Annotated in this window: 50 protein-coding genes and 1 tRNA gene (2 of these 51 only partly in view); 26 read left to right on the forward strand and 25 right to left on the reverse strand. The window is 69.1% G+C overall.

The window, feature by feature from the left end:
- Positions 1 to 34, reverse strand: the start of a protein-coding gene (gene rpe, locus N0B51_RS13150; RefSeq protein WP_259962973.1) for a ribulose-phosphate 3-epimerase. Its footprint begins 632 nt before the window's first position; the window shows 34 of its 666 coding nt (coding positions 1-34); its start codon is at positions 32 to 34; the stop codon falls past the left edge of the window.
- 221 nt (positions 35 to 255) lie between these two features.
- Here rpe and N0B51_RS13155 point away from each other — a divergent pair, with 221 nt between their 5' ends.
- Positions 256 to 756, forward strand: coding sequence for a DUF2141 domain-containing protein (locus tag N0B51_RS13155; protein ID WP_259962974.1), 501 nt, complete (start codon positions 256 to 258; stop codon positions 754 to 756).
- Here the strand turns inward: N0B51_RS13155 and N0B51_RS13160 are convergent.
- Both N0B51_RS13160 and N0B51_RS13165 read right to left on the reverse strand, forming a co-directional pair.
- The gene (locus N0B51_RS13160) at positions 747 to 1,658 is read right to left on the reverse strand and encodes a hypothetical protein (RefSeq protein ID WP_259962977.1); all 912 of its coding nucleotides are present in this window, start codon (positions 1,656 to 1,658) and stop codon (positions 747 to 749) included. The genes N0B51_RS13155 and N0B51_RS13160 overlap by 10 nt on opposite strands.
- A complete protein-coding gene (locus N0B51_RS13165; protein WP_259962979.1) occupies positions 1,655 to 2,623 on the reverse strand; it encodes a diacylglycerol/lipid kinase family protein in 969 nt (322 codons plus the stop codon). Before N0B51_RS13165 ends, N0B51_RS13160 begins: the two co-directional genes overlap by 4 nt.
- 88 nt (positions 2,624 to 2,711) lie before the next feature.
- On the opposite strand from N0B51_RS13165, the gene N0B51_RS13170 reads away from it, so the two are divergent.
- The 3 genes from N0B51_RS13170 to putA all read left to right on the forward strand — a co-directional run bounded on the left by N0B51_RS13170 (position 2,712) and on the right by putA (position 8,719).
- The gene (locus N0B51_RS13170; RefSeq protein WP_259962981.1) at positions 2,712 to 3,920 is read left to right on the forward strand and encodes a M20 metallopeptidase family protein; all 1,209 of its coding nucleotides are present in this window, start codon (positions 2,712 to 2,714) and stop codon (positions 3,918 to 3,920) included.
- An 82-nt stretch (positions 3,921 to 4,002) separates the two neighbouring features.
- Entirely contained in the window at positions 4,003 to 5,541 is a 1,539-nt protein-coding gene (locus N0B51_RS13175; protein ID WP_259962983.1) for a long-chain-fatty-acid--CoA ligase, read from the forward strand.
- Between the two features lie 55 nt (positions 5,542 to 5,596).
- Complete coding sequence (gene putA / locus N0B51_RS13180) at positions 5,597 to 8,719, forward strand: bifunctional proline dehydrogenase/L-glutamate gamma-semialdehyde dehydrogenase PutA (RefSeq protein ID WP_259962985.1); 3,123 nt, start codon at positions 5,597 to 5,599, stop codon at positions 8,717 to 8,719.
- Positions 8,720 to 8,728: 9 nt separating this feature from the next.
- Here the strand turns inward: putA and N0B51_RS13185 are convergent, their stop codons facing one another.
- Entirely contained in the window at positions 8,729 to 9,355 is a 627-nt protein-coding gene (locus N0B51_RS13185; protein ID WP_259962987.1) for a TetR/AcrR family transcriptional regulator, read from the reverse strand.
- 125 nt (positions 9,356 to 9,480) lie between these two features.
- On the opposite strand from N0B51_RS13185, the gene N0B51_RS13190 reads away from it, so the two are divergent.
- From N0B51_RS13190 to N0B51_RS13205, 4 genes are all read left to right on the forward strand, one after another.
- Complete coding sequence (locus N0B51_RS13190; RefSeq protein WP_259962988.1) at positions 9,481 to 11,838, forward strand: TonB-dependent receptor; 2,358 nt, start codon at positions 9,481 to 9,483, stop codon at positions 11,836 to 11,838.
- An 81-nt stretch (positions 11,839 to 11,919) separates the two neighbouring features.
- Positions 11,920 to 12,474 carry a dCTP deaminase gene (dcd, locus tag N0B51_RS13195; RefSeq protein WP_259962989.1) on the forward strand — a complete coding sequence of 185 codons (555 nt, stop codon included), beginning with the start codon at positions 11,920 to 11,922 and terminating at the stop codon, positions 12,472 to 12,474.
- 73 nt (positions 12,475 to 12,547) lie between these two features.
- Entirely contained in the window at positions 12,548 to 13,723 is a 1,176-nt protein-coding gene (locus N0B51_RS13200) for a saccharopine dehydrogenase family protein (RefSeq protein ID WP_259962992.1), read from the forward strand.
- A 68-nt stretch (positions 13,724 to 13,791) separates the two neighbouring features.
- Entirely contained in the window at positions 13,792 to 14,298 is a 507-nt protein-coding gene (locus N0B51_RS13205; RefSeq protein ID WP_259962994.1) for a DoxX family protein, read from the forward strand.
- Positions 14,299 to 14,310: 12 nt separating this feature from the next.
- Here the strand turns inward: N0B51_RS13205 and N0B51_RS13210 are convergent, their stop codons facing one another.
- Positions 14,311 to 16,455 carry a TonB-dependent receptor gene (locus N0B51_RS13210; RefSeq protein ID WP_259962996.1) on the reverse strand — a complete coding sequence of 715 codons (2,145 nt, stop codon included), beginning with the start codon at positions 16,453 to 16,455 and terminating at the stop codon, positions 14,311 to 14,313.
- A gap of 205 nt (positions 16,456 to 16,660) precedes the next feature.
- Positions 16,661 to 16,735, reverse strand: a tRNA-Gly gene (locus N0B51_RS13215).
- A gap of 209 nt (positions 16,736 to 16,944) precedes the next feature.
- On the opposite strand from N0B51_RS13215, the gene N0B51_RS13220 reads away from it, so the two are divergent.
- Together N0B51_RS13220 and N0B51_RS13225 are read left to right on the forward strand one after the other, a co-directional pair.
- Positions 16,945 to 17,850, forward strand: a complete 906-nt coding sequence (locus N0B51_RS13220) for a tetratricopeptide repeat protein (RefSeq protein WP_259963102.1) — start codon at positions 16,945 to 16,947, stop codon at positions 17,848 to 17,850.
- A 2-nt stretch (positions 17,851 to 17,852) separates the two neighbouring features.
- Entirely contained in the window at positions 17,853 to 18,464 is a 612-nt protein-coding gene (locus N0B51_RS13225; RefSeq protein ID WP_259962998.1) for an LON peptidase substrate-binding domain-containing protein, read from the forward strand.
- A 1-nt stretch (position 18,465) separates the two neighbouring features.
- Here N0B51_RS13225 and gltX read toward each other — a convergent pair whose 3' ends face one another.
- From gltX to metX, 3 genes are read right to left on the reverse strand one after another with little or no spacing between them, the layout of a single operon-like run.
- Complete coding sequence (gene gltX, locus N0B51_RS13230; RefSeq protein ID WP_259963000.1) at positions 18,466 to 19,821, reverse strand: glutamate--tRNA ligase; 1,356 nt, start codon at positions 19,819 to 19,821, stop codon at positions 18,466 to 18,468.
- Positions 19,818 to 20,417, reverse strand: a complete 600-nt coding sequence (metW, locus tag N0B51_RS13235) for a methionine biosynthesis protein MetW (protein ID WP_259963001.1) — start codon at positions 20,415 to 20,417, stop codon at positions 19,818 to 19,820. Before metW ends, gltX begins: the two co-directional genes overlap by 4 nt.
- Positions 20,414 to 21,511, reverse strand: coding sequence for a homoserine O-acetyltransferase MetX (gene metX / locus N0B51_RS13240; RefSeq protein WP_259963003.1), 1,098 nt, complete (start codon positions 21,509 to 21,511; stop codon positions 20,414 to 20,416). The genes metW and metX overlap by 4 nt, the downstream gene beginning before the upstream one ends.
- A 111-nt stretch (positions 21,512 to 21,622) precedes the next feature.
- Here metX and hisC point away from each other — a divergent pair, with 111 nt between their 5' ends.
- Positions 21,623 to 22,723, forward strand: a complete 1,101-nt coding sequence (gene hisC / locus N0B51_RS13245; protein WP_259963005.1) for a histidinol-phosphate transaminase — start codon at positions 21,623 to 21,625, stop codon at positions 22,721 to 22,723.
- The gene (locus N0B51_RS13250; RefSeq protein ID WP_259963007.1) at positions 22,720 to 23,631 is read left to right on the forward strand and encodes a prephenate/arogenate dehydrogenase family protein; all 912 of its coding nucleotides are present in this window, start codon (positions 22,720 to 22,722) and stop codon (positions 23,629 to 23,631) included. Before hisC ends, N0B51_RS13250 begins: the two co-directional genes overlap by 4 nt.
- On the opposite strand, the gene N0B51_RS13255 is transcribed toward N0B51_RS13250, so the two are convergent.
- From N0B51_RS13255 to ftsE, 4 genes are read right to left on the reverse strand one after another with little or no spacing between them, the layout of a single operon-like run.
- Positions 23,628 to 24,320: a lysophospholipid acyltransferase family protein gene (locus N0B51_RS13255; RefSeq protein WP_259963008.1), complete on the reverse strand. Its 693-nt coding sequence runs from the start codon at positions 24,318 to 24,320 to the stop codon at positions 23,628 to 23,630. The two genes, N0B51_RS13250 and N0B51_RS13255, sit on opposite strands and share 4 nt — an antisense overlap.
- 4 nt (positions 24,321 to 24,324) lie before the next feature.
- Positions 24,325 to 24,855, reverse strand: coding sequence for a YdcF family protein (locus tag N0B51_RS13260; RefSeq protein WP_259963010.1), 531 nt, complete (start codon positions 24,853 to 24,855; stop codon positions 24,325 to 24,327).
- Positions 24,852 to 25,787, reverse strand: coding sequence for a cell division protein FtsX (locus N0B51_RS13265; protein ID WP_259963012.1), 936 nt, complete (start codon positions 25,785 to 25,787; stop codon positions 24,852 to 24,854). The genes N0B51_RS13260 and N0B51_RS13265 overlap by 4 nt, the downstream gene beginning before the upstream one ends.
- Positions 25,784 to 26,539 carry a cell division ATP-binding protein FtsE gene (gene ftsE, locus N0B51_RS13270; protein WP_259963013.1) on the reverse strand — a complete coding sequence of 252 codons (756 nt, stop codon included), beginning with the start codon at positions 26,537 to 26,539 and terminating at the stop codon, positions 25,784 to 25,786. Before ftsE ends, N0B51_RS13265 begins: the two co-directional genes overlap by 4 nt.
- Before the next feature lie 167 nt (positions 26,540 to 26,706).
- Between ftsE and N0B51_RS13275 the strand changes: the two genes are divergently transcribed.
- Entirely contained in the window at positions 26,707 to 27,600 is an 894-nt protein-coding gene (locus tag N0B51_RS13275) for a zinc-ribbon domain-containing protein (RefSeq protein WP_259963015.1), read from the forward strand.
- 7 nt (positions 27,601 to 27,607) lie between these two features.
- On the opposite strand, the gene ald is transcribed toward N0B51_RS13275, so the two are convergent.
- Positions 27,608 to 28,723 (reverse strand): alanine dehydrogenase, encoded by a 1,116-nt coding sequence (gene ald, locus N0B51_RS13280; protein WP_259963017.1) that lies wholly within the window; start codon positions 28,721 to 28,723, stop codon positions 27,608 to 27,610.
- A 167-nt stretch (positions 28,724 to 28,890) separates the two neighbouring features.
- Between ald and N0B51_RS13285 the strand changes: the two genes are divergently transcribed.
- Both N0B51_RS13285 and N0B51_RS13290 read left to right on the forward strand, forming a co-directional pair.
- Positions 28,891 to 30,270, forward strand: coding sequence for an OprO/OprP family phosphate-selective porin (locus N0B51_RS13285; RefSeq protein WP_259963020.1), 1,380 nt, complete (start codon positions 28,891 to 28,893; stop codon positions 30,268 to 30,270).
- Between the two features lie 81 nt (positions 30,271 to 30,351).
- A complete protein-coding gene (locus N0B51_RS13290) occupies positions 30,352 to 31,401 on the forward strand; it encodes a substrate-binding domain-containing protein (protein WP_259963022.1) in 1,050 nt (349 codons plus the stop codon).
- 92 nt (positions 31,402 to 31,493) lie between these two features.
- Here the strand turns inward: N0B51_RS13290 and N0B51_RS13295 are convergent, their stop codons facing one another.
- The 3 genes from N0B51_RS13295 to N0B51_RS13305 all read right to left on the reverse strand — a co-directional run bounded on the left by N0B51_RS13295 (position 31,494) and on the right by N0B51_RS13305 (position 37,366).
- Positions 31,494 to 34,163, reverse strand: a complete 2,670-nt coding sequence (locus N0B51_RS13295) for a TonB-dependent receptor plug domain-containing protein (RefSeq protein ID WP_259963024.1) — start codon at positions 34,161 to 34,163, stop codon at positions 31,494 to 31,496.
- A gap of 159 nt (positions 34,164 to 34,322) precedes the next feature.
- Positions 34,323 to 36,683: an FtsK/SpoIIIE family DNA translocase gene (locus tag N0B51_RS13300; RefSeq protein WP_259963025.1), complete on the reverse strand. Its 2,361-nt coding sequence runs from the start codon at positions 36,681 to 36,683 to the stop codon at positions 34,323 to 34,325.
- A gap of 107 nt (positions 36,684 to 36,790) precedes the next feature.
- Positions 36,791 to 37,366 carry a thiamine phosphate synthase gene (locus N0B51_RS13305; RefSeq protein ID WP_259963027.1) on the reverse strand — a complete coding sequence of 192 codons (576 nt, stop codon included), beginning with the start codon at positions 37,364 to 37,366 and terminating at the stop codon, positions 36,791 to 36,793.
- Between N0B51_RS13305 and N0B51_RS13310 the strand changes: the two genes are divergently transcribed.
- Together N0B51_RS13310 and N0B51_RS13315 are read left to right on the forward strand one after the other, a co-directional pair.
- Entirely contained in the window at positions 37,365 to 38,027 is a 663-nt protein-coding gene (locus N0B51_RS13310) for a YggS family pyridoxal phosphate-dependent enzyme (RefSeq protein ID WP_259963029.1), read from the forward strand. The two genes, N0B51_RS13305 and N0B51_RS13310, sit on opposite strands and share 2 nt — an antisense overlap.
- A 77-nt stretch (positions 38,028 to 38,104) precedes the next feature.
- Positions 38,105 to 38,440, forward strand: a complete 336-nt coding sequence (locus N0B51_RS13315; RefSeq protein ID WP_259963031.1) for a hypothetical protein — start codon at positions 38,105 to 38,107, stop codon at positions 38,438 to 38,440.
- Here N0B51_RS13315 and N0B51_RS13320 read toward each other — a convergent pair whose 3' ends face one another.
- Entirely contained in the window at positions 38,441 to 41,200 is a 2,760-nt protein-coding gene (locus tag N0B51_RS13320; RefSeq protein ID WP_259963032.1) for a [protein-PII] uridylyltransferase, read from the reverse strand.
- Positions 41,197 to 42,903: a class I adenylate-forming enzyme family protein gene (locus N0B51_RS13325; RefSeq protein WP_259963034.1), complete on the reverse strand. Its 1,707-nt coding sequence runs from the start codon at positions 42,901 to 42,903 to the stop codon at positions 41,197 to 41,199. Before N0B51_RS13325 ends, N0B51_RS13320 begins: the two co-directional genes overlap by 4 nt.
- Positions 42,904 to 43,018: 115 nt before the next feature.
- On the opposite strand from N0B51_RS13325, the gene lgt reads away from it, so the two are divergent.
- From lgt to N0B51_RS13340, 3 genes are read left to right on the forward strand one after another with little or no spacing between them, the layout of a single operon-like run.
- Positions 43,019 to 43,900, forward strand: a complete 882-nt coding sequence (gene lgt, locus N0B51_RS13330) for a prolipoprotein diacylglyceryl transferase (RefSeq protein WP_259963036.1) — start codon at positions 43,019 to 43,021, stop codon at positions 43,898 to 43,900.
- On the forward strand, positions 43,897 to 44,973 hold the full coding sequence (locus tag N0B51_RS13335; protein ID WP_259963038.1) for a class I SAM-dependent methyltransferase: 1,077 nt from the start codon (positions 43,897 to 43,899) through the stop codon (positions 44,971 to 44,973). The genes lgt and N0B51_RS13335 overlap by 4 nt, the downstream gene beginning before the upstream one ends.
- On the forward strand, positions 44,970 to 45,392 hold the full coding sequence (locus N0B51_RS13340; protein ID WP_311201844.1) for a DUF2147 domain-containing protein: 423 nt from the start codon (positions 44,970 to 44,972) through the stop codon (positions 45,390 to 45,392). Before N0B51_RS13335 ends, N0B51_RS13340 begins: the two co-directional genes overlap by 4 nt.
- On the opposite strand, the gene N0B51_RS13345 is transcribed toward N0B51_RS13340, so the two are convergent.
- The 3 genes from N0B51_RS13345 to N0B51_RS13355 are packed head-to-tail and all read right to left on the reverse strand — an operon-like array spanning position 45,393 to position 49,219.
- Positions 45,393 to 46,925 (reverse strand): ABC transporter permease/substrate-binding protein, encoded by a 1,533-nt coding sequence (locus N0B51_RS13345; protein ID WP_259963042.1) that lies wholly within the window; start codon positions 46,923 to 46,925, stop codon positions 45,393 to 45,395.
- The gene (locus tag N0B51_RS13350) at positions 46,922 to 47,668 is read right to left on the reverse strand and encodes an ATP-binding cassette domain-containing protein (protein ID WP_259963043.1); all 747 of its coding nucleotides are present in this window, start codon (positions 47,666 to 47,668) and stop codon (positions 46,922 to 46,924) included. The genes N0B51_RS13345 and N0B51_RS13350 overlap by 4 nt, the downstream gene beginning before the upstream one ends.
- Before the next feature lie 33 nt (positions 47,669 to 47,701).
- Positions 47,702 to 49,219, reverse strand: coding sequence for a PAS domain-containing protein (locus N0B51_RS13355; RefSeq protein WP_259963045.1), 1,518 nt, complete (start codon positions 49,217 to 49,219; stop codon positions 47,702 to 47,704).
- Positions 49,220 to 49,375: 156 nt separating this feature from the next.
- Between N0B51_RS13355 and N0B51_RS13360 the strand changes: the two genes are divergently transcribed.
- Positions 49,376 to 50,542 carry an isovaleryl-CoA dehydrogenase gene (locus N0B51_RS13360; protein ID WP_311201845.1) on the forward strand — a complete coding sequence of 389 codons (1,167 nt, stop codon included), beginning with the start codon at positions 49,376 to 49,378 and terminating at the stop codon, positions 50,540 to 50,542.
- Here the strand turns inward: N0B51_RS13360 and N0B51_RS13365 are convergent.
- Both N0B51_RS13365 and N0B51_RS13370 read right to left on the reverse strand, forming a co-directional pair.
- Entirely contained in the window at positions 50,539 to 51,330 is a 792-nt protein-coding gene (locus N0B51_RS13365) for a DUF2182 domain-containing protein (protein ID WP_259963047.1), read from the reverse strand. The genes N0B51_RS13360 and N0B51_RS13365 overlap by 4 nt on opposite strands.
- 10 nt (positions 51,331 to 51,340) lie before the next feature.
- Positions 51,341 to 51,976: a DUF1326 domain-containing protein gene (locus N0B51_RS13370; protein WP_259963048.1), complete on the reverse strand. Its 636-nt coding sequence runs from the start codon at positions 51,974 to 51,976 to the stop codon at positions 51,341 to 51,343.
- Between the two features lie 142 nt (positions 51,977 to 52,118).
- Here N0B51_RS13370 and N0B51_RS13375 point away from each other — a divergent pair, with 142 nt between their 5' ends.
- From N0B51_RS13375 to N0B51_RS13395, 5 genes are all read left to right on the forward strand, one after another.
- The gene (locus N0B51_RS13375) at positions 52,119 to 53,726 is read left to right on the forward strand and encodes a carboxyl transferase domain-containing protein (RefSeq protein WP_259963050.1); all 1,608 of its coding nucleotides are present in this window, start codon (positions 52,119 to 52,121) and stop codon (positions 53,724 to 53,726) included.
- A 93-nt stretch (positions 53,727 to 53,819) separates the two neighbouring features.
- On the forward strand, positions 53,820 to 54,446 hold the full coding sequence (locus N0B51_RS13380; protein ID WP_259963051.1) for a lysophospholipid acyltransferase family protein: 627 nt from the start codon (positions 53,820 to 53,822) through the stop codon (positions 54,444 to 54,446).
- The gene (locus N0B51_RS13385; protein ID WP_259963053.1) at positions 54,443 to 55,237 is read left to right on the forward strand and encodes a DUF1295 domain-containing protein; all 795 of its coding nucleotides are present in this window, start codon (positions 54,443 to 54,445) and stop codon (positions 55,235 to 55,237) included. Before N0B51_RS13380 ends, N0B51_RS13385 begins: the two co-directional genes overlap by 4 nt.
- Positions 55,238 to 55,295: 58 nt before the next feature.
- On the forward strand, positions 55,296 to 55,808 hold the full coding sequence (locus N0B51_RS13390) for a copper resistance protein NlpE (RefSeq protein ID WP_259963055.1): 513 nt from the start codon (positions 55,296 to 55,298) through the stop codon (positions 55,806 to 55,808).
- Positions 55,809 to 55,866: 58 nt separating this feature from the next.
- Positions 55,867 to 56,499, forward strand: coding sequence for a hypothetical protein (locus tag N0B51_RS13395; RefSeq protein WP_259963057.1), 633 nt, complete (start codon positions 55,867 to 55,869; stop codon positions 56,497 to 56,499).
- Positions 56,500 to 56,511: 12 nt separating this feature from the next.
- On the opposite strand, the gene N0B51_RS13400 is transcribed toward N0B51_RS13395, so the two are convergent.
- A protein-coding gene (locus N0B51_RS13400; RefSeq protein ID WP_259963059.1) for a bifunctional metallophosphatase/5'-nucleotidase crosses the window boundary here: on the reverse strand, positions 56,512 to 56,734 show its 3' end. 1,556 nt of this gene lie beyond the right edge of the window; only the last 223 of its 1,779 coding nucleotides appear in the window; its start codon lies beyond the right edge, outside the window — the gene reads right to left on this strand; its stop codon occupies positions 56,512 to 56,514.

Here is a 56,734-nt window from a genome sequence, read left to right on the forward strand (position 1 = left end):
AAAGGATCGAGGGGCTGATCAGCGGGGCGGCCATGCAATCGGGCTCCAGATGCCTGCCCCTTCGCTAAACCATCGCCTTCGCGGGCGCACAAGCGAGGGCGGGTGCTTTTCCACACGCCCCCGAGGGCGAAATGGCCCGGATGTCTCAATTCAGGCCAAATTCAGCCGCCCCGCGGCAATTTCGCGTCCGACCACAGGGGCACTTCCGCGATCGCGGCTTGAGCCGCGCGCCTCCCCCGCCATATGGACACTCCCATGAATTCGACTCGTTTCCGCCTTCCTGCCGCCCTGCTCGCCGTCGGCGCGCTCGCGACCGGTGCCGCCGTGCCGGCGCACGCCCAGTACCGCGAGAAGATCGCCAACGACATGAGCCAGTGCCGCGCCGACAGCGGCCCCGCGGTCCTCGTCACGGTCGACGGGGTCAAGGCCGCCAGGGGCCGGATCCGGGTGCAGAGCTATCGCGCCACCTCGTCCGAGTGGCTCGCCAAGGGACGCTGGCTCGCCCGCGTCGAAGCGCCGGCCAAGGCCGGAACGATGACGTTCTGCGTCCCGGTACCGGGCGCGGGATCCTATGGCATCGCTGTTCGCCACGACCTCGACGGCGACGGCGAAACCGACCTGATGAGCGATGGCGGCGGCATGTCGAACAACCCGTCGATCAACATCTTCAACCTCGGCAAGCCGAGCTACAAGAAGACCGCGATTACCGTGGGCGGCGGCGTCAAGTCGATCCGCATCCAGATGCGCTACATGTGAGCTTTGCGGCGGGTTCGCCAGACCCGCCAAAGCACGCCGGGCGCCGCGAGCAGCGGATGCTTCTCGCGCCAGGGGGTGACTTCCACGCGCACCCCGGTGTGCCGCTCGACTTTCCATGCCGCATAGGCCGCCGCGCCGTCGAAGGTGGTGCTCGCCTTGGCCAGCCGGAGGAGGTTCAGCGGTTTGCCGAGCCGGGCACGGGTCCGCCACCACGCGAGGAGCCGCCGTCGTTCGGATTCCGCGAGGCGGGGCGCCAGCAGGTCGCCGTTTCGGCCGAACGCGATGCCCGCGGCCTCCCATGCGAGCGGCAGGAGCCCGTCGAAGTGCGCGGCATTGACCGACAGGATGTCGCTCTCGCGTCCCGCCTTCTCGACGCGAAACTCGGCCTCGTAGGTCGCGCGGAACAGCGCCCGCCAGAAATCCTCCGCGCGGCCCTGCGCCGGCCCGAGCGCGGCCGCGAGCCGGGCGGCGGTCTGCGCGGCGCCCGCGATCGCTTCGATCACTCCGGCGCGGGAGGCCTCGTCGTTCGTCCACACGAGGCCCGAGGGCTGCACGAATCGCGCCCAGATCGTCGTGTCGCGCGATCGTCCCGCGGCCGCGCGGGCAAAGGTATCCAGCGCCATGGTCGCGATCTTGGCGCGCAGGGTCGTCCCGTCGCGGTCCCACTCGCGATACGAGACGCGCGGCCAGATCCGCTCGCGCTGCGGCCCCGGAAGCAGGACGTAGAAATCGAGCACCCCCTCGAGCGAGCCGGTCCTGAGGTTCGAGCCGTAGAACAGCACCGCCCGCGCGCCAGCCTCCTCGCCCAGCTCGGCCGCGATCGCCGCGACCGCGGGGTCGACGGGCGCATCGAGCGCCCCGGCGATCCGTGCCCGCAAGGCGGCGGCCGGCGATCCGCTCACGGAACCACGAACGAGAGCGCGGGGCCCGGAACGATCGCGTAGCGTCCCGGGGGAAATGCCTCGCCGTCGAGGATGAACCGGCCGTCGAGGTCGATCTCGATGCGGTCGGTCGCGCAGCGGTGAAAGCCGTTCGGGGCGAGCCATTCGCTGTCCCACCCGGCCGCGATCGCGGGTATCGCCGCCATCACCCGGCGGCGGGGGTGGTCGATGACCGCCAGCTTCATTCCCTCGAGCCGGGCGAACGGCTTGGTGCCGGCGGGAAACCTGTCGAGCGTTGAGGCGAGCATCATCGTCCGCCGCGCCGGGTCGCCCCAGCGGCTGCGCGGCAGCTCTCGGCGCTCTTCGCCGGTGCGGATGGTCATCGGAATGCCCCGCCGCCACAAGTTGCGGTCGGTGCCGAAGAGCGCCTGCAGGACCCCCCACGCTGTCGTGGCGCCCACCGCAAGGCTGTCGAACGCGCCGAGCCGATGGGCGTCCTGCCCGGCGGCGATGGCGGTCGTGAAGATTCCCGCGCCGAAGATGAAGCCGGCAAGCTCGGCCCCGCTTTCGCAGTCTCGCACGACGAGCGGCCGGCGGACGATGCGCCGGCCGGCCTCGCGCGCGGCGATCACCCCGGCCACGTTCCAGTCCTTGGGGGCGCCCAGGTCTGCGTTGAGCGCGTTGGTCTTGCCCGCGGGGATCACCGCCAGCTCCGGCCAGTTCTCCCCGAACAGCGGCAGCCCCGCGGTCAGCACGTCGCGCACCGTCCCGTCGCCGCCGCTGATGGCGATGCAGCCCACGCCCCTGGCGATGAACTCATCGAGGACGGCGCGCAGGTCGCCCCGCCGGGAGGGGGCGGCGACGTGAACCCCGGGGAGCGCCGCGACCGAGGCACGCAGCTTCGCATTGCGGTGGCTGCGCGGGTTGAAGATCACGCCGACGCCAGCCGCCGGGCGGTCGTGGGAGGGGATGCTGGGGGAGGCCATGATCGTTCGCTCGCCTTTAGATGGAGGCCGCGGGCGCGGGCCACAAGTTTTTGTCCCCGGCCGGCCAACTCGCGCTATCGTGGCGGCCATGCTCCATCCCGACCTGCTCGATTCGGCCCGCGCGATCTCCGAGAGGATCGTGTCGCTGCGCCGCGCCATCCATGCCGAGCCCGAGATCGGGCTCCAGACCCCGCTGACGCTGGCCAAGGTCCGCCAGGCGCTGGCCCACCTGCCGCTCGACTGGCGCGAGGGCGGCGCGACCACCGGTGCGGTCGCGACGCTGCGGGGCGGGAAGCCGGGCGCGTCCGGGCACGGCCGGGTGCTGCTGCGCGGCGACATGGACGCGCTGCCGATGCCCGAGGAGACGGGGCTCGACTTCGCCTCGACCATTCCGGGGCGGATGCACGCTTGCGGGCACGACACGCATACCGCGATGCTGGCCGGCGCCGCCGAACTGCTTTGCGCGCGCCGCGACGACCTTGCCGGCGAGGTCCAGTTCATGTTCCAGCCCGGCGAGGAGGGATACCACGGTGCCCGCCACATGCTCGACGACGGGCTCATCGACCCGCTGCCCGACGCCGCGTTCGCGCTTCACATCATGCCCAACGCGCGGCACGGCGCGGTCGCCGGTCGGTCGGGGGCGCTGATGGCCGCGGCTGACGAGTTCGACATCTCGATCGAGGGGCGCGGCGGCCACGCCTCGATGCCCCACGACACGCGCGACCCGGTGCCCGCCGCCTGCGCGGTGGTCTCGGCGCTGCAGGCCGCGGTCACCCGCCGGTTCAACGCCGCCGACGCGGTCGTCGTCACCGTCACCGTGATCGAGGGCGGCACCGCGCACAACGTGATCCCCGATCGGGTGAACTTGCGCGGAACCATGCGCACGCTGTCGGCGGCCAATCGCGCGCTGGTGCGCGAACTGGTCGAGCAGACTGCAACCGGAGTGGCCGCCGGCTACGGTGTCTCGGCGAAAGTCTCGATCCGCCACGGCTTTCCCGTCACCGTCTGCGACGAGCGCGCGGTGATGCTCGGCAGCGCGGTCACCGGGGACCTGTTCGGCGACGGGGCGTGGACCCCGCTGCCCGCCCCGATCATGGGGGCGGAGGACTTCTCGTACCTGCTCGAGAAGGTCCCGGGAGCGATGTTCTTCCTCGGCGTCGCGCAAGAGGGCGACGACTGGCGCTCGTGCTGCGCGATCCATTCGACCCGCATGATGGTCGACGAGACCGTCCTGCCGCGCGGGTCCGCGCTCCTCGCGGGGTGTGCGATGCGCTTCCTCGAAAAGGGCTTCGGCTAAAGCCGCTTGCACCGGTCGGTTGCACCCGGCAACCTGCCGCGACAGGGGAATCGCCGGCTAACCGGCGGACCGGGAGAGGCCGATGCAGTACCAGGACAAGTCGCGCACCTTGGGCGAGGCAGTGGCGCAGTGGGCCGCCGACACGCCCGACGCGGTCGCGCTGCGGCACGGCGACGTCACGGTCGACTGGCGCACCTATGACGAGAATGCCACGCAGATCGCCAACGGGCTTGCCGCGCTGGGCCTGAAGAAGGGCGACCGGGTCGCCTATCTCGGCAAGAACTCCGCGCGGGTCTGCCAGCTTCTGATGGGCACCGCGCGCGCGGGGATGGTGCTGGTGCCGGCGATCTGGCGGCTCGCGGCGGCGGAGGTCTCGACCATCCTCGGCGAATCGGAATCCGGAGTGCTCTTCGTCGAGCCGCTGTTCGAAAGCCAGGCGTTCGAGGGCCCCCGGATCGTGATGGATGAACGGTTCGACGAATGGGTCGCGCGCCAGTCGGCCGCCCCGGTCACGACCGAGGTCGACCGCGGGGACGTGTTTCTCCAGCTCTACACCTCGGGGACCACCGGCGTGCCCAAGGGGGTGATGCTGACGCATCGCAACGCGACGGTGCTGCGCCCGATCGTCGAGCAGGAGCTGCCCGGCTGGTTCAGCTCGCAGCCCGGCGACACGCTGATCCACGCGATGCCGTTCGGCCATATCGCCGGGGCCGGGTCGGTGACCGGGGCCGCCAACGCGGGGCAGCAGCTGATCGTGCATTCGGAGTTCGATCCCGGGCTGATCATCCGCGACATCCAGCAATACGGAGCCAAGCAGGCGTTCCTGGCGCCGGCCGCGCTGGCGATGCTGCTCGACCATCCCGATGCGAAGGATGCCGACTTCTCCAAGCTCGAGGGGATGGCCTATGGTGCGAGCCCGATTCCGCTGGACCTCCTCCAGCGCGGGGTCGAGCGGCTGGGCTGCGATTTCGCGCAGATGTACGGCATGACCGAGACCTACGGCACGGTTGTCTATCTCGGGCCCGAAGACCACCGGGCGGGGTGCGAGCGGGTGATGCGATCGGCCGGCAAGGCGCTGCCGGGGGTCGAGATCCGCATTCTCGACGAGGACGGCGAACCGCTTCCCCCCGGAGCGATCGGCGAGGTGGCCATCCACAGCCCGACCAACATGGCCGGTTACTGGAAGAAGCCCGAGGAAACCGCCCGCGTGCTCAGCGCCGACGGCTGGATGCGCACCGGCGATGCCGGGATCCTCGACGAGGACGGCTACCTGTTCATCCAGGACCGGATCAAGGACATGATCATTTCCGGCGGCGAGAACGTCTATCCCGCCGAGGTCGAGAGCGCGCTCTACGGCCACCCCGACATCGCCGACGTGGCGGTGATCGGCGTCCCCGACGAACGCTGGGGCGAGGCGGTCAAGGCGGTCGTCGTGCGCCGGCCGGGCGCCGATCTCGACGCGGGCGGGGTGATCGCGTGGGCGCGCGAGAAGATTGCCGGGTTCAAGTGCCCCAAGAGCGTCGACTTCATCGACGTCCTGCCGCGCAACCCGTCAGGCAAGATCCTCCGCCGCGAGCTGCGCGCGCCGCACTGGGAAGGGCGCGACCGGCAGGTCAACTGACGCTTCGCTTCACTACGCTTGATTGCGGCGAGAACCGGGTGCAGGGGCGCGAGCCATGTCGCGCCTTGTCCCCATCGATCGCCATGCCCTTCGCCTTGCCTACCGGATGGAGGAGAACGCCTGCGCCTCCGAACGCGTGCGAATGGCCGCGCCCGCGCAGGCCGTCCACGCGGAAGCCGCCCGGATCGCCGGACGGCTGATCGAGGGCGCCCGCGCACGCAAGGCAAGCGGGCTCGACGCGTTCCTGCAGACCTATGGCCTCGACACCGAGGAAGGGATCGCGCTGATGTGCCTTGCCGAGGCGCTGCTGCGGGTGCCCGACGCGGCGACCGCCGACGCGCTGATCAAGGACAAGATCGGGCACATCGACTGGGGCGAGCACCTCGGCGAATCGAGTTCGACCTTCGTCAACGCGGCGACCTTCTCGCTGATGCTGACCGGCGAGGTGCTCGAACGGCCCGAACTGCACCAGCGCGGCATGGGGCGCACGCTGCGCGGGGCGATGAACCGGCTCGGCGAGCCGGTGATCCGCAAGGCCACGCTCCAGGCGATGCGCATCCTCGGCGGGCAGTTCGTGTTCGGCCGGACGATCGACGAGGCACTGAAGCGCGCCGCGCCCGAACGCGCGCGCGGCCTCACCCACAGCTTCGACATGCTCGGCGAGGCGGCGATGACGTTCGAGGACGCCGAGCGCTACCGCGCGAGCTACGAGCGCGCGATCGACCGGCTGGCGCGCGAGACGAAGGGGTCGTGGGAAACATCGCCGGGCATCTCGGTCAAGCTTTCGGCGCTCTACCCGCGCTACGACTTCCTTCATGCCGAGGCGGCGGCCGCGGCGCTCGTGCCGATGCTCAAGGAGCTGGCAGGCAAGGCGCGCGATGCGGGTATGCATTTCACCATCGACGCCGAGGAAGCCGAGCGGCTCGAGCTGTCGATGGACATCGTCGAGACGCTGGTCGCCGACGACGACCTCTTCGCCGCCGACGACGGCACCAGCTGGACCGGGTTCGGCATCGCGGTGCAGGCCTACCAGAAGCGGGCCGTTCACCTGTGCGACTGGGTCGCCAAGCTGGCCCGCCGGCACGGCCGACGGCTGTTCGTGCGGCTGGTCAAGGGCGCCTACTGGGACACCGAAATCAAGCTGTCGCAGGTGGGTGGATACGCCGACTATCCGGTGTTCACCCGCAAGGTGGCGACCGACGTCAGCTATCTCGCCTGTGCCGCAAGGCTGTTCGAGGCGGCCGACGCGATCCACCCCGCCTTCGCCACGCACAACGCCTACACGATCGGCGCCGTAAAGGCGCTGGCGCAGGGGCGCGCGTTCGAGTTCCAGCGCCTGCACGGGATGGGCGAGGACGTGTACGATGAACTGGCCAGGCTTGAAGGCAATACGCGGACCCCGGTGCGGATCTACGCCCCGGTGGGCAGCCACAAGGACCTGCTCGCCTACCTCGTCCGGCGCCTGCTCGAAAACGGGGCGAATTCCAGCTTCGTCAACCGCATGGCCGATGCCGCCGTGCCGGTGGCCGAGCTCACCGGCGACCCGGTGGCCGAGCTTGCCGCGCTCGAACCCAGGCGCAATCCGTCGATCCCGCTGCCGACCGACATATTCGGCACCCGCGCGAACAGCGCCGGCGTCGATCTTGCCGACCCGCTCGTGCGGGAGCCCCTGCTGGAAGAGCTGGCCCGCCTCGAGACCCGGCACTGGGATGCCGGCCCGACCTTCCCAGGGGCCGAGTCGGGCGAAGTCGCGCCGATCACCTCGCCGCAGGACCTGACACACGAGGTGGGCACCCGCCGCGACGCGACCGCCGAGGAGATCGACGCCGCGATCGCGCGCGCGCAGGCGATCCAGCCGGGCTGGAACGCGCTCGGGGGGGAAAAGCGCGCGCTGTTGCTCGAAGCGGCGGCCGACGCGTTCGAGGCGCATACGCCGGAGTTCCTGTCGCTGTGCCAGCGCGAAGCCGGCAAGACCCTCGTCGACGGCGTGCTCGAGGTGCGCGAGGCGGTCGATTTCCTGCGCTACTACGCGGGCGAGGCGCGGCGGCTGTTCGCCGCCCCGATCCCGCTGCCCGGCCCGACGGGCGAGGAAAACCGCCTGAGCCTGGCGGGGCGCGGGGTGTTCGCCACGATCAGCCCGTGGAACTTTCCGCTCGCGATCTTCATCGGCCCCGCCGCCGCCGCGCTGGCGGCGGGCAACACGGTGATCGCCAAGCCCGCCGAGCAGACGCCGCTGATCGCGGCGCTGGCCGCCCGGCTGTGCCACGAGGCGGGCATACCCGAGGAGGTATTCCAGCTTCTCCCCGGGGGGAGCGAGGTCGGCCAGCTTATCACCTCGGATCCGCGAATCGCCGGGGTCGCCTTCACCGGCTCGACCCAGACCGCCCAGGCGATCAACCGCAGCCTCGCCGCGCGCGAGGGGCCGATCGCGACGCTGGTTGCGGAAACCGGCGGGCAGAACGCGATGATCGTCGACAGTTCGGCGCTGCCCGAGCAGGTCACCCGCGACGTGGTCAACAGCGCGTTCCAGAGCGCCGGCCAGCGGTGCAGCGCGCTGCGCGTGCTCTATCTGCAGGACGACATCGCGGACGAGATGCTCCGGATGATCAAGGGCGGGTTCGAGGCGCTCGAGATCGGCGACCCGGCCGAACTCGATACCGACGTCGGCCCGGTGATCGACGAGGACGCGCGCAGCCAGCTCGAACGCCACATCGCGCGGCGCAAGAAGGAAGGGCGCCCGGTCTGGCGGCGCAAGTTGCCCAAGGGCACCGGCAAGGGCTGCTTCGTGGCGCCGACGATCATCGAGATCGCCTCGATCAAGGACCTCCGGCGCGAGAACTTCGGCCCCGTGCTGCACGTCGCGCGGTTCCCGGCGCACGAGCTCGAGCGGGTCATTCGCGACATCAATTCGGTGGGCTTCGGGCTCACGCTCGGCCTCCACAGCCGCATCGCCGAAACGCGGCGCACGGTCGAGCGGCTGGCCAGGATCGGCAACCTCTATGTCAATCGCAACCAGATCGGCGCGGTGGTGGAGAGCCAGCCGTTCGGGGGCGAAGGGCTGTCGGGAACCGGGCCCAAGGCCGGCGGTCCGCACTACGTCCTGCGGTTCGCGACCGAGCGGGTCGTGTGCATCGACACGACCGCGGCCGGGGGCAATGCCAGCCTGCTCGCGTCGTAGCCGCCGCCCCTAGCGCCGGGCGATCCCGCCCTCGAGCAGCGCGGTCACCGCGGCGGTAATGTCCTCGACCGGGCGGCTGTCGTCCCACACGCCGAACCGCATCCCGAGGAACACGTTGGCGCCCATCAGCGCCCAGGCGCGCACCTCGTTGTCGCCGGGCGTGACGAGGCCGAGATCCTGCGCCTTGTCGAGCCGCGCCTCGATGCGCCTGGCGGTGCCATCGTAGTGCGCCCGGTAGCTGTCGGGATCGGCGAATTCGGCTTCGTCGATGATCCGGTAGATTTCCTTGTGCGTGCGGGCAAAGCGGAGAAACGCGGCGAGCGCCTCGCTTTCCATCGCGATGCCCCGCGACCCCGGCGGAACCTCGGCCGCGACGGTTTCGGCGACCGCCTGGCTCATGTCGCGCACGAGCGCGGAGAAGATCGCCTCCTTGCTGTCGAAGTAGGTGTAGAAACTGCCCAGCGCGGTGCCCGCGCGGCGGGTGATCCCGCTGATCGAGGCCGCGTGGAAGCCCAGGTCGCCGAATTCCTTCGCCGCCGCGTCGAGCAGCTTGCGCAGCGTTTCGCGCCCGCGCGCCGTCCGCGGCTCCTTGCCGGGGCTGGCGGCGCTCGCGGGAAGGCGGGAATCTGTGGCCACGGCGCCACGGATAGGACCAAGCGACGGCAACGGCAATAATGAAGTTGAAAGGTGGTTCAAGTTTCAATATGAGGCCGGTTACACGCGGGGCACGATAGCCGCGTAACGTTCCGGGAGACTATTGCATGATCCGCTTGACCGTCCGCGCCAGCCATATCGCGCTCGCGCTCGCGTCCACCGCCGTTGCCTGCCCCGTGCTCGCCCAGGACCTGCCCAACGAACCGGCGGCACCGGCGCCTGCCGCGGCGGAGGAAGGTGGCATCGTGGTGACCGCGCGGCGGCGCGAGGAGGCGCTGGTGGACGTTCCGATCGCGGTGACCGCCTACAGCGCGGCCGCGCTCGAGCAGGCCGGGGCGATCGACATCACCGACATCGGCAATACCACCCCCAACACCACGCTCGAGGCGAGCCGCGGCACCAATTCGACGCTGTCGGCCTTCATTCGCGGCGTCGGCCAGCAGGACCCCGTTTCGGGTTTCGAGCAGGGCGTCGGCATCTACCTCGACGACGTCTATCTCAACCGACCGCAGGCTGCGGTGATGGACATCTACGAGGTCGACCGGATCGAGGTCCTGCGCGGCCCCCAGGGCACCCTCTACGGACGCAACACGATCGGCGGTGCGGTCAAGTACGTGACGAAGGCGCTGCCCCAGGATCCCGCGCTCAGGCTCAAGGCGACGTACGGCACCTACAATCAGCTCGACGGCGTCGTCAGCGGGTCCCTGCCCATGGGCAACCTGGTCCGCGTGGGCGGCGCGGTTGCCCGCCTGACCCGCGACGGGTTCGGCAAGAACCTGACCACGGGCCTCGACAACTACAACAAGGACGTATGGGCCGCGCGCGGCACGTTCGAACTGGGCGGGTACGGCGAGCCCGTGCTGGTGCGCATTTCGGGCGACTATACCAAGGACGACAGCAATCCGCGCGGCGGCCACCGGCTGATCCCCGGCCTCGCCTCGGGCGCGCCGGTGCTGAGCAATGTCTACGATAGCCGCGGCGGCCTGAACGATCCCGAACAGGAGATCGAGGCCTACGGCCTGGCGATGAACGTCAGCGTCGACTTGTCCGATGCGCTCACGTTCCGTTCGATCAGCGCGTGGCGCAAGGACGACACCGCCACCCCGATCGACTTCGACGCGCTGCCCGCGGTCGACCTCGACGTGCCGGGCATCTACCGCAACGAGCAGATCAGCCAGGAATTCCAGCTCGTCTACGACAGTGGACCGCTGTCGGTTCTGTCCGGGTTCTATTACCTCGACGCGCAGGCCGATACCCTGTTCGACGTTCGCCTGTTCACGACCGTAGCCGGCTTCACCGCCTTCACCGAGGCGGACGTCGATACCGAAACCTATGCCGTGTTCGCCGACGCGACGATCGACCTGACCAGCCAGCTCAGCCTGTCGCTGGGCGGACGCTATACCTGGGACACCCGCACCGCCGCCATTCTGCGCCAGAACTACGTCGGCGGCGGATCGCCGGTGTTTGGGGGAGCAGGGGTCAAGGCGGGCGCCCCGGCGACCGATTTCAAGGGCAGCCGCGAGTTCCGGAAGTTCACCCCGCGCGCGTCGCTCAGCTTCCAGCCGACGCCCGACCACAACCTCTACGCAAGCTTCAGCCAGGGCTTCAAGGGGGGTGGCTTCGATCCGCGCGGCGTCGGCATCAATGCCCCGGATCTCAATCGCGACGGGCTGCGTTCCAATGACGAGATCGCGCAGTTCCTGAGCTTCGCGCCCGAGCAGGTCGACAGCTACGAGGTCGGCTACAAGGGCAGCCTGATGGACGGCGCGCTCTATGTCGCGCTGGCAGGGTTTTACGCCGACTACACCGATGTCCAGATCCCCGGGTCGGTACCTTGCACCGCGGGCGGGGTGGTGACCTTCTGCGGGGTCGTCTCGAACGCCGGCAAGGCGACGTTCAAGGGCCTCGAGTTCGAAACCACCGCGCGCCTCGGGCGTGACCTCATCGCGGCAGGTGACCGGCTGTCCTTCGCGGGCACCCTCGGTTACATCGACGCGCAGTTCGACGAGTACATCACCAACATCGCTAACGTGCCGACCGACGTCGCGCAGTTCCGCAAGGTGCAGAACACGCCCAAGTGGACCGCCAGCGGCACGCTGGCGTACTCGACGCCGGTGGGCGAGGGCGACCTCGATTTCAGCACGACGCTGTCGTACCGCTCGAAGACCTACCAGTTCGAGATTCCCAACCCGTACATCGACCAGCCGGGTTACGCCCTGCTGGACGCGAACCTCGTCTACACCGCACCCGGCAAGCGCTGGAGCCTGGGCCTCCACGGCCGCAACCTGACCGACAAGGAATACAAGACCTCGGGCTATACCTTCGTCGCGACCAACCCGACCACCGGCGCGCTGATCCTCGGGACCAACGGCCTGCCGGGCGGCGGGCTCGGCACCGAGAAGACGCTGACCGCGTTCTACGGCAACCCGCGGCAGGTGTTCGTGACCGGCACGGTCCGGTTCTGACGACGGGCGAGACAGGCGCGCGCTCCGGATAAGTCGGGGCGCGCGCTTGCCCCGCGCCGCGCGGTGGGGAATCACCGCGTCATGGCGATTCTCTCCGACAGGTGGATCCGCGAGGCGGCGACGACCCGCGGGATGATCGAGCCCTTCGTCGAGGCGCAGCGGCGGGAAGGCTGCATCAGCTACGGCCTGTCGAGCTACGGCTACGACGCGCGCGTGGCCGACGAGTTCAAGATCTTCACCAACGTCGATTCGGCCGTGGTCGACCCCAAGGACTTCGCCGCCAACTCGTTCGTCGATCGCAAGACCGACGTCTGCGTGATCCCGCCCAACTCGTTCGCGCTGGCCCGCACGGTCGAATACTTCCGCGTGCCCGAAGACGTGCTGGTGATCTGCCTCGGCAAGAGCACCTATGCCCGCTGCGGGATCATCGTGAACGTGACCCCGCTCGAACCGGGCTGGGAAGGGCACGTCACGCTTGAATTCTCGAACACCACGCCGCTGCCGGCGAAGATTTACGCCAACGAGGGCGCGTGCCAGTTCCTGTTCCTCCAGGGCAACGAGCGGTGCGAAACGAGCTACCGGGACCGCGCGGGCAAGTACATGGGCCAGCGCGGGGTCACGCTTCCCCGATTGTGAGCGAGCGGCGCTGACGTAGCGGCTTTGACTCGGCCCTGGCCAAGGCGCATTCCTCGCATCGAGGAGAGCGAGCATGGCGGGCAGGGAATTCGATATCGTCGTCTACGGGGCCACCGGATACACCGGGCGGCTGGTGGCCGAGCATTTCGTGCGCGAATACGGCGGCAAGCCCGATGCACCCACGTGGGCGATGGCGGGCCGCAGCAAGTCCAAGCTCGAGGAAGTGCGCGACCTGATCGGCGCGCCCGCCGACACGCCGCTGGTGATCGCCGATGCCGGCGATCCCGGCACGCTCGACGCGATGTGCCACCGCACGCGGGTCGTGCTGACGACCGTGGGCCCGTATCAGCTCTACGGCGACGAACTGGTGGCCGCCTGCGTGCGCGCGGGTACCGACTATGCCGACCTGTGCGGCGAGCCGGTGTGGATGCGGCAGAAGATCGACGAACACGAGGCTGCCGCGAAGGCGAGCGGGGCGCGCATCTGCTTTTCGTCGGGCTTCGATTCGATCCCGTTCGATCTCGGCGTGCTGATGGCGCAGAAGGAAGCCAAGACCCGCTTCGGCGCGCCCGCGCCGCGGGTGCGCGGGCGGGTGCGCGGGATGGCGGGCGGCGCCTCGGGCGGAACGGTCGCGAGCCTGACCGAAACGATGAAGGCGGTCGCGAAGAAGCCCTCGCTGCTCGGCATCCTGCGTTCGAGCTTCGGCCTCACCCCCGGCTTCGAGGGGCCCGACCAGCCTTCGGGGATGATCCCGCATTACGAGGCTGATCTCGGCAAGTGGGCCGCGCCCTTCGTGATGGCGCCGATCAACACCAAGAACGTGCACCGCACGAACTTCCTGCTCGGCCATCCGTGGGGAGAGGACTTTCGCTACGACGAGATGATGCTCACCAGCCCCGGCGAAGCGGGCAAGGCGGCGGCCGAGGCGCTGGCCGGCGCGATGAAGAACCCCTTCGGCGCCAAGCCGCCCAAGCCGGGCGAGGGGCCGACCCCTGAAGAGCGCGAGAACGGCTTCTACGACGTGCTGCTCGTCGCCGAGATGCCGGACGGCCGCTCGCTGCGTTACGCGGTCAAGGGCAGGTACGACCCCGGCTACGGATCGACCAGCCGGATGCTGGCGGAAACCGGCATGGCACTGCTCGAAATCGACGCACCGGGCGGCATCGGCACGCCCGGCGCGTTCCTGGGCGAGGCGCTCGTCGAGCGGCTGCGCCAGCACGCCGAGATCACTTTCGCCGTCGAGGAATAGGGGCGCTCCGTGCAACTTTGCCCTCGCCCGCGCGTTTGATCGCCGGAACAGGGGAAAGGAACCGCTTCATGTCCGCCATCGCCGCCTTCATCGGCCGCCTGCTGCTCGCGCTGCTGTTCGTGCTCGCCGGCATCCCCAAGATCATCGACCCGTCGAGCGCGGCATCGCTGCTCGAGGCGGCGAACCTGCCGGGCAGCCTGGCGCAGCCGGTGGGCGTGTTCGAAGTGGTCGCCGGACTCCTGCTCGCGCTCGGGTTCATGACCCGGCTGGTCTCGATCCTGCTGTTCGGCTTCACCCTGCTGACGGTGTTCTTCTTCCACAACCAGTTCGGCGACCCGCTGCAGGCCGCACAGGCGATCAAGAACGTCGCGATCGCGGGCGGGCTGCTGATGGTGTTCGCCTATGGCCACATGTACTGGGGCTACGACCGGATGCGCGCCCAGCGCAAGGGCGAGCGGGCCGCCGCCGACGCCGAGGCGCGCGCGCACGAGGCCGAGCTTCGGGCCGCTCGGGCCGAAGGCCGCGCCGAGGCGCTCGGAACCCGCGACCGCGACGGTGACGGCCACCCCGGCTGATCTGCACGCGGGCTAGAAGCTGACCCGCACGCTTGCCGCGAAGTTGCGGCCCGGCAAGGGCGTATAATCCTTGGTCAGGCTGGTCGCGAGGCGCCCGGTCACGTTGAAGATGTTCTCGGCCTTGATCAGCAGCGTCAGGTTGTCGTTGCCCCGGATCGGGCGCCATGCGAGCGAGGCATCGACGAAGGTGTAGCCGTCGGTGGGCGTTTCGCCCGCCGCGACCTTGTCCTGCCGCGCGGCCCACGCGACCTCGCCGCGGGCGGTGAACGCCCCGGCTTCCGCCTCGAGTGCGCCGGACAGCGTCAGCGGCGGGATCCGCGGCACGTTGCCGCTACCGTTGGCGAGGCGGGCGCGCACGTACGAACCCTTGATCTCGCTGCGCAGCGAAACCGGACCGTTCCGGATGACCGGCATCGCGATCTCGCCCTCGATGCCGCGATAACTCGCACCGGCCTGCCGGAACTCGAAGACCGGGGCCCCATCGATCTCGCTCCCGGTGTCGGCCTCGTAGATGAAGCCGTCGAAGCGGTTGTAGAAGCCGGTGAGGGTGAGGTCGGTCCGGCCGATCCGCCCACGGGCAAAGACCTCGCCGCCCCAGGCCCGCTCTGGCGCAAGTCCGGGATCGCCGCGTTCGTAGACCTGCGTCGCGGGATGGAATCCGTCGACGAGGAGTTCCTCCGGGCTGGGCGCGCGCGCGACCCGGTTGGCATTGACGCCGAGGTCGAATTCGGGCGCAATCGCATAGCTCAGTCCGATCGCGCCGGAGGCCGTATCGAAGGCGCGGTTGAAACCCGCATCGGGCGCCGCGATCGTCGCGCGTTCGTAACGCCCCGCGACCTGCAGCCGCAACGCGTCGCCGAGCGGCACTTCCTGGAGCGCGAAGAAGGCGAGATGATCCGACAGGTTGCGCGGAACGATCGCCTCGTCGCCGATGGTGTCGAGGTGTCGGAAATCGTACTGCACGCCCAGCGAACCGGACCAGCCCGAACGTTCCGCCTGGACGAGCTCGGCGCGGGCTTCGAGCCCTTCGACGCTGAACGTCGTGCCCGGCTCCCCGTCGCCCTCGAATTCGGTGTGCGTGTAGTGGCTGTAGGCCGCGTGGCTCGTCAGCTTCTCGAACACCCCATTGCCCAGCGCCACTTCTGCGCGCATGTCGCCGCGCCATTGCCTGAGGCCGATGTGGCCGGGATCGTTCTCGTCCGTGCCGGGCCGCACGGGCACGCCGTAGTAGGTGTCGTAGTAGCCGAGCGAGGCGCCGAGGTTGCTGTCGCCGGAAAAGAAGGCAAGGCCGCCCGTCGCGCTCCAGGTGCGTGCGCCGCTGCCGGGAAGCACGTCCTTCTGGCCGGCCTGCTCGCGCAGGACCGCCGCCAGCCCCGGATCGCTCGCGGAAACGGCGTCCGCCCGCGACAGCAGCTCGGTGCGCAGCGGTGCGGCAATGGCATAGCCGGGAATCGCAAGGTCGCCTGTCCGGCTGTAACCGGCATCGACATGCCCGGCGAACCCGCCGCCGAGCGGTGCGTCGAAGGAAACCGCGCCCTGCCGCAGGTCGGCCACGGTATTGCCGCTCGCCATGGCGTCGAAGTGAACCGGCTCGTCGGGAAGGCGCAACGGGATGCGCTTGTCGATCAGGTTGACCGCTCCGCCGATGGCCTGGCTGCCGTAAAGCAGGACGGCGGGGCCGCGCAGAACGTCGATCCGTTCGGCGTTGAACGGGTCGAGCGCGACGGCGTGGTCGTCCGACACGTTGGACGCGTCGATCGAGCCGATGCCGTCGATCAGCAGCTTTACGCGATTGCCGGAAAAACCGCGCAGAACCGGGCGCGAGGCGCCGGGCGCAAAGCCGCTCATCGACACGCCCGGCTGTCCGGCCAGCACTTCGCCGACCTGCCCCGCCAGCGACCGCTGGAGCTCGAGGCCCTCGATCGCGGTGGTGCCCGCGAGCATGTCGAGCCGCTTGAGGCCCGCGGCGGTAACGATGATCTGCCCCCCGCTGGTCTGCCGGTTATGGAGGTCGTCGTCGGGCTGGTCGCCGGTCGTTGCGGGCGCGGGGGGTGGGGACGGCGCATCCTGCGCGGAGGCCGGCGCGCCCGGCAGGGCGAGCGGCGAGCACAGGAGAAGGGCGATGGCGATGCGGCTGGCGCGATGATATACAGTCACGCCGCGCACCTAGCCGGACCGCCGCGCGGTGCAAGTCAATTGTGCAGCGCACCAGACAAAACGCGTCTGCCGAACGACGAGCGGCGTGGCACGGGGAAACGGCAGTCCCGACCGGCGAATCGCTCAGCCGGCGCAAGGGCGCGGGCCGGGTCGCTATGCTGCGGTCCCGTCGCGGGAACGCGCCATGCGATCTGGATCGGAAAGATGGAGCGGGCGAAGAGATTCGAACTCTCGACCCCAACCTTGGCAAGGTTGTGCTCTACCCCTGAGCTACGCCCGCTCACTGGCGTTGGCCTGGGACCGTGGTCCCGGGCCGGGGAGGCGCGCGATTAGCAACAGGTGCGAGGGGCCGCAAGCGCAAAATCGCCCCATTTCGCTCGCACCGGTTTTCGCTTCACAAACGCGGGCGAAGGCCCACATTGGCCTCACGCATCCGAACGGCGCATCCAACGCGCAACCGACGCAAGAGGGGACCGGCACGTGGCCAGCATGGGTTTGAACCTGGAAGAGCAGAAGGCGGTCGACCGCTTCCGCAAGGACATCGTCGAACCGTCGATGACCAATCTGGTCGTGCTCGATTTCTGGGCCGAATGGTGCGGGCCGTGCAAGGCGCTGACCCCGGTCCTCGAGAAGGTCTGCGCCGACTATGCCGACAAGGGCGTGGTGCTGGCCAAGATCAATGTCGACGAGGAACAGTTCATCGCCGCGCAGTTCCAGGTGCGCTCGATCCCCACGGTCTATGCAATGTTCCAGGGCCAGCCGGTCGCCGACCTGACCAACGCCCGCACCGAATCGCAGCTGAAGGCGATGCTCGACCAGCTGCTTGACCAGTTGCCGCTGGGCGGCGACGCCGCGCGCCAGGCCAAGGCCGACGTCGCCCAGTTCGTCGAGATGGGCGAACAGGTCCTGGCCGACGGTGACGGCGAGCGGGCGGCGGGGATCTTTTCCCAGGTCGTCGAGATGGCGCCCGATGATGCCGCGGCCCACGCCGGGCTGATCCGCGCGCTCGTCGCCGCCGGCCGCGCCGAGGATGCCCAGGCGCATGCCGCCGCCCTTGACGAAAAGCTCGCTGGCGATCCCGCGGTGAGGACGGCGCTCTCGGCGCTCGAACTTGCAGGCGAGCGGGTCGACGACAGCGAACTGCAGGCGCTCCGCGCCGCGGCGGCCGAACGGCCGGCCGACATGGAGGCGCAGATGGCCTATGCCGAAGCCGCTTTCGCCAGCGGCGACCGCGAGGCCGCGGGCGAAACGCTGCTCGGCATGATCCGCACCGATCGCGAATGGAACGACGGCGCCGCCCGCGCGCGGCTGGTCAAGATGTTCGAGGCGGTCGGGCTGGAAGACCCGTGGACGGTCGCCACCCGGCGCAAGCTTTCGACGCTGCTGTTCGGATAGCCGTGGCGACCCGCCTGTCGATCTTTCCGCTGCCGGGCGCGATCCTTTTCCCCGGATTGCACCTGCCGCTGCACATATTCGAGCCGCGCTACCGCGCGCTCGTCGGCGATGCGCTCGCCCGCGATCGCCGGATCGCGATGATCCAGCCCCAGACCGCGGCCGAAGGCGCGCCGCTCTATGACGTGGGCTGCGTCGGCAAGATCGACGAGGTCGAGGCACTGGACGATGGCCGCTACAACATCGTGCTCGCCGGCGAGGCGCGCTTCCGCGTCCGCCGCGAACTCGACGTCACGACCCCGTTCCGGCAGGTCGAGGCGGACCTTCTCGCGGATGACGGGAGCGAGACACTCGCCAGCGTCGAGCGTGCCGGTTTCGAGCAGGAGGCGCGCGCTTTTGCCGAGGCGCAGGGTTATCTCGTCGACTGGGATTCGGTCGCCCGGCTCGACGATCGTACGCTGATCGACGGCGTCAGCCAGATCGCGCCGTTCGATCCGGCTGCCAAGCAGGCGCTGCTGGAGGCCGAAACCCTGTCGCAGCGGTGCGAGCTCCTGATCCAGCTCATGCATTTCTTCGGCCGTTCGGACCCCGACGAGGAGCGGGTCACCCTGCAGTAGGTCAGGCCCCGGCGGCCGCCTTCTCCAGCCGCTCGCGCGCCGCCGCTTCACCGATCAGCGGCAGCAACGCGTGCATGTCGGGGCCGTGGTCCATTCCGGTGAGCGCCTGGCGCAGCGGCAGGAACAGCGCCTTGCCCTTGCGCCCGGTCGCGTCCTTGAGCGCGGCGGTCAGCGCGGCCCACGGATCGTCGCCCCAGGTCATCACAGACGCCGCGAGCGCAAGATAGGCGCGCGTGTCGTCATCGAACGCAGGCGGTTCGACCGGCCCGGTTACCACGCGCCACCAGTCGGCCGCGTCGGACACCGTCTCGAGATTCGGGCGGATCGCCAGCCACGCGGCCTCGTCCATTCCCGCGGGCAGCCGGTCTGCGACCTGGGCGTAGTCCAGCTGGTGGACGATCGCGTGATTCAGACGTTCGAGCTCGGCCTCGTCGAAACGCGCGGGCGCGCGCCCGAAGGTCGCGAGGTCGAACGTCTCGATCAGCACCTGGCGGTTCGCGATCGGTTCGACCGGTAGCGATGTTCCCAGCCGCGCGAGCAGCGCGACCAGCGCCTCCGGCTCGATCCCGTTCTCGCGCAGCGCGGACGCCGACAGCGATCCGAGACGTTTCGACAGCTTGCCTTCGCGCCCGACCAGCAGCGCCTCGTGCGCGAATCCCGGGAGCGTTTTCGCTGCACCGAAGCCTGCAGCAAAAAGCGCGGTAAACATCTGGATTTGCACGGCAGTATTGCTGACGTGGTCCTCGCCCCTCAGCACGTCGGTAACGCCCATCTCGGCGTCGTCGATCGCGCTTGGCAGCATGTAGAGCCACGACCCGTCGGCGCGGCGGATCACCGGGTCGGAAAGCTGCGCGGGATCGAAGTGCTGGCGCCCGCGGATGCCGTCGTCCCACTCGATCGGCGCGTCGTGGTCGAGCCGGAAGCGCCAGTGCGGCATCGTCCCTTCGGCCGCGAAACGCGCGTGGTCGGCGTCGGTCAGCGCCAGCCCCGCGCGGTCGTAGATCGGCGGCAGGCCGCGTCCCAGGAGGACCTTGCGCTTGAGTTCGAGTTCCTGCGCAGTCTCGTAGCAGCGGTAGACGCGCCCCGCCTCGCGCAGCTTCGCGAACGCGTCCTCGTATATCGCCAGCCGCGCCGACTGGCGCTCCTCGCCATCGGGTTCGAGCCCGAGCCAGGCGAGGTCCGCGCGGATCGCTTCGACGTATTCCTCGCGGCTGCGCTCGGCGTCGGTGTCGTCGATGCGCAGCAGGAACCGCCCGCCGTGCCGGCGCGCGAGCAGCCAGGCGTGGAGCGCGGTGCGGATGTTGCCGACGTGGAGCAATCCCGTGGGCGAGGGGGCGAAGCGGGTAACGGTGGTCATCGGGAGAGCTCAAACAGGGCATATTCGGCGCGCCAGTTCGCACCCGCAGAGCCGACGGGCCGCTCGCCGGAAAAGAACCACTCGCGCTCGATCCGCACGTCCATCGCGCGCACCAGTTCGCGAAAGTCGAGAACGGTGACGTGGTGGATGTTCTGCGTCTCGAACCAGCTCACGGGCAGGTGGCGGGTCACCGGCATACGTCCGCCCAGCGCCAGCGACGCGCGCATGCGCCAGTGGGCGAAGTTGGGAAACGAGACGAACGCCTGCCGCCCCACCCGCAGCAGTTCGTCGAGCATCCGGTCGGGCCGCGCCGCGGTCTGCAGCGTCTGGCTGAGGATCGCGTAGTCGAACGCCTTGTCGGGATAGTCGGCGAGGTCGCGGTCGGCATCGCCCTGCACCACCGACAGCCCGCGCGAGACGCAGCGTTCGACCAGCGCGGGATCGATTTCCATTCCGCGCGCATCGCAGTCCTTCGCGCCGAGCGCCGCCATCAGCGCCCCGTCGCCGCAGCCGATGTCGAGCACGCGGGTGCCCGGCGCGACGTTCGCGGCTATGACCGCCAGGTCGGGCCGCAGATGCGTGGCAGCCCCGCTCACCCGATGAAGCCTTTGACCACGCGGTCGAGCGCCGGGTGTTCGAGCAGGAAGCTGTCGTGGCCGTTCGGTGCCGAGAGCTCGACAAAGCTGACCGCCGCGCCTGCCGCGTTGAGGGCGTGAACCACGTGACGGCTTTCCGCGGTCGGATAGAGCCAGTCCGAATCGAAGCTGACGAGGCAGAACCGCGCCTTGCTGCCCGCGAACGCCTCGGCGAGCCTGCCGCCGTGCTCCTCCGCGAGATCGAAGTAATCCATCGCGCGGGTGATGTAGAGATAGCTGTTGGCGTCGAACCGCTGGGTGAAGCCGCTGCCCTGGTAGCGCAGGTAGCTTTCGACCTGGAAATCGGCGTCGAAGCCGAAGGTCTTGCTGTCCCGGTCCTGCAGGTTCCGCCCGAACTTGTCGGTGAGGCCAGCTTCGCTGAGGTAGGTGATGTGCGCCGCCATCCGCGCGACGCTGAGGCCCTTGTCCGGCTGCCTGCCCGATCCGTAATAGTCGCCGTCCTGCCAGTCGGGATCAGCCATCACCGCCTGCCGGCCGACTTCGTGGAAGGCGATGTTCTGCGCCGAGTGGCGGGCAGTGGTCGCGATCGCGAGCACGCGGGCGGCGCGTTCGGGAAAGTTCGCCGCCAGGCTCAGCGCCTGCATCCCGCCCATCGACCCGCCGACGACCGCGTGCAGCCGCTCGATGCCCAGCGCGTCGAGCAGCGCAACCTCGGCGCGGACCATGTCGCGGATGGTGATCACGGGAAACCGCATGGCCCAGGGCTTGCCGTCCGGCGCCATGCTCGCCGGGCCGGTCGATCCCATGCAGCCGCCGATGACGTTGGCGCAGATCACGTGAAAGCGGTTCGTGTCGATCGGCTTGCCGGGGCCCACCATCCGTTCCCACCAGCCGGGCTTGCCGGTCACGGGGTGGTCGCTGGCGACGTACTGGTCACCGGTGAGGGCGTGGCACACGAGAATCGCGTTGCCGCGATCCGCGGCGAGGTCGCCATAGGTCTCGTAGGCGACCTCGACGCCCGCCAGCGACTGCCCGCCGTCGAGCGGCAGCGGTTCGGACAGCGTCACGCGCTTGGTGGGGGCGGCGGGGGCCATGGCGGCGCGGCTTGGCGGCAACGGGCGCGCGCTGTCAACAAGTCTCATGCCGAGCGCACCAAGGAGGATTTTGTTCGCAAGGGGCGCTGCGGCCGCTATGCGCCTGTCGCGATGGCGATGCGTCCCACCCTGAAGCCCTGGATCGAGGGCATCCACGTCTACGTCCCCGGCAAGGCTGCGGGCGCCGACGGCAAGCCGCTGGTCAAGCTTTCGGCGAACGAGAACCCGTTCGGCACCTCGCCCGCTGCGCTCGCCGCGAAGTCCGGTGCCGAGGCGCCGTGCCGCTACCCCGACCCTGGCAGCACCGCGTTGCGCGAGGCGATCGGCGCGAAGTTCGGAATCGATCCGGCGCGCGTCGTCTGCGGGACGGGGTCGGACGAACTGCTGCAACTCGCCGCGAACGCTTTCGCGGGTCCGGGGGACGAGGTGCTGTTCCCCCGCTACAGCTTCATGGTCTACGACATCGCCGCGCGCCGCGCCGGGGCAAGCCCGATCGAGACCGCCGATGCGGACTACGGCTGCGACGTCGATGCTTTGCTCGCCGCGATCACCGACCGGACCCGCGTGGTCTACCTCGCCAATCCGAACAACCCGACCGGCAGCTACCTTCCCGCGAAGGAGATCGCGCGGCTCCATGCCGGGTTGCCGAAGGACGTGCTGTTCGTGCTCGACCAAGCTTACGCCGAATACCTCGCCCTGGGCGAGGACGACGGCGGGTTGGCGCTCGCGGAGGCGCACGAGAACGTGCTCGTCACGCGCACGTTCTCGAAGATCCACGGGCTTGCCGGGGAACGGATCGGCTGGGCGACGGGCGCGCCGCACCTGATCGAGGCGCTGAATCGTATCCGCGGACCGTTCAACGTGACCAACACGGGGCAGGCCGCGGCACTCGCGGCGCTCGGCGACGATGGTTTCGTCGAGCGCAGCCGCGCGCAGAACGCGGCCAATCGCGCGCGGCTGACCGACGCGCTTGCGGCGCTCGGCAACCACGGCATCCGCCCCTTGCCGAGCGAGGGCAATTTCGTGCTCGTGTTGTTCGAGGGCGCGCTGACGGCCGAGGCCGCGCTCGGTGTGCTCGCTCAGGCCGGCTACTCGGTGCGGCACCTGCCGGGGCAGGGCCTCGGCCACGCGCTGCGCATCACGGTGGGCACCGCCGCGGACATGGACGCGGTCGCCGCGGCGATCCGCCGGGCGGCCGAGCGCGCCGGATGATCTTCCGGCGCATCGCGGTCATCGGGCTAGGGCTCCTCGGAGGGTCGGTCGGCCTTGCCGTCGCCGAAAACCTGCCCGGCTGCACGACGACCGGCTTCGACGCCGACCCTGAGGTGCGCCGACGGGCCGCGATCCGCGGGCTGGTGAGCCGCGTCTGCGAGACCGCCGCCGAGGCGGTGGCCGAGGCCGAGCTGGTCATCTTCTGCGTTCCCGTCGGCGCGATGGGCGCGGCCGCGTCGGCGATCGCCGGCGCCCTGCCCAAGGATGCGCTGGTCAGCGACGTCGGCTCCTCCAAGGCCGCGGTGACCGAGGCGCTGCGGGCCGCGCTGCCGGGCGCCATCGTGGTCCCCGCGCACCCCGTCGCCGGGACCGAGCGAAGCGGGCCGGACGCGGGGTTCGCGCACCTGTTCCGCCATCGCTGGTGCATCCTGACGCCGCCCGACGACGCCGACCCGGCAGCGGTCTCCCGGCTGGCGGCGTTCTGGGAGGCGCTCGGGGCCAACGTCGAGATCATGGACGCGGCGCACCACGACCTCGTGCTCGCGGTGACGAGCCACATCCCGCACCTCATCGCCTATACCATCGTCGGCACCGCGTCGGACCTCGAAGACGTGACCCGCAGCGAAGTGATCAAGTATTCGGCCGGGGGTTTTCGCGATTTCACCCGGATCGCGGCGAGCGACCCGGTCATGTGGCGCGACGTCTTCCTGACCAATCGCGATGCGGTGCTGGAGATGCTCGGCCGGTTCACCGAGGACCTGACGGCGCTCCAGCGCGCGATCCGGCGCGGCGACGGCGCGGCGCTGCACGACCTGTTCACCCGCACGCGCGACATTCGCCGCTCGATCGTGGAGCAGGGCCAGGACGACGCGCGGCCCGATTTCGGCCGCAGCGACCACGAGGACTAGGGCGAGAGTGGGCGGTTGAGCGCGTTCATCGCGGCGTGGACCCGCGCCTCGGCCTCGGCGCGGGGCAGGCCCGGGGGTACGGGTTCGCCGAACCGGTAGGTGATCGTCCCGCGGCGCTTGATCGCACGGTGATAGAGCGGTCCGCTGTCCACCGCGACCGGCACCACAGGCAGCCCGAGCAGCTTGTAGAGCCCGGCAAAGCCCGCCTGCAGCGGTGGCCGGGTGCCGTGCGGCACGCGGGTCCCTTCGGGGAAGATTGCGAGCGGGCGGCCGGCCTCGGCGTGGAACCTCGCCGCCGCCAGCATCGCCCGCAGCGCGCGGGCGCCCTGGTTGCGCTCGACAGGCACGATGCCATAGGCGCGTGCCGAGGCCCCCCACAGCGGGATTCGGAACAGCTCCTCCTTGGCGAACACCGCCGGGGTGTCGAGCAGCGCGGGCAGGTCGATCGCCTCGAAGAAGCTCTCGTGCTTGATCGCGTAGAGCGCCGGGTAGTCCGGCCGCTCGCCTTCTTCGCGGATATCGATGCCGAGGATGCGGGTGACGCACCATCGCTGGAACCGCGCCCAGCCGCGCACGACGCGGCGAAAGCGCGGCGTGTCGAACGGCAGCACGACGAGCGACAGCGAGGTGTACCAGAGCGAACCCAGGTAGAACACCGGATAGAAGACGAGGCTGCGCAGCACGGCCATGCGATCAGTCCGGCAGCATCCGGACGATTACCGAGGCGATCAGCTTGTTGTACTCGAGAAACAGGATGCCGAGCCGGGGCCGCGAGCGGACCGCGTCCCGCACGACCTTGACGTCGTCGGGGAGGGTAGTGTCGAGTTCGCCCGCGGCGCGGCGCATGTGCCAGTCGGTGGTCACCAGGCGGATCGATTGGACCTTGTGGTGGCGGACCCAGGCCGCGGTCTCGGCGGCGTTGCTGCGGGTGTCGACCGCCGCAAAGCCGAGCGTGACGCAGCAGGCCATCGTCCTGGCCGAAACCTTGTACTGGGCGGCGAATTCGGCGGGCTTCACCTCGCGGTCGACTCCGGTGACGAGCAATTCGCGCGCCTGCCTGCGCGCAAGAAGCTCGAGCCCGCGGTCGATCCTTCCGGGCCCGCCGGTGGGCACCACGATGGCGTCGGTCTTCGCGTCCCCCGCGGGCTGTGGCAGCGCGGCGGCGAACCACAGGAAACCGAACGCGTAGAGGATCACGACGAAGGCGGCAAAACGGGCGATCACAACATTTTCCTCAGGGCGCCGAGCACGGTTAGCCGGGCGGTCAGCATGGCGATGCCGACCCCGGCGAGCGGGATTGTCGCAATCAGCAGCCAGTCGACCGGGCCGAGCCCGCCGCCCGCCACCATGCCCGAGTCGAGCGCGGAGAACTGCCGTCCGAGCACGAATATCGCCGCCATGCCCAGCGCGAGGCCCACCACCCCGCCCGCTGCCGCGTCGAACGCGACCGAACGCTGGAAGATCCGCGCGATCTGCGCGTCGGTCCCGCCCAGCAGGTGGACGATCTCGATCGTCCCGCGATTGCCGCCCAGCGCACTGCGCGCCGCCAGCAGCACCGCCGCCGAACTGGTGAACGCGAGCAGCACGACCAGCGCGAGCGCGAGAAACTGGAGCGAACGGATCGCGGCAAAGACGGGGGCCAGCCACGCCGACTGCGCATCGACCCGCGCCGCCGGCGCCGGCCCGGCAAGGGCGCCGCGAATCGCGGCCAGCCGCGCGTCGTTCGCCGGGCCGCGAAGCTCGACGTCGATCAGCGCGGGAACCGGCACGGCGTCGGTGCCCTCGCCTTCCGACCCGAGCCACGGCTCGAGCAGAGCGTCGAGTTCGCGGTCGGGAACGACCCGGATGCTCGACACCTCGGGCAGCCGCGCGAGCGCCGCCTCGGCCGCGCGCGCCTGGCGGTCGCGCTCGGATTTCAGGGGCTCGACGATCTGCACCGTCGCCGCGCCTGACAGCTCGCCGCGAGCGGTTTCGGCAAGGTTGCTCAGCGCGAGCCCGCCAGCCGCCGCGATCGTCGTCAGCGCGACCATGATCGCAATCACCCACGGCATCGGCCCGGCGAGGCGGGCGTGCGGCACCAGTTGGGCTGCGCGGCTGCCGCGGAACGGCACCAGGCTGCGGGCGACGGCGTGGGCGAGAACCGGTGGTTTCTTCATGCGAAGTCGCCGTCTTCGATCGGCCGTTGCGCCCGCCGGGGCGGGAAGCGCAAGGCGCCTGTCGGATCGCTCAGGCGCCCCTTGTCGAGCCGCATGATCAGCGAATCGGGCACCTTGCGCAGCAGGTGGACGTCGTGCGTCGCGACGACGACCGTAGTGCCGAGCCGGTTGAGCGCCTCGAACAGGCGAAGGAGCTTCAGCGCCATGTCGGGATCGACGTTGCCGGTGGGTTCGTCCGCGACGAGCATGTCGGGGCGGCCGATGACGGCGCGGGCGATGGCGACGCGCTGCTGCTCGCCGCCGGAAAGCGTCGCGGGCCGGGCGTCGAGCCGTTCGGAGAGGCCGACCCATTCGAGCATGTCGGTCACCGGCTGGCGCAGCTCGCCTTCGCGCACGCCGGACACCCGCAGGGGCAGCGCCACGTTGTCGAACGCCGACAGGTGGGGGACCAGGCGGAAATCCTGGAACACGACGCCCAGCCGCCGGCGGAAGCGCGGCAGGCGTTCGCGGGGCAGCGTGATCACGTCCGTGCCGAACATCCGGATCGCCCCGCGCGAGGGGCGCTGGGCAAGGTAGAGCAGCTTGAGCATCGAGGTCTTGCCCGCCCCGCTCGCCCCGGTGAGGAAGTAGAATCCGCCCGGGTGCAGCGTGAACGAAACGTCGCTCAAGACCTCGCGGTCGGCGCCGTATCGGAGGCCCACGTTGTCGAACGTGACGATGTCGCCCGCCGCGCCGCCTGGAACGCCGCTCACGGCTGCGGCCGCGGTTGCGGGCGCGAACGTCCGGGGAGGAAGGGAAGGTTGCGCATCGCCGCGGGGGCTATAGCCGCGCTTCGGTGTGGAAAAAAGCCATCTGCGGCGCAACTTGCCCGCTGCGACTCTTGTGCCGTATCCCGGCATGAGCCAGATTCTCGCCCGCAATGATCATCGCCTGCCCCGCCTGCGCGACGCGCTACGTCGTGCCGGACAGCGCCATAGGCGCAGAAGGCAGAACCGTGCGCTGCGCGAAGTGCCGCCACAGCTGGTTCCAGGATGGCCCGGAACTCGAACTTGCCGCACCAGGGCCGGCACCAGCACCAGCAGCAGCACCCGCACCCGCACCCTCACCGGCCGCGGAGGCGACCATCCCGGTTTCACCGCCGGTCCCGCCCCCGCCGCCGCGTTCCGACCCGGGACCACGGCAGGAACCTGCGCCCGCGCCCGAGGCTGCTCCGCCCCCGCCCGCTTCAGCGGGCACTGTCTCCGATGCGGCGCAGCCCGAACGGGCGGAATCCGCCGGTCCCGCCGCGCCGACGGTGGTGGAGGCGGAGCCTGCCCCCATTCCCGAGGAGGAGGATTACGGCGAGGAAGTCTCGGCCTTCGATTACGAGCCGCCGTTCCGCCCGCGCCGCAACATGGTCAAGGTGTGGACGATCGCGGCGGCGCTGTTCGCGGCGCTCGCGCTCGGCACGGTCGCCGCGGTCAGCTACTGGGGACTGCCCGACTGGGTGCCGATCAGCCGCCCGACTTTCGCGATCGAGCAGCCCGACCTCGTGCTCGATTTCCCGCGTGACCAGCAGGAGCGCCGGACCCTGCCCAACGGCACCGAATACTTCGGCGCCAGCGGGACGGTGAAGAACGTCGGGCGCGAGACGCGCAAGGTGCCCTCGATCCTGATCGTGCTCAGCGATGCGCGCGACCGGATCGTCTACACCTGGGAAATCGCCTCGCCCAAGCCCGAGCTCGCGCCCGGCGAGACGGTGACCATCAACGAGGCGGTGACCGACATTCCCAAGTCCGCCCGCTACGTCGAGATCGGCTGGAAGCCCGACTGACGGCCGCTCAGGCGATCGCCTCGGCGACCGGCAGGTATTCGTAACCCAGCTCGTCGGCGACCGCCTTGTAGGTCACCTTCCCCGCGTGAACGTTCAGCCCTTCGGCGAGGTGCGGATTGGCGCGCAGCGCCGCCTTCCAGCCCATTTCGGCGATCCGCAGCGCGTGCGGCAAGGTCACGTTGTTGAGCGCATAGGTGCTCGTGCGGGCGACCGCGCCGGGCATGTTGGCGACGCAGTAGTGGACCACGTCGTCGATCACGTAGGTGGGATCGGCATGGGTCGTCGCCCGGCTCGTCTCGAAGCAGCCGCCCTGGTCGATCGCGACGTCGACCAGCACCGCGCCGGGCTTCATGCACTTGAGCATGTCACGGGTCACGAGCTTGGGTGCAGCCGCGCCGGGGATCAGCACCGCCCCGATCACCAGCTCGGCCTCGCAGATCATCTGCTCGATGTTGGCCTTGTTGGAGAAACGCGTCTTCGCGCGGCTCTCGAAATAGATGCCGAGCTTCTCCAGCACTTCCGGGTCCCGGTCGAGGATGGTCACGTCGGCACCGAGGCCGACCGCCATCTGCGCCGCGTTGAAGCCGACCACGCCGCCGCCGATCACCATCACCCGGCCCGGCAGCACGCCCGGCACCCCGCCGAGCAGCACCCCGCGTCCGCCGTGCGCCTTTTCCAGCGCGGTGGCGCCGGCCTGGATGCTCATCCGGCCGGCCACCTGGCTCATCGGCTTGAGCAGCGGCAGCGAACCGCCGGGGCCGGTCACCGTTTCGTAGGCGATGGCGGTGACGCCCGACCTGACGAGGTCGGCGGTCTGCTCGGGATCGGGAGCGAGGTGGAGGTAGGTATAGAGCACCTGTCCCTCGCGCAGCATCGCGCGCTCGACCGCCTGCGGTTCCTTGACCTTCACGATCATTTCGCAGCCGTCGAACACGGCCTTGGCGTCGGGCTGGATCTTCGCGCCGCACGCCTGGTAGTCGATATCGGTCGCGCCGATGCCCATGCCGGCCCCGGTCTCGACCCACACTTCGTGCCCGTGCGCGGTCAGCTCACGGACGCTCTCGGGGGTCAGACCGACCCGGTACTCGTGGTTCTTGATTTCCTTGGGACAGCCGATGCGCATGGGGGCACTCCTTCGGCCGGTGCCGTTACAGTTGCAACCAGTTGCGGGCAAGCGCCTACATGCAATGGTAGCCCGGCCGTCCGCCGGCAAACCCGTCACACAGCTGTCACACAAGCCGCATAGGGGCGCCTTGCAAGAGTAACGCAGGCTTCACGAGGGTAATCGAAGTGACACGTACGAAACGGACGATCTCGGCGCTGGCGATCGCGATCTCGGCCGGTTGGGCGATGCCCGCCGCCGCGCAGGACGACGCCGCCGTCGCGCAGGAACTGGCGCAGATGCGCGCGCAGATGGCGGCCATGGCCAGCCGGATCGATACGCTCCAGGCGCAGCTCGACGCCGCCAGGGCCGAGGCGCAGGCGGCGACGACTGCGGCTGGTGCAGCGACCGCGAGCGCGGCAGCCGCGACCGAGGCCGCCAAGGCCGAGCCGGCCACCAAGATCGCCTGGAAGGGCGCGCCCGAGATCGAGGGCAAGGACGGCTGGAGCTTCAAGCCGCGCGGGCGGCTGCAATACGACGTCGGCTTCGTCAACGCGCCCGATTCGACCGGTCGCCCCGACGGGTTCGGCAACGAGGCCCGTCGCGCCCGGCTCGGCGTCGAAGGCACGATGCCCGGCGGATTCGGCTACAAGTTCGAGGTCGATGTGGCCGATTCGGTCGAAGTGACTGACGCGATCCTGACCTACAAGGACGGCCCGGCGACGATCTCGATCGGCCAGCACAACAATTTCCAGAGCCTGGAAGAACTGACCAGCAGCCGATTCACCTCGATGATCGAACGCGCTGCGTTCACCGACGCGTTCGGCTTCGAGCGCCGGGTCGGCGCGTCGGTCCAGTATGCCAAGGGTCCGGTCCTGGCGCAGGCGGGCCTGTTCAGCGACAACATCGACGCGCTGAGCAACAAGAACGGCGGCGCCGACGGGCGCATCGTCTTCATGCCCAAGAGCGGCAGCACCCAGCTCCACCTCGGCGGGTCGATCCACTACGCCGACCTCCAGGACGGCAGCACGGTGCGCTACCGCCAGCGGCCGTTGGTCCACTTCACCTCGCAGCGGTTCATCGATACCGGCACACTCGGCGCTTCGAGCGAGACGGGTTACGGCCTTGAGGCCGCGGTGATCTCCGGCCCGCTGCACGCGGCGGCGGAACAGTACTGGCAGCACCTGAACCGGCCCGGCGCGCTCAGCGATCCGACCTTCTCGGGCGGGTACGCCGAAGTCGGCTATTTCCTCACCGGCGGCGACACGCGCGGCTACAAGGGCGGGACCTTTGACCGCGTGAAGCCGAAGAACCCGGTGAACAAGGGCGGGCTCGGTGCGGTGCAGGTCAACCTGCGCTACGACTGGCTCGACCTCGTCGATGCCGGGATCGTCGGTGGGAAGCAGGCCGGCTACCAGGCCTCGCTGATCTGGACCCCGACGGACTACACCCGTTTCCTCCTCAACTACGGACGGATGGAGTACGACAACGCGATCTACCCCGCCGCCGGAGGGGACCGTTCGTACGGGGTCGACGCCTTCGGCGTTCGGGCCCAGATCGATTTCTGATAAGGCAACAATACCGTCATTCACGTGTCACATCGCGCCGATAGCGGGCGCGCATGACCTAACCTGAGGGCAATACCTGACATGACCAAGTTCAAGACCATCGCCATTGCCACGATTTCGAGCCTTGCGCTCGCCGCGTGCGGCGGCAGCGGCGGCGGGGCCTCGGCCAGCCGCGATTCGATCCGCGCGGTCGGCTCGTCGACCGTCTATCCGTTCGCCAAGAAGGTCGCCGAGGAATTCGTCGCCGCGAACCCCGGCATGAAGAGCCCGCTGATCGAATCGACCGGCACGGGCGGGGGCATGAAGCTGTTCTGCGCCGGCGTCGGCGCGCAGCACCCCGATATCGCCAACGCCTCGCGCCGGATGAAGGCGAGCGAGTTCGAGGACTGCCAGAAGAACGGCGTCACCGAGATACAGGAGATCCAGGTCGGCCTCGACGGCATCGCCTTCGCCTCGGCCAAGGGCGGCATCACGCTGCCGCTGACCCCCGAGATCGTCTACAAGGCGCTCGCCGCCAAGCCGTTCGGCAAGGACCAGACCGCCAAGACCTGGAAGGACGTCGATCCCTCGCTGCCCGACGCGCCGATCCTCGTATACGGCCCGCCGTCGACCTCGGGCACGCGCGACGCGCTCAAGGAACTGATCCTGACCAAGGGCTGCGAGAGCGACCCGTCGATGAAGGCGATGAAGGACAGCGACAAGGACAAGTTCGAGCAGCTCTGCACCGAAGTGCGCGCCGACGGCGCCTACGTCGACCAGGGCGAGCAGGACAACCTGATCGTCCAGAAGATCGAGGGCAACCCGAAGGCCGTGGGCATCTTCGGCTACTCCTACCTCGAGGAGAACGCCGACAAGCTGCAGGACCAGCCGATGAACGGGGTCGAGGCGACCTACGAGAACATCTCGAACTTCAGCTATCCCGGCGCGCGCCCGCTCTACCTTTACGTGAAGAAGGCGCACGTGGGCGTGATCCCGGGCCTCGGCGAGTTCCTCGCCATGTGGCCGAAGGTCTGGAGCAAGGACGGCCCGCTGGCGAAGATCGGCTTCGTCGCCGCGCCCGACGACGTCCGCGCCGCGAGCGCAAAGACCATCGCCGAGGGTACGGTCATGACCGGCGAAGGGCTCAAGTAAGCCCCGCGCTTCGCCGCTAGAAACAGAAAGGGCCCCGCCGGCGCGAACCGGCGGGGCCCTTTCCTTTGCGCGTCTCGCGCGAAGCGAAACGATCAGTACTTCACGCCGAGCTTCACGTACCAGAACCCGCCGTTGATCCCGAACGGACCGCCCGGACGCGGGTAGACCGACCCGTTGGAGATGCTGCCGGTCGAAGTGTAGATCGGGTTGTTGACGGTCGCGATGATCTTGTCCGGGTACTCGTCGAACAGGTTGTTGGCGCCGACCGACAGCGTGTAGTGATCCATCAGCGTGTAGCTCAGCTCGATGTCGGTGGTGAACTTCGCGCCGAAGTGCTGTCCGTCGATGATGGCGCCGGTGCTCACATTGCCCGCGCGGATCGGATAGTCGTTCGCGTCGCGCCATTCCCCGTAATAGCTTTCGCGGAGATTGAGCGCGAAGTCGCCGAGTTGCCAGTTGGCCGACAGCGTGGCGCGGTGGTTGGGCGCCAGGTACTGGATATCGATCAGCTGGGTCGGCCCGATCACGCCCGGGTCGAAGTCGGTCACCTTGCTCTTGTTGTAGTTGTAGGCGAGCGTCAGGTTGAGCGGTCCGCCGGCCAGCTGGGTGCGATAGGTGCCCACCACGTCGACGCCCTGCGTGCGGGTGTCGAAGCCGTTGGTGAAGTACTGCACGCGCCCGCCGACGCCGACCGCGAGCAGCGACGGCTGGGCGTTGATGTCGGCCTGGGAGACGGTGAAGCTCTGCGAAATGCCGATGCGGTTGCGGACCTTGATGCTGTAGGCGTCGATGGTCAGGTTGAGGTCGCTGCCTGGATCGATGACGAAGCCGAACCCGAAGTTGGTCGATTCCTCCGGAGTCAGCGGCTTGGCGCCGTAGTACTGCGCGATCGCGCTGCCGACCGGGTAGGTGCCGACCTGGACCGCGTTGCCCTGGACGAACGAGGTGGTCAGGATCTGCACGTTGCTTTGCCCCGGCGAAGGCGCGTGGAAGCCGGTGCCGACCGTGCCGCGGACCGCGAACGCGGGGCTGATGTGGTAGATCGCGTTGACCTTGCCCACCGTCGCGCTGCCGAAGGTGTTGTAGTGCTCGTAGCGGCCGGCGACGCCGAAGCTGAGCTCGGGTGTGATGTCGCCTTCGAGGCCGACGTATCCGGCCCAGCTCCTCTGCGAGAACGATCCCGCCGCGACCGGGTTGGTGCCCGCATAGCCGCTGGCGCCCGGCGACATCGTCACCGTGCTGTCGAAGGCGTACACGCCCGGCGCGGTCTGCACGTAGAGCCGCTGGAGGGCAAAGGGACCAACGCCATAGGACTGCGTGTCGCCCGGTGTCGCCTCGTACGTCTCGCGGCGCCATTCGAGGCCGCCCGACAGGGTCAGTGGGCTCGCCATGCCGGCGTCGATCTCGTACGTCGTGTCGAGGTTGAAGTTGAGTTCGCGCTGGATCAGCCGGCCGAACTCGAACGAGGTCTGGCTCTGCGGACCATAGCTCGGGCTGAGCGAGTTATACATCGACAGGTCGAGCGTGTGGCGGCCGTAGGTGGCCGAAACGTCCCACGCGAACGGGCCGTTTTCTCCCTTCACCCCGGTCGACCCGAACAGTTCCTGGCTGTCGCCGACGAAGCGCGGGGTGAAGCCCGCCGGATAGAGCGAGGTGAAGTTGTAGACGTTGGTGTCCTTGACGAACGCGCCTGCCGGGCAGGTCGCGTTGTTGGCCGGACACGGGGTCAGATAGACCGGGTGGGCGAAGGCCGAGTTGGCATTGCCGCCACCGACCGAGGTCGAGGTGCCGTTGAACCGTTCAGCGCTCCACGCCGCGAACTCGCGATAGTTGAAGCTCTGGTCGGCATGGCTGTCGCCGTAGTTGCCGAAAGCGTACCACTGGACCGCGTCCGACACGTCGAAGCCGGCGTTGACCACCGCCTTGAAGGCATGGCGGGGCGAGGAGCCCCAGATCTGCACCGGGCCCGGATAGTTGGGCAGCTGCGTGGCAAGTGTCGGGAAGGTCTGCGTGAAATAGACCGCCGACGGGCGCTGCGCGCCGCGGCTGGTGCCCTTGTCGTCGGTGTACTCGGCGGTCACGCTGAGGTAGCCGGTATCGCCAATGGCAACGCCGCCGTATCCGGCCAGCTGCCAGCTTTCGCCGTCACCCTCGTAATACTGGCCGTACTTGGCCTGCATTTCGAGGCCGGGCTGGTTCTTGAGGCCGAAGTTGAACACGCCCGCGATGGCGTCCGATCCGTACTGCGCGGTCGCGCCTTCGCGCAGCACCTGCAGGTTGCCGATGGCCATCGACGGGATCGAGGAGATGTCCGGCGCCTGCGAGCCGAACGACAAGGCGGTGTCGCCACCCGCGTAGACCTGCACCAGCGACGAGCGGTTGAACCGCTTGCCGTTGATCATCACGAGCGTCTCGTCGCCCGGAAGGCCGCGCAGCGACGGCGAGCGGACGAAGGTCGACGCGTCGGAAATGGTGTTCTGGCCGACGAAGAACGACGGCACGACGTTGCGCACCGCGTCCATCACGTTGGCCGTCGCCTGGCCCACGAGTTCCTCGGAGCCGATGACGTCGACCGGCGAGGGGGAATCGGTAACCGTGCGGTCGGTCCGGCGGGTGCCGATGACCACGATCGTGCTGGCATCGGGTGCCTGTTCGGCCTGCGCGGCATCCAGGGCATCCTGGGCGAAAGCGGGTTGCGCGGCGAAGCCGGAAAGCACGATGGCGGCGGCCCCGGCGAGCAGTCTAGAGCGATGGTCGGTCATTGATCGGAACTCCCCTGTCCAATGACAGGAAGTTACGCATCACCGCAGTTCGAGTGCAACAATGCCTTATTGACTCGAATCGAATTGAGCATTTGTGTTGCAACTGCGTAACAACTGCGTCTTGCGACTGGTCGCGCTCGCGGTACCGGCCTCATTCGTTCACAGCGGATTGCCGTCCTTGTCACGGTAGATGTCGCGCCGGCCGACATGGTTTGCCGGGCCGACCAACCCGTCTTCCTCCATCCGCTCGATCCACTTGGCGGCGGTGTTGTAGCCGACGCCCATCTGGCGCTGGAGCCACGATCCGCTCGCCTTCTGGTGCTCGAATACGATCTGGCAGGCCTGGCGGTACTTGCGCTCCTCGGGGTTGTCGCTCGCGGTGAGGTCGTCGTCGAAACTGAAGCCGAAGCCGTCCTCCGGCTCCTCGGTCACCGCGTCGACGTAGTCGGGCTTGCCCTGGCCGCGCCAGTGCTCGGCGACCTGTTCGACTTCCTCGTCGGACACGAACGGCCCGTGGACGCGCACCAGCGCGCCCGTGCTGGGCTTGTAGAGCATGTCGCCCTTGCCCAGCAGCTGCTCGGCGCCCTGCTCGCCCAGGATCGTGCGGCTGTCGATCCGGCTCGTCACGTTGAAGCTGATGCGTGTCGGCAGGTTCGCCTTGATAACGCCGGTGATGACGTCGACAGACGGGCGCTGGGTGGCCATGATCAGGTGGATGCCCGCCGCGCGGCTCTTCTGCGAGAGGCGCTGGATCAGCACCTCGATCTCCTTGCCGACGGTGACCATGAGGTCGGCGAGTTCGTCGACGATCAGGACGATCTGCGGCAGGGCTGCGTAGTCGAGCTGCTCTTCCTCGAAGATCTCCTCGCCGGTGTCGGGGTCGAACCCGGTCTGCACCCGGCGCCCCAATGGCTTGCCCTTGGCAATCGCAGTGCGCACGCGCTCGTTGAAGCCGGCGATGTTGCGCGCCCCGATGCTGCTCATCATGCGGTAGCGGCGCTCCATCTCCTCGACCGCCCATTTCAGCGCGCGGACCGATTTCGACGGCTCGGTGACCACCGGCGAAAGGAGATGCGGGATGTCGTCGTAGCTCTTGAGCTCGAGCACCTTGGGATCGATCAGGATCAGGCGGCACTCGTCAGGAGTGAACTTGTAGAGCAGGGACAGCAGGATGCAGTTGAGGCCGACCGACTTGCCCGAGCCGGTGGTGCCGGCGACCAGCAGGTGCGGCATCGCGGCAAGGTCGGCGACGATCGGTTCGCCGGCGATGTCCTTGCCGAGGATGATCGGCAGGCTGCCACGTGCGTTCACGAACGCGTCGCACGCGGCCAGTTCCTTGAGCGCGACCATCTGGCGGTCGGCGTTGGGCAGCTCGATGCCCATGACCGTCTTGCCCGGGATCGAGGAGACGCGCGCGCTGATTGCGCTCATGTTGCGGGCGATGTCCTCGGCCAGGCCGATGACTCGGCTCGCCTTGATGCCGGGGGCGGGCTCCAGCTCGTACATGGTGACCACCGGGCCGGTGCGCACCGCGGTGATCTCGCCCTTGACGTTGAAGTCGTCGAGTACCGTTTCGAGCAGCCGGGCGTTGCGCTCGAGCGCGAGCTTGTCGAGCTTGGGCGCAGCGTGGACCGGCGGTTCCTCGAGCAGGTCGAGGCTCGGCAGCTGGTAGTTGGCGAAGAGGTCGGTCTGGGCCTTCTTGCCGGTGGGCCGGGCCGCGCGGGGTGCGGCGGCGGGATCGGCGATCTCGGGCGCGCGGCGTTCCGCGAACTGCGGCGGTTGGGCCTCGGCGCTCTCGCGCTGGCGCTTCGCGCGCGGCTTGGCGACGAACGGAATGTCGAGTTCGGCGAGCTGCGGCGGCAAGCCGGGCGCGCGCTTCAGGAAGCGTGGCAGCGTCAGCAGCTGGACCCAGTCGAGCGCGAAGACCCGGGTCACGCCCACCACGCCGCCGGCGAACGCCGCCAGCGCGGCGGCGAGGGTGGCCCAGCCGCTCGCGCTCTCGCCCAGCCGCGCCGCGACCGCCTCGATCGCGCCCGCGCCGAGCAGGCCGGCGATGCCGCCCATCGATGCGGGCAGCGAGCCGCCCGGCCGCTCGAAGATGAGCGCGAGCACGGTGCCCAGCAGCGCCATCGAAAAGAGCAGCAGGCCAAGCGGGCGCCACCACCGCGTGCGCTCGCCCGCGTCATCTTCCTCGACCTCGCGCCACAGCTTGCGCGCCGAAACGTAGAGCAGGGGCAGCAGCAACACCCCGGTCACGCCGAACAGGAAGAACACCCGTTCGGCCACCCACGCGCCCATTGGTCCCATCCAGTTGCGCACGTCGTCGCCCGCCGCCGCGGTCGAGGCGCTCGGGTCGGTCTGGGTGTAGCTGGCGAGGGCGAGGCCAAGGAACAGCATCGCGCCGAAGAGCCCTGCCGCCCCGGCGATCTGGCCCGCGCGGCGCAGCGAACGGCGCAGCGCGGCGCGCCAATCTGTCGCCGGCGCCCTGCCGCCCGGGCGGCTCATCGCGCGTGATGCCATCGCTGCTTCCCCTGATGCGGGCGCCCGTGAACGCTTTGCCTCCACCGGAACCCTCGTCCGGCGCGCGTTATCGCAGGCCGGGGACTCGCCCGTCAAGAATCCTCGCGTCAGGAGTCCTGTTTGAGCGCCAGTCCGTCGATCGCCGCCCAGCGCGTCCAGCCCAGTTCCTTCGCACGGTCGAAAGTCATGCCGCCGAGCGCAATCACCGGCATCTCGGCCAGCGCGGCGAGCGCGTGGAACTTTTCCGCTCCCAGCGGCACGGCCTTGGGATGGGTGCGCGTTTCGAACACCGGTGACAGCATCGCCGCGTCGGCCCCGGCCGCGTTGGCGTGGGCAATCTCGTGACCGTCGTGGACCGCGGCGATGCGCAGCAGTTCGGGCGCCTCGCCGATCGCCTCGGGCGGGCCATAGGACGCGGCGGCCCCCCAGGCGCGCGCCTCGTCGTCGCTGCCCGACAGAACGGCCAGGTGGCCACCCTCGGCCACCAGCGGAAGAAGCTCGTCCCAGCGGGCGCGGCGCGCACGGGGATCAAGATGGTAGTGGCGGTAGACGAACGCGGAACCGGGCGGCAGCGCGCGCAGCGCGCGGGGCAGCAATTCGTCGTTGCGGGCATCCGACAGGAGCCACAGGTCCGGGAGTGACTGGCTATAGGCCATGACCTCGCTATAGCGCACAGCCGTCATGAATGCAGCGTTAGCCCTGAGCGAAATCCACGACCGCATTGCCCGCGCCTGCCGGATCGCGCGGCGTGAGCCCGATGAAATCACCCTCGTCGCAATCAGCAAGACTCACGGCGCCGAGGCGATCGAGCCTTTGCTCGCAGCCGGGCACCGCGTGTTCGGCGAGAACCGGGTGCAGGAGGCGCAGGCCAAGTGGCCGGCGCTGCGCGCGGCCTGGCCCGGCGTGGAACTGCACCTTGTCGGCAGCCTGCAGTCGAACAAGGCCCAGGACGCGGCCGAACTGTTCGACTGCATCCATTCGCTCGACCGGCCGAGCCTGGTCACGGCGCTCGCCAAGGCGTTCGACAGGACCGGCAGGCGGGTGCCCTGCTTCGTCCAGGTCGACGTCGGCGAGGAACCGCAGAAGGGCGGCTGCGCGGTGAGCGACCTGCCGGGGCTGCTCGAAGCGGCGAGGGGGGCCGACATTCCGGTGATCGGGCTCATGTGCGTTCCGCCGGCCGACATCGAGCCCGCGCCCTTCTTCGCGCTGCTCGACAAGCTGGCCCGCGACAACGGGCTGGCCGGCCTGAGCATGGGCATGAGCGGCGATTTCGAAACCGCCGTGATGCTCGGCGCGACGCACGTGCGGGTCGGCAGCGCGCTGTTCGGGACCCGCAACACCTAACAGCCCGTTAGGGACGCGTGGCGGTCCGGTGTTAACGCCGGCCCTGCATGATGCGCGCTCCAGACAAGGAGTGCGCCATGAATCGCTTTGCCCTTTTCGGAGTAGCAACCGCCGTCCTCGCCGCCTCGGCCCCTGCCGTCGCACAGGACGATGCCGAAGCCGAACGCGCGTTCTCGCGCGCGGCGAGAAGCTTCAATGCCTGCCTGGCCTCGGCAGCGACCGCCGGCGGGGCCGTCGTGCTCGACGATCGCTGCCTCGCGCAGGAGAGCGCGTATCGGGTCAGCGGCGTGCGGCTGCACGTGGCCCGCGGGCTGAGCGAGGTCGATGCCGCCAGCGCGACCGAGGCTGACATTGCCGCCGGCCGCCGCATCTTCGGCGCCGCGCAGGCCCGGCAGCTCGCCAGCGCCCGCTGATCAGGCGTTTTCGAGTTCGGCCTGACGCTCGTCGCTCGACGCGGCGAGCAGGGTTTCCTCGATCGCCTTCAGGCGCGCCGCGCCGGTCACCTTTCCGCCCGTCAGGTCGGTGACGTAGAACGTGTCCGCGGCGCGCTCGCCGTAGTTGGTGATGTGCGCCGAGTGCACCACCAGCCGGCTTTCGAACAGCGCGCGGGCAAGGCGGTTCAGCAGCGCCGCGCGGTCGCGCGCGTTGACCTCGATCACCGTGAAGCGGCCCGAGGCCTGGTTGTCGAAGGTGACGACCGGGCTGACGTCGAACGCCTTTGCACGGCTGTGCGGCAGCGGGCGCTTGGCGAGTTCGGGCACGAGTGCCCGGCGGTTGGCCAGTGCATCGGCGATCGACACCTCGAGTCGCCTCAGCTGGGCTTCCTCGCTGAAGGGCAGCCCGAGCGGGTCCTGGACGAGGAAGTTGTCGACCGCCCACCCGGTGCGCGTGGTATGGATGCGCGCGTCGATGATGTTCGCGCCCGCGAGGTGGATCCCGCCGGCTATGCGGTAGAACAGGCCCGGATGGTCGGCGGCGATGACCGTCACCAGCGTCGCACCGCGCGACGGGTAGACCTCGCAGTGGACAGAGAGGTTGTCCTGTTCCTCGTGCGCCGCGCCGTAGTGCTCGATGTTGAGCGCGATGATGTCTTCCGGCTCGGCGATCCAGTAGGCGTCGTCGAAACGGTCGGCGTAGAGCCGCAGCAACCCCTTCTTGTCGCCGAGCAGCTCGGTCACGGCCTCCTTCTTCGCGGCGACCCGTTCCTTGCGCCCGTGCTTCATGTGGCCGAGCCGCAGCCGTTCCATCGCCTGGTCGCTCAACTCGCCGAGCAGCTGCCCCTTCCAGCTGTTCCAGGTGCCGGGGCCAACCGCGCGGATGTCGACCGCGGTGAGTATCATCAGGTTCCGCAGCCGCTCGACGCTCTGCACCTGGCTGACGAAATCCTCGATCGTCTTGGGATCGGTGAGGTCGCGCTTGAACGCCGTCGCGCTCATCAGCAGGTGCGCGCGTACCAGCCAGGCGACGAGCGCGGTCTCGCCGTCGTCGAGGCCGAAGCGCGGGCACAGTTCCTCGGCCACTTCGCCGCCGAGCACCGAGTGGTCGCCCCCCCGGCCCTTGGCGATGTCGTGCAGCAGCACCGCGACGTAGATCGCCCGCCGGCTCGCGATCTCGTGGATCAGCCGGCTCGCGCGCGGGTGGTCGGCGGTGAGCTCGCCCTTCTCGATCCGGCTCAGGAGGCCGATCGCGCGGATGGTGTGCTCGTCGACCGTGTAGTGGTGGTACATGTCGAACTGCATCTGCGCGTTGACCCGCCCGAAGTCGGGGACGAAGCGGCCGAAAACGCCGGTCTCGTTCATCCAGCGCAGCACGGTTTCGGGATCGTTGCGCCCTGCCAGAAGCTCGAGGAACAGCGCGTTGGCGCGCGGGTCGTGACGCACCTCGCGCCGGATCAGCCCCGAATCGCGTGCCGCCTGTCGCATCGTTTCGGGGTGGATCTCGAGGCCGTGGGCCTCGGCCAGCTGGAACACCTCGATCAGCCGCGCCGGGTCGTTCCGGAACCAGTCGTCGCCGGGGCTGGCGATCCGTCCGCCGAAGACCTTGTAACCCTTGAGCTCGCGGGCACGCGGGGTGAACCCGGCAAGCAGGCCCCTGCGCACGCGGGTCTTCGCGAACTGCTCGTCGATGTGGGCGAGGAATACGCCGGTCAGCGAGCCGACGCGCTTGGCCTGCAGGAAATAGAATTGCATGAACCGCTCGACCGCGCTCTTGCCGGGGCGGTCGGCGAAGTTCATCCGCGCGGCCACCGCGCGCTGGAGGTCGAAGGTGAGCCGGTCCTCGGCGCGCCCGGTGATGGTGTGCAAGTGGCAGCGAACGGCGAGCATGAATCCCTCGGCGCGGCGGAAGCTGCGGTACTCTGCCTGGGTGAACAGCCCGACGTCGACGAGGTCGGCGGCCACGCGCACCTTGTGAATGTATTTCCCGATCCAGTAGAGCGTCTGCAGGTCGCGCAGGCCGCCCTTTCCGTCCTTGACGTTGGGCTCGACGACGTAGCGGCTGTCGCCCATCCGCCGGTGCCGCGCGTTGCGCTCCTCCAGCTTGTCGGCGACGAACTGCCTCTCGGTGCCCTTGACCACCTCGTCGGCGAAGCGGCGGCTGACCTCGTCGTAGAGGTCCTGGTCGCCCCAGACGTAGCGCCCTTCGAGCAGCGCGGTACGGATCGTGAGATCGGACTTCGCCATCCGGATCGTCTCGTCGACCGAGCGGCTCGAATGGCCGACCTTCAGCCCCAGGTCCCACAGGTAATAAAGGATCGCCTCGATCACCTGCTCGCACCAGGCCGCGTTGCGGGTCGGGTGGATGAAGGCGATGTCGACGTCGGAATGCGGCGCCATCTCGGCCCGGCCGTATCCGCCGACCGCGACCAGCGTCAGCCGCTCTGCCGTCGATCGGTTCACCGCCGGATAGACGTCGGCGACGACGTGGTCGTGGATCGTGCGCACGATCTGGTCGATCAGGAACGCGTGTCCGCCGGTGATCTCGTGGCCCGTGCTGGGCTTGTCTTCCAGCCGCCGGTCAAGCTCGGCCCGGCCCGCCTCGAGCGCGGCCTTGAGCGCCCTGACGATCTCCGGCCGCGCCTTGCCGCCCCCGTCGGCAGCAAGCGTCGCAATCTCGTCGGCGAGGGCACGCCGATCGACGACCTCGCGCTGGTTGGGGATGCGCGGCTGGTTCAAGCGGCTCCCGCTTCCTCGGCCCGATCCTCGAAGCGCGAGCGAAGCGCGCGCTTGTCGATCTTCTGGGTACCGAGCCGGGGCAGCGCCTGGTCGGTTTGCCACAGGTACTGGGGAATCTTGAACTTGGCGAGGCGTTCGGCGAGGAATTCCTTGAGGTCGTCGGGGGCGACCGAGTGGCCGTCCTTCGCGACGTAGACTGCCGCGGGAATCTCGCCCAGCCGCTCGTCGGGCAGGCCGAAGACCGAGCATTCGGCGATGTGCGGGTGCGCGTAGATTTCCTGCTCGACCTCGATGCAGCTGATATTCTCGCCGCCGCGGATGATGATGTCCTTCTTGCGGTCGACGATGAACAGGTAGCCGTCCTCGTCGAGATAGCCGAGGTCGCCGGTGCGGAAATAGGCGTCGTCGGTATAGGCGTTGCGGGTGGCGTCCTCGTTCTTCCAGTAGCCGAGGAAGTTGCACACCGAGCGGATGCAGACTTCGCCCACCTGTCCCTGGGCGAGCGGCTTGCCGTCGTCGTCGAGGATCGCGAGGTCGACCAGCGGCTTCGACGCGGTTCCGGTCGAGCCGGGCTTGGCCATGTAGTTCTCGTTGAGGTTGCCCGCGCCGACCGCGTTGGTCTCGGTCAGGCCATAGCCCAGGAGCGGGTAGCCGTCGGGGAACGCCTCCCGGATCCGGTTCACGTGCTCGGGCGGGCGCGGCGCGCCGCCGGCGGCGAAGCTCTTGCACTGCGAGAGGTCGTACTTGTCGCGGTCCGGGTGGGTCGCCAGCTCGAAGCTCATCAGCGGGACGCCGACGAAATAGGTGATCTTTTCCGCGTCGAGCAGGCGCAGCGCCTCGGTCGCGTCCCACTTGGGCATCAGGACCAGCTTGCGGCCCAGCGCGAAGCTCTGCAGGAACAGCGGGATTTCCCCGGTAACGTGGAACAGCGGCACCGCGACCAGCGCGCTCGGCTGCACGGTCGGCGCCTCGTTGCGCTCGGTCAGGATCTGCAGGATCATCGCGGTCTGCGCGACGTAGTTCATCACCCCGCTGACCACCCCGAGGTGGTCCGAATAGGCGCCCTTGGGCGAGCCGGTGCTGCCCGAGGTGTAGAGGATCGTGGCAAGGTCGTCGGGGCCAAGCACCCCGAGCATCTTCGCGGCGGTGTCGCCGTCCGCCCAGATCGGTTCGAGACCGGCCGAAGGCGGGCCGTCGTGCGTAAACACGATTATCCTGGCGCCGTGCTCGATCCCGTCGAGCCGCGCGGCGCGTTGCGGGTCGGCGAGGACCAGCGTGCATTCGCACAGGTCGATTCCGAAGGCGAGTTCCTCGCCGGTCCACCAGCCGTTCAATAGGGTCGCGCAGCCGCCGCCCATCAGCACCCCGAGATAGGCGACGATCCAGTTGGCCGAGTTGCGCGCGGCGATGCCCACGCGGTCGCCGCGCTGCATCCCGTGGCGCGTCACGAGGCCGTGGGCGACGTGAGCGGCGGCATCGTAGACCTCGGCAAAGGTCATGCGCTGGTCGCCGTCGACGATGAACAGCTTGTCCCGGTGTTCGTTCGCAAAGTGGGCGACATAGTGCGCCAGTGTCGGCGGCGCGTGGATGAAGGCGGGCATCTGCACGCCGCGTCGCTCGATCGTCCGGGTTTCGAACATTTGCCCCGCGCGCGTGATCTGGTCCGAAATGCGCTGGATGTCCCTGTCGAGCTCTGTCGCCATCAATTCCTCTTCCGCTTTCTGCCGCCGGGGTTTCGCCCGTCGCCGCGCTATGCCAAAGACGCGCGCGAACAGGGGCATCCACCGTGCGGGATGGCCTCAAGGGTAAGGATCAAACGTGCTGCTGTCACTACTCGCTGCGGCGACCCAGGAAGCGGGAAACCACCTTCATTTCGAAGACCTCGGACTCCGTAGGGGAATCGATCTCGGGTTCTTCGAACTGCGGTTCTACTCGCTCGCCTACCTTGCGGGGATCGTGCTGGGGTACTGGCACCTGACCCGGATGATCAAGGCGCCCGGCAGCCCGATGGCGCAGCGCCACGCCGACGACCTGTTCTTCTACTGCACGATCGGGATCATCCTCGGCGGGCGGCTCGGCTATGCGCTGTTCTACTCGCCCGACTTCTACCTGTTCACCCACCCGCTCGAATTCTTCAAGCTGTGGGAAGGCGGGATGAGTTTTCACGGCGGGGTATTCGGCGTCCTGGTGGCGATCGCGTGGGTATGCCGGCAGGGCAAGATCAGCTTCCTGCGCACGGCCGACTACATCGCGGTCAACGTGCCGTTCGGGATGCTGTTCGGCCGGCTCGCCAACTTCGTCAACGGCGAGCTGTGGGGCCGGCCGACCGACGTTTCGTGGGCCATGATCTTTCCCGAGGACCCGACCCAGCTTCCGCGCCACCCGAGCCAGCTCTACGAAGCGGGACTGGAAGGCGCGCTGCTGGTCGTGGTCATGCTGCTGTTGTTCTGGAAGACCAGGGCGCGCTGGCGGCCGGGCCTGCTGGTCGGGGTGTTCACCGCGGGCATCGCGCTGGCGCGCTTCACCGTCGAGTTCTTCCGCGAACCCGACGCCCAGCTTGCCGAATTCGCCCGTTCGACCGGTCTCAGCATGGGACAGTGGCTGACGATTCCGCTGATCCTGCTGGGGGTGGCGGTGGCAATCCGCGCGCTGACCCGGCCGCCCCTTGGGAGCCAGTCCGCGCAACCCGCTGCGGCATGAACGACCGCTCCGCGAACGCGCGCGAGCGGCCGCTGGCGGACGTGTTCCGGCGGCTCATCCGCAATACCGGGCCAATCAGCCTCGCCCATTTCATGGCCGAGTCGAACGCGCGCTACTACACCACGCGCGACCCGCTCGGCGCGGGCGGCGATTTCGTCACCGCGCCCGAGATCAGCCAGATGTTCGGCGAACTTATCGGCCTGTGGCTGGCCGACATGTGGATCCGCGCGGGGCGTCCCGATCCGGTAGGCTTTGTCGAGCTTGGTCCGGGCCGCGGCACGCTTGCCATGGATGCGTTGCGGACGATGAAGCGCTATGGCCTCGCGCCGGAAGTCCACTTCGTCGAGAGCTCGCCGGCGCTGAAGAAGATCCAGCTCGAAGCGGTGCCGCAGGCACGGTTCCACGGCGATCTGGCGTCGCTGCCCGCCGATTGCCCGCTGCTCGTCGTCGGCAACGAGTTTCTCGACGCGCTCCCCGTGCGCCAACTCGTGCGCGCGGCCGAAGGCTGGCGCGAGCGGATGGTCGGGCTCGATGGGGACAGCTTCATCTACACGATCGGCGGGCAGCCGATGGATTCGGCCGTTCCGCCTTCGTGGCGCGACGGGCGGCAAGGTACGATCATCGAGACAAGTCCGGCGGCGGCGGCCGTGGTCTACGAGATCGCCGGACGCCTCGCGGCGCAAGGGGGATGCGCGCTGCTGATCGATTACGGCCACACCGACAACCGCGCCGGCTCGACCGTCCAGGCGGTGCGCGCGCATCGCAAGGTCGACCCGTTCGACGCGCCGGGCGAGGCGGACCTCACCGCCCACGTCGATTTCGCGACGCTCGCCAGGGTCGCGCAGTCGCGGGGGGTGACCTGGATGGGCACGCCTCCGCAGGGCCAGTGGCTGCGCGCGCTCGGGATCGATACCCGCGCCGAGGCGCTCGCCGCGCGCGCGCCGCACCTGCGCGACGCGCTTTTCGCAGCGCGCGACCGCATTGCCGCCGACGACCAGATGGGCCAGTTGTTCAAGGTCATGGGCCTTGCCGCGCCAGGCTGGCCGCACGGGGTCGGGTTCGAGCAGGAGTGAACAAGTTGCTGAAGGCATTCCTCGCGCTGGTTGCGCTCGCCGCGTCCGCACCGGTCACCGCCGCCGCGCCGATCGACGGGCTGTGGGTCACCGAGGAAAGGAGCGGAGAGATCCGTGTCGCCAGTTGCGGCGCGACCCGTTGCGGGCGGCTGGTCAAGTTCCTCGAGGTGCCCCCGCAGGGCGTCGACCAGCGCGATGTCAACAATCCCGACAAGTCTATGCGCAATCGGCGGGTGCTCGGCCTCGCGATCCTCAGCGGCTTCCGGCCTGACGGCGACCTCTGGCGCGGGACGATCTACGACCCCAAGACCGGACGGTCGTATCGCTCGGTGGTGCGCCGCAAGAGCGCCTCGACGCTCGAGGTCAAGGGCTGCATCGGGCCGTTCTGCCAGACCCAGCTGTGGACCCGCGCCGACTGATCAGGGGTTAAGCTGCGCGGCGAGCCACTCGGCGGCCCTGGCGGGACTCGTCTTGTCCGCGCTCCGGTCGACCATGAAATTGGCCTGCCGCATGGCTGCGACGTCTATCGCGCCGAGGAGCGGGCGGATCGCGGCCAGGACCCGCTCGTCTTCCGAATGCGCGGTGCCCAGCAGCACGATCGCGTCGTAGTTGGGCAGCGCCTGCTTGGGGTCCGCGAGCACTGTCAGGCGGTCCGCCGCGATCCGCCCGTCAGAGATGTAGGCGCTGATCACGTCCGCCTCGCCCGAGGCCAGCGCATCGTACATGAAGGTGGGCGAAAACGTCCGCTCGCGCGCGAAACGCAGGCCGTAGGCACCCTCGACCGCGCGCCATTCGGGCCGCTCGAAGAACTCGGGGTCGCCGCCCACGACGAGCCGGGGCGCGACCCTCGCCAGGTCGTCCAGCGACGCTATGCCGAGCGCCGAAGCCCGCTCGCCGCGCATCGCGAAGGCGTAGGCGTTTTCGAACCCGAGCCGGCCGAGCAGCAGGACGCCGCGCTCACCCTCCCACTGCGACAGCGCCGCCAGCATCGCGTCCGGTGCAACGCGGTCGTCGCGCTTCAGCTGGTTCGCCCACAGCGTGCCGGTGTAATCGACCGCGACGTCGATCGCCCCGCCCTCGAGCGCGCTCTGGACCACAGCCGAGCCGAGCCCGTCGCGGTAGGCCACGCGGAACCCCGCCGCCTCGAGCCGGCCGCCGATCAGCCGGGCAAGCACGTACTGTTCGGAAAATCCCTTGGCGCCGATGACGATCGTGTCCGCGGCCGCGCGCGGTCGCTCGTGCCACAGCGCGGCGAGGAGGCCGAGCGCGATCGCGGCAAGGCCGAGCCAGACGCGCCGGCGGCGGCGGGTCTTGAGGCCGTTTTCGATCAGTGCGAGCAGCCCGTCGGTCGCCAGCGCGAGGCCCGCCGCCGCGATGCAGCCGGCCAGCACGAGCGACCAGTTCTGGGTCTGGAGCCCGGCGAAGATCGGATCGCCGAGGCTCGGCTGGCCCACCGTTGTCGACAACGTCGCCGCGCCGATCGTCCAGACCGCCGCCGTGCGCACTCCCGCCATCACGAAAGGCGCGGCGAGCGGGGCCTCGACCAGGCGAAGTTTCTGCCACGCGGTCATGCCCACCGCGTCGGCCGCCTCGAGGACGCCCGGCGCCATCTCGGCCCGCGCGGTGACCGCGTTGCGCAGGATCGGCAGCAGGGCATAGAGCGCCAGCGCAAGCAACGCGGGAAGGAACCCCAGCGTCGGGAGGCTGTCGCCGAACACGCTGCGCAGGGAGAGCAGCACCGGGAAGAACAGTGCGAGCAGCGCGAGCGCGGGGACGGTCTGGACGAGGCTCGCAAAGCCCAGCGCCGCGCGCCCGACCGTGCGCGAGCGGCTTGCCCAGACCGCCAGCGGCAGCGCCACCGCGATGCCCAGCGCGAGCGCCGCAGCCGCCAGCAGGACGTGCGCGGCCAGCTTGTCACCGAGCGCGAAGAGGGCGGCGAACGTGTCGCTCACCGGCGCAGCGCCTCGAGCGCGTCGGCCTGCTCGCGCGGGACCGCGACGAGGGCCTGCGCCGCCGGTCCCCCCGCGCCGCCGAGGAGGGCGCCGGGGGGCTCGTCGGCGACGATCCGCCCGGCCTCCATCACCAGCACGCGGTCGGCCAGCAGCAGCGCTTCGGCCATGTCGTGGGTGACGAGCACGGTCGTGAGGCCAAGCCGCTCGTGCAGCGCGCGTACGCGCTTGCCGAGCGCATCGCGGGTCACCGGATCGAGCGCGCCGAAAGCCTCGTCGAGCAGCAGCAGTTCAGGCCCGGCGGCCAGCGCGCGGGCGACCGCGACCCGCTGGCGCTGGCCGCCCGACAGTTCGTCGGGCATCCGCCCGGCGTGCCCCGGCTCAAGGCCGACGAGGTCGAGCAGGTCCGCGATCCGGCCATCCGGTAGCGGTTCCCCTGCGACCTTCGGGCCGATCCCGACGTTGGCGGCCACGTTCATGTGCGGGAACAGCCCGATCGACTGGAACACGTAGCCGATGCGGCGCCTGAGCGCGGCAACCGGCTGGCCGCGGACGTCTTCGCCGGCGACCAGCACGCGTCCCTCGTCGGGCTCGACGAGCCGGTTCGCCATGCCCAGAAGCGTCGACTTGCCCGATCCCGAGGCGCCCACGAGCGCGACGAACTGGCCCGCCGGAACCGCGAGCGACACCCGGTCGACGGCGGCGAGCGCGCCGAAGCGCCGGGTCACGTTCTCGTAGGAAATCATCGCCGCCAGACTAACCGGCGCCGCGCCCCCCGCCTAGCTGCGGATCGCGGAAACCGGAATCGCCAGGTCGACTTCGAGCCCGTGCGGCAGGAAGCGCCGCTCCATCCGGCCACCCAGCTGCCCCTCGATCGACATCTGCACCAGCCGCGACCCGAAGCCCTCCGCACCGGGAGCGTCGGTGGAAGGGCCGCCGCGTTCGCGCCAGGTGATGCCCGCTTCGCCGTCACCTTCCGGGCAGTCGATCTCGATGGCAACCTTTCCGCCTTCGACCGACAGCGCGCCGTACTTGGCGGAGTTGGTGGCGAGTTCGTGAAAGATCAGCGCCAGCGGCGTCGCCGCCCGCGGGCCGATCGAGCAGTCCTTGCCGCCGATCACGATCCGCTCGCCGCCGTCCGAATAGGGCGCCATCAGCTCGGTCATCAGGCCGCGGAGACTGTCGCCCTTGGCGCCTTCGACGGGGCGGACGAAGTCGTGCGCCCGGCCCAGCGCCCGGATCGCGTCGATCAGCTCGTCGGCGAACGGGCGCGCCGCTTCGTGCCGCCGCGCGCGGATCGAGACCAGGCCTGCCACGACGGCGAAGATGTTCTTGATCCGGTGCGACAGTTCGCGCGCCAGCAGGTCGCGGCTTTCGGAAACGCGGTGGCTGCTGTCGATGTCGGTCAGCGTGCCGTACCAGCGCCGCACCGAGCCGTCGGGGTTGCGGATCGCCAGCGCGCGGGAGAGAGTCCAGCGGAACGAACCGTCTGCCTGCTTGAGGCGATATTCGCTTTCGAACGGTTGCCCGGCATCGTAACATTCGCCCCAGTCGGCGAACACGCGATCCGAGTCGTCGGGGTGAACGACGGGGCGCCAGTCGTCGGTGCAATTGGGCCCATCGATGCCGGTCACCTCGCGCCAGCGCGAATTGAAATAATCGAACGTGCCGTCGCCGTCGGCGGACCAGATGATCGCCGGCAGGAGATCGGCGATTTCGCGCATGGCGCGGGCGCCCTCGGCTTCGCGGGTCACGGCGGCGAGGCCCTTGCGGCGCGCGTCGAGCCGCCGCATGACCGCCCTGGCGAGAACCTGCAGTCCCTCGATCTGAAGCGGGTCGAGGCCCTCGGGCCGGGGCTTGTCGTCGATCACGCAGAGCGCGCCCAGCGGCGCCCCTTCGGGCGAGATGAGCGGCGCGCCGGCGTAGAAACGAACGTGCGGTTCGCCGGTAACCAGTTCGTTGTCGGCGAAGCGGGGATCGCTCGAGGCGTCCGTCACGATCATCTCTTCGCCACGCATCATCGTGTGCGCGCAGAAGCTTTGCTTGCGGGGCGTCGTGCGTAGGTCCAGGCCCTCATGGGTGAGGAAGCGCTGGACGTCGCGCTCCACCATACTGACGAACGCCACCGGCGCCTGGCACAGACGTGCCGCAAACCGGGTGATCGCGAGCAGTTCGTCGTCGTCGTCGAGCGCGTCGATCTTGTAGCTGTCCAGAATCCGGACGCGGGCATCCTCATCGCCAAAAGCGACCGAGGGCTCCTCGCCTGCGGGCGGGCCAGACGATTGCTCGAATTTCACAAGAAGCGATCCCAATTCGCAGGTTATGGCATTTCTGGCTAAACTTCAAGGCGTTAAGAGCCGAAACTGATCTCTGCGAAAATCCTTTGAATTGCGCCATTTGCGCGCGCAGCAGCGCTGGTCTAGGCGCGGCGCGAAGCAAGCAGAGAGGACCGCGTGCGCGCTACCCCCGATTTCGATTTTCAGCTCGGCGAGAGCGCCGAGATGATCCGCGACGCGGTCGCCCGCTTCGCCGACGAACAGGTCGCCCCGCTCGCCGAACGGGCGGATCGCGAGGACTGGTTCCCGCAAGAGCTGTGGCCGAAGATGGGCGAACTGGGCCTCCACGGCATCACGGTGGAAGAGGAATGGGGCGGCCTCGGCCTCGGCTATCTCGAACACGTCATCGCGGTCGAGGAGATCAGCCGCGCGTCGGCCAGCGTCGGCCTCAGCTACGGCGCGCACTCGAACCTGTGCGTCAACCAGATCCGCCGGTGGGGCACCGACGAGCAGAAGGCGAGGTACCTGCCGAAACTGATCAGCGGCGAACACGTCGGATCGCTCGCAATGAGCGAGGCGAGCGCCGGGTCCGACGTTGTATCGATGAAATTGAAGGCCGACGCGGTGCAGGGCGGCTACGTGCTCAACGGCACCAAGTTCTGGATCACCAACGCGACCTATGCCGACACGCTGGTGGTCTATGCCAAGACCGACGGCAGCGCGGGCAGCAAGGGCATCACCGCGTTTCTGATCGAAAAGGACATGCCCGGTTTCTCGATCGGCCAGAAGATCGACAAGATGGGGATGCGGGGCTCGCCGACCGCCGAGCTGGTGTTCGACGACTGCGAAGTGCCCGAGGAAAACGTCATGGGCCCGCTGAATGGGGGGGTCGGCGTGCTGATGAGCGGGCTCGATTACGAGCGCGTGGTGCTCGCCGGGCTGCAGCTCGGGATCATGCAGGCCTGCCTCGACACAGTGATCCCCTACGTCCGCGAGCGTCGGCAGTTCGGCAAGCCCATCGGGGCCTTCCAGCTGATCCAGGCGAAGGTCGCCGACATGTACGTGGCGCTGCAATCGGCGCGCGCCTATACCTACGCGGTGGCCAAGAGCTGCGACGCCGGTCACACCACCCGCTTCGACGCCGCGGGCGCGATCCTGCTGGCGAGCGAGAACGCCTTCCGCGTCGCGGGCGAGGCGGTCCAGGCGCTCGGCGGGGCGGGCTATACCAAGGACTGGCCGGTGGAGCGTTACCTGCGCGATGCCAAGCTGCTCGACATCGGTGCCGGCACAAACGAGATCCGCCGGATGCTGATCGGGCGCGAGCTGATCGGCGCGGCGGGCTAGCCGAACAGGATCACGCCGCCCCACGCGAGCATCGCGGCGCCCCCGGCGACCGCGATCGTCCGGCCCCCGGGAAGCAGCTTCTCGGCCGCGACGAGGAGGGTGAGCAAGGCGATCCACGCGAGGTTCATCACCCCGCCGACGAACAGCAGCAGCATGAGCGCCCAGCAGCAGCCGAGGCAGTATGCGCCGTGGATGAGCCCCAGTCGCAGCGCGCCGAGCGGACCGGGGCGGAAGTGGCGGGCGAGGAATTCTGCGGGCGAGCGGCAATGATCAAGGCAGGCGCGCTTGAGCGGGGTGAGCTGGTAGAGGCCCGCGGCGACCAGCACTCCTCCCGAGAGCCAGCGGCTCGCCGATCCCATCGAAGCCATGGAGAGGGCGCCGGACGAAGCGAGCGCGAGTTGCAGGGCGGCCGCGACCGCCGAGAAGGCCCCCCAGACGACGATGTAGCCGAGGAGGAAGGCAGCTGTCGGCGGTGGCGCCGCACCGGGCGGCGCCCGGTGCGCGGCCGCGCGGGCATAGAGAAGCACCGTCGGCGCGGCCGAAGGCAGCATCATCGCCACCATCATCACCAGCCACATCGAGAACACGAGCAACCCGCCCGCCTCGGGCATCGCCATTGCGTCCATCGTGCCTCGGCTCAAGGGACCGGGGACCAGCGAGAACGTGGTGCCCGCCGCCATTCCCGCGCCGGCCAGCAGCCAGGCCCATGCGAGCAGCACCAGCAGCGACAGGGCGACGATCGCGACGAGGCGATGCCGGCGCAGCGCGCCTTCCGCCAGCCGTCCCATCAGGCGCGTTTCATGCTGCGCGGACGACGCCGTGGCTGTCTAGGTTGAGATGCGCGAACTGGCCGTAGCTCGACGTCATCTCGACCGGGACGGGACCGTCCGACTTGCTCGAGGCGGAGCCGATGTCGGCGTATTCGTACTCGAACCCGTCGGGCAGGTGGATGCGCGCGCGCAGTTCGGACCCGTCGACGAGGCTGCGGATCGGTTCGCCGTCCATCTGGACGTGCCCCGGGATGCGCATTCGCCCCCTGCGGCCCTCGATATCGACCTCGAACTCGATCGGCACGAACATCGGCGGATGCATCGTCTCCACGGTCGAGCAGAACACCGCGAACATCGTCGCCATCGGATCGGTGTCGCCCCCGGTCATGATCGTCAGCAGCGCGTTGCGCTGGTCTTCGGAGGCGCGCTCGTCGACGAAGGCGACCGCCTCGCCGTGGCCTTCGTGGATCGGTCCGGGCCACTTGAACACCGCGCCGATCCTGAGCCCCGAGAGGTCGACGTCGCCGTGCGTGCCTTCGTCGATCTCCATCCCGAACACCGCGTGGCAGTGGCCCTTGTCGGGCACGCCGCCGAACTGGCAGTTGCAGCCGTAGACGCAGGTGCAGTTGACGAGCTGCCTGCCCTTGAGTTTCCAGTAAGTCATCCTGTCCTCCAAAAGACCCAGTCACGTCTGCGCGCGCGGCTGGAGAACGAGAGTCGCGAGGTTACCACCTGCGGGGTCCGATAGGCAAATCCGGCGCTTGGTGTCTTTGCAGCGGCCGCTTGGCGGGCTAGGCCTCCCGGCCATGACAGCACCCGTCCTGACCAGCCGGCTCGACCGCGAAAGCCCCGAGGCGAAGGCCCGTTTCGATCACAACAGGGGCCTTGCCGAGGACCTGCGCGCGCGGGTTGCCGAGGCCGCGCTCGGCGGGCCGGCCAAGCACCGCGAGCGCCATGTAAGCCGCGGCAAGCTGCTGCCCCGCGAGCGTGTCGAGCGCCTGCTCGATCCGGGCGCGCCGTTCCTCGAGATCGGCCAGCTCGCCGCCAACGGGATGTACGAGGGCGACGTCAACGGCGCCTCGATGATCTGCGGCATCGGCCGGGTCAGCGGGCGGCAGGTGATGATCGTCGCCAACGATCCTACCGTGAAGGGCGGCAGCTACTACCCGATGACGGTCAAGAAGCACCTGCGCGCGCAGGAGATCGCGACCGAGAACCGGCTGCCGTGCGTCTATCTCGTCGACAGCGGCGGGGCGAACCTGCCTTACCAGGCCGAGGTGTTCCCTGACCGCGAGCATTTCGGGCGCATCTTCTTCAACCAGGCGAACATGAGCGCAGCTGGCATCCCGCAGATCGCCTGCGTGATGGGCAGCTGCACCGCGGGGGGCGCCTATGTCCCGGCGATGAGCGACGAGAGCGTGATCGTGCGCGAACAGGGCACCATCTTCCTCGCCGGCCCGCCGCTGGTGAAGGCCGCCACGGGCGAGGAGATCAGCGCCGAGGACCTCGGCGGCGGCGACCTTCATGCCAGGAAATCGGGCGTCGTCGATCACCTCGCTGAAAACGACGAGCACGCGCTCGCGATCGTGCGGGACATCGTCAGCCACCTCGGCGCGAACACCGGCGCGGCGACGGACGTGGCCTTGCGCGATCCGCGCCCGCCGAAGTTCGCGGCCGACGACCTCTACGCGCTGATCCCCGACGACGTGCGCGCACCCTACGACGTTCACGAGGTGATCGCCCGCATCGTCGACGGGAGCGAGTTCCACGAGTTCAAGGCGCTTTACGGTTCGACGCTGGTCTGCGGCTTCGCGCACATCTGGGGCATCCCGGTGGCGATCCTCGCCAACAACGGCGTGCTCTTTTCCGAAAGCGCGCAGAAGGGCGCGCACTTCATCGAGCTTGCCTGCCAGCGGCGCATCCCGCTGCTGTTCCTTCAGAACATCTCGGGCTTCATGGTCGGCGGCAAGTACGAGGCCGAAGGCATCGCCAAGCACGGCGCCAAGCTCGTCACCGCGGTCGCCACCGCGACCGTGCCCAAGGTGACCGTCGTGATCGGCGGCAGCTTCGGCGCGGGCAATTACGGCATGGCCGGACGCGCCTATTCCCCGCGGTTCCTGTTCACCTGGCCCAACGCGCGCATCAGCGTGATGGGCGGCGAGCAGGCGGCCTCGGTGCTCGCCACGGTCCACCGCGATGCGGACAAGTGGACGCCGGAGGAAGCCGAGGCGTTCAAGGCGCCGATCCGCCAGAAGTACGAGGACGAGGGCAACCCCTACTACGCCACCGCGCGGCTGTGGGACGACGGCGTGATCGACCCGGTCCAGACGCGCGACGTCCTCGGCCTCGCCTTCGCCGCCACGCTCGAGGCGCCGATACCCGAGCGCCCCGCGTTCGGCGTGTTCCGGATGTAGCCCCGCCAAGAAGCTTGCATGGCGCCGATGCCCGCCAAACTTGTTTCTTAGCAAATCCGGTTCCCGCTGCTACGCGGGTCGGGGGAGAGCTACATGGCGGCGAGAGGCACGAATGCCGGACACAGGGCGACCCTGCTCTCGCGGCTTGTCCGGCGGCGTTTGATCGCGCTCTATCGCTGGAAGGGCTGGACGCTCGAAGGCGGGCATCCCGGCGTGCCGAAGTTCGTCATCACCGGTGCGCCGCACACCTCGAACTGGGATTTCGTGTTCTTCATCGGCGCGACGCACACGCTCGGCATCCGCCCCAGCTTCATGGGCAAGCACACGCTTTTCAAGTGGCCGATGACGCGGTTCATGGAAGACATGGGCGGCATCTCGGTCGATCGCTCGCAGCGCGGATCGAACTATGTCGAGCAGGTCGCGCACGCGTTCGCGCAGGCCGACGAGCTGGCACTGGTCGTCGCGCCCGAGGGAACGCGCAGCACCGATGGCGAATGGCGCTCGGGCTTCTGGCACATCGCCCGCGCGGCGGGCGTGCCGATCGTGCCGGCCTGGGTCGACAACGCGACCATGATCGGCGGGTTGGGCGAACCGATCTGGCCGAGCGACGACCTTGCCGCAGACCTTGCGCGGCTGGCCGAATTCTATCGCGCGAAGTTACCCGGGTGCGGCCGGTTCGAACGTCTCGCGGCACAGGCGGAAAGGATGGGTGGGGAATGATCGAAGGGCTGCTGGGCAACGCGGTGATCCTGCTGGGGCTCGTGCTCCTGCTGTGGGCGGTTTCGCTTCAGATAAACGACGTGTCGTTCATCGACGCGTTCTGGGGCGGGGGAATGGCGCTGCTGGCGCTGGCAAGCTGGCTGCGGCTGGCCGATCCCGGCCCGCTCGCCACGCTGCTCATGGCAATGACAGTGTTGTGGGGCGGCCGCCTTGCGATCCACCTGTTCCGCCGCTGGCGGCGCGAGGGCGAGGACCCGCGCTATGCCCGGATGATGCGCAAGCCCCGCGAGCAGGGGCGGTTCGCGATCGCCGCGCTGACCCAGGTGTTCCTCGGCCAGGCTGTGCTGCTGTTCATCGTCTCCAGCCCGGCGCAGGCCGGGATCATCGCGGCGGGCGCCGTCCAGCCGATCAGCGGGCTCGCGCTCGTCGGCCTCGCGCTCTGGCTGGTCGGCATCTTCTTCGAATGGGTCGGCGACTGGCAGCTCGCCCGCTTTCGCGCCGATCCCGCCAGCAAGGGCGAAGTGATGGACCGCGGGCTGTGGCGCTATACCCGGCATCCCAATTACTTCGGCGACGCCTGCGCGTGGTGGGGCATCTGGCTCGCCGCCGCCAGCGCGGGGTGGTGGATCGCCGCATGGACGGTGGTCGGGCCTCTGTTCCTGACCTTCACCCTCACGCGCTGGTCGGGCAAGCCGCTGCTCGAGGCGGGCATGGCCAAGCGCCGGCCGGGATATGCCGACTATGTCCGGCGCACCTCGGGATTCTTTCCCCTGCCGCCGAAGAAGACCTGAAACATCGGGCCCACTCGTCCGTTGGAATCGGCACAGACGATCGTTTCGGAGAGATTTCATGCGCCTCGCAACTGCCCTTCCGCTCGCCGCGCCGCTTGCCCTTGCGCTCGCGGCGTGCGGCGACACCGCGCCCGCCGACACGGCCGATACCGACACCGCGGGCGTCGACGTCAATCTGCCGCAGGTCGATCCGCGGTTCCCCTCAGTCGCCCCGGATGCGCGCACCAGCGTCAACTACGCGGGCACCTATGCCCAGCCGGTTGGCGGCGGCGAGCGCGCGATCACGCTGCGGACCGACGGCACCTACGTCATGCGCGATCCCGACGGGACCGAGACGAGCGGCACCTACAACTGGTACGACGACAACAGCCGCATCCTGATCAAGGCTGGCGGCGAGAACCAGGTCTACGCGATCGCCGACGGCGCGCTGTACCGGATGCCCGACGAGAACGCCTCGACCACCGGGACGATGACCGAGGCGCAGACCTATCGCCGGGTGATCGGGCCGGGCGGTCCGATGGGCGCGAGCGGTAGCGCGAAGGCCGGCGACGCGTCAGGAACCACGCAATAGCCCCTTCAAACCGTCCACCCGCTCGCCTACAATCGCAGGATCGTACGGGAGTTTGGCAATGGGCGGCAGCGGGATCGATCCCGAAAGCGAGAGGGACCGGCTGGTCCGCACCGCTATGCGCATGATCGAGGAGCGCGGCGACGAGGTGACCCGGACCGCGCTGGCGGCGGGCGCAGGCGTTCCGCGTGCCCGGATCGAGGCGTTGTTTCCCGAGGAAACCGACCTGTTCGACGCGATCGTCGAACGCTGGTTCGTCGATCACGTCGCGATCATGGAAGACGTGCTGGCGAGCGACCTGCCGCCCAATCGCAAGATGTACGAATTCTTCGTCCGCCGCTTTCGCCTCCAGCGCGAGCGGTTCCGGGCCGACCCGGCGGCGTTCAAGGTCTATTGCGAACTCGGCGCCGCGCATTTCGAGCGCGTGCGCAGCTATGTCGACCTGGCCGACCACTACCTGTGCGAGCTGATCGCGCAGGCCCAGGCGGAGGGCGCTTTCGAGGGGCTGGCAATCGACGACGCGTTGAGCCTGATCAACCAGATGGTGCTGCCCTACACGATGGCCGACGTCCTCACCTACATGGAGCCCCGGCTCAGCGAGGAGAAGCTCGCCAAGATCGTCGACACGCTGTTCGCCGGGCTCAGCGCGGTCGACGGTGGCGCTCGCGGGATCAAGGGCCTGCGCGCGGCCTAGCGGCTTTCGCCGTCAGTTCGGCGTGACGTCGACGTTGCGGTTTTCATCCGGCACGCGGCGCGCAGGCTTCGAGGCGATCCAGCCTTGCAGCGCCTCGACATCGACCGCGCCGCGGACCGCGTCGCGCCCATTGGCGAACAGGGTGAAGCTGTCGCCCCCCTGGGCGAGGAAGTTGCTCACCGTCACGCGATAGGTCGCCGCCGGATCGACCGGCTTGCCGTTCAGCGTCATCCCC

Source organism: Tsuneonella litorea (assembly GCF_025154015.1).
Classification (GTDB): domain Bacteria; phylum Pseudomonadota; class Alphaproteobacteria; order Sphingomonadales; family Sphingomonadaceae; genus Tsuneonella; species Tsuneonella litorea.

Bases quoted from the DNA above. Each gene is read 5' to 3' on its own strand.
- N0B51_RS13155 (WP_259962974.1), top strand. From the start codon at position 256: ATGAATTCGACTCGTTTCCGCCTTCCTGCCGCCCTGCTCGCCGTCGGC.
- N0B51_RS13165 (WP_259962979.1), bottom strand. From the start codon at position 2,623: ATGGCCTCCCCCAGCATCCCCTCCCACGACCGCCCGGCGGCTGGCGTC.
- N0B51_RS13170 (WP_259962981.1), top strand. From the start codon at position 2,712: ATGCTCCATCCCGACCTGCTCGATTCGGCCCGCGCGATCTCCGAGAGG.
- N0B51_RS13175 (WP_259962983.1), top strand. From the start codon at position 4,003: ATGCAGTACCAGGACAAGTCGCGCACCTTGGGCGAGGCAGTGGCGCAG.
- putA (WP_259962985.1), top strand. From the start codon at position 5,597: ATGTCGCGCCTTGTCCCCATCGATCGCCATGCCCTTCGCCTTGCCTAC.
- N0B51_RS13190 (WP_259962988.1), top strand. From the start codon at position 9,481: ATGATCCGCTTGACCGTCCGCGCCAGCCATATCGCGCTCGCGCTCGCG.
- dcd (WP_259962989.1), top strand. From the start codon at position 11,920: ATGGCGATTCTCTCCGACAGGTGGATCCGCGAGGCGGCGACGACCCGC.
- N0B51_RS13200 (WP_259962992.1), top strand. From the start codon at position 12,548: ATGGCGGGCAGGGAATTCGATATCGTCGTCTACGGGGCCACCGGATAC.
- N0B51_RS13205 (WP_259962994.1), top strand. From the start codon at position 13,792: ATGTCCGCCATCGCCGCCTTCATCGGCCGCCTGCTGCTCGCGCTGCTG.
- N0B51_RS13220 (WP_259963102.1), top strand. From the start codon at position 16,945: ATGGGTTTGAACCTGGAAGAGCAGAAGGCGGTCGACCGCTTCCGCAAG.
- gltX (WP_259963000.1), bottom strand. From the start codon at position 19,821: ATGACCACCGTTACCCGCTTCGCCCCCTCGCCCACGGGATTGCTCCAC.
- metX (WP_259963003.1), bottom strand. From the start codon at position 21,511: ATGGCCCCCGCCGCCCCCACCAAGCGCGTGACGCTGTCCGAACCGCTG.
- hisC (WP_259963005.1), top strand. From the start codon at position 21,623: ATGGCGATGCGTCCCACCCTGAAGCCCTGGATCGAGGGCATCCACGTC.
- N0B51_RS13250 (WP_259963007.1), top strand. From the start codon at position 22,720: ATGATCTTCCGGCGCATCGCGGTCATCGGGCTAGGGCTCCTCGGAGGG.
- N0B51_RS13255 (WP_259963008.1), bottom strand. From the start codon at position 24,320: ATGGCCGTGCTGCGCAGCCTCGTCTTCTATCCGGTGTTCTACCTGGGT.
- N0B51_RS13265 (WP_259963012.1), bottom strand. From the start codon at position 25,787: ATGAAGAAACCACCGGTTCTCGCCCACGCCGTCGCCCGCAGCCTGGTG.
- N0B51_RS13275 (WP_259963015.1), top strand. From the start codon at position 26,707: ATGATCATCGCCTGCCCCGCCTGCGCGACGCGCTACGTCGTGCCGGAC.
- ald (WP_259963017.1), bottom strand. From the start codon at position 28,723: ATGCGCATCGGCTGTCCCAAGGAAATCAAGAACCACGAGTACCGGGTC.
- N0B51_RS13290 (WP_259963022.1), top strand. From the start codon at position 30,352: ATGACCAAGTTCAAGACCATCGCCATTGCCACGATTTCGAGCCTTGCG.
- N0B51_RS13295 (WP_259963024.1), bottom strand. From the start codon at position 34,163: ATGACCGACCATCGCTCTAGACTGCTCGCCGGGGCCGCCGCCATCGTG.
- N0B51_RS13300 (WP_259963025.1), bottom strand. From the start codon at position 36,683: ATGGCATCACGCGCGATGAGCCGCCCGGGCGGCAGGGCGCCGGCGACA.
- N0B51_RS13310 (WP_259963029.1), top strand. From the start codon at position 37,365: ATGAATGCAGCGTTAGCCCTGAGCGAAATCCACGACCGCATTGCCCGC.
- N0B51_RS13305 (WP_259963027.1), bottom strand. From the start codon at position 37,366: ATGACGGCTGTGCGCTATAGCGAGGTCATGGCCTATAGCCAGTCACTC.
- N0B51_RS13315 (WP_259963031.1), top strand. From the start codon at position 38,105: ATGAATCGCTTTGCCCTTTTCGGAGTAGCAACCGCCGTCCTCGCCGCC.
- N0B51_RS13325 (WP_259963034.1), bottom strand. From the start codon at position 42,903: ATGGCGACAGAGCTCGACAGGGACATCCAGCGCATTTCGGACCAGATC.
- N0B51_RS13335 (WP_259963038.1), top strand. From the start codon at position 43,897: ATGAACGACCGCTCCGCGAACGCGCGCGAGCGGCCGCTGGCGGACGTG.
- N0B51_RS13350 (WP_259963043.1), bottom strand. From the start codon at position 47,668: ATGATTTCCTACGAGAACGTGACCCGGCGCTTCGGCGCGCTCGCCGCC.
- N0B51_RS13365 (WP_259963047.1), bottom strand. From the start codon at position 51,330: ATGGGACGGCTGGCGGAAGGCGCGCTGCGCCGGCATCGCCTCGTCGCG.
- N0B51_RS13370 (WP_259963048.1), bottom strand. From the start codon at position 51,976: ATGACTTACTGGAAACTCAAGGGCAGGCAGCTCGTCAACTGCACCTGC.
- N0B51_RS13375 (WP_259963050.1), top strand. From the start codon at position 52,119: ATGACAGCACCCGTCCTGACCAGCCGGCTCGACCGCGAAAGCCCCGAG.
- N0B51_RS13380 (WP_259963051.1), top strand. From the start codon at position 53,820: ATGGCGGCGAGAGGCACGAATGCCGGACACAGGGCGACCCTGCTCTCG.
- N0B51_RS13385 (WP_259963053.1), top strand. From the start codon at position 54,443: ATGATCGAAGGGCTGCTGGGCAACGCGGTGATCCTGCTGGGGCTCGTG.
- N0B51_RS13390 (WP_259963055.1), top strand. From the start codon at position 55,296: ATGCGCCTCGCAACTGCCCTTCCGCTCGCCGCGCCGCTTGCCCTTGCG.
- N0B51_RS13395 (WP_259963057.1), top strand. From the start codon at position 55,867: ATGGGCGGCAGCGGGATCGATCCCGAAAGCGAGAGGGACCGGCTGGTC.